Genomic DNA, 53,937 nt, shown 5'->3' on the forward strand with positions numbered 1-53,937 from the left:
CACTGTTCGAGCCGCTCGACGCCACGCCGGAACAGCAGGTGGCGCTGCCGTTACCCAGCCAAGGCGAAGACATCCGCGCCGACTACGCAACGATCGGCACCACCTTGGGCAAGCACCCCATGGCGCTGCTGCGCCGGCAGCTGGCCGCGCGCCGCTACCGCCACTCCGCCGAGCTGCGCGACTTGCCCCACGCCAGCGCGGTCGCCATCGCCGGCCTGGTGACCATGCGCCAACGCCCGCAGACCGCCAGCGGCGTCACCTTCGTCACCCTTGAGGACGAGCACGGCCTGGTCAACGTGGTGGTGTGGCGACGCCTGGCCGACCGCCAGCGCCAGGCGCTGATCGAATCCCGGCTGCTGCTGGTGCGCGGACGCATAGAGACCGAAGGCAAGGTCCGCCACCTGATCGCCGGCCACCTCGAAGACCTGACGCCCATGCTGCTCGGCCTGGACATCCGCAGCCGCGATTTCCATTGAGCCGGCAAACGCAGCCACGCGTGCCCTGCGCGGCGAACAGACCGGTCACGGCGATTGCGACGGCGCCTCCACGGCCTTGCCGCATGCCTGCGCCGCCCGTTGCACCGCCTCGGCTTCGCCCAGGCCTTCGCGGTAGATGGCGGCAGCCAGCTCGCGCCTGGCCTTGCTCGACCCGATCGAACCGTTGCTGGCGATATCCGACAGCGGCCCGCCCAACTGGCGATATCTGGCCACCAGCTTGGCCGTCGCTGCCGTGCTCGTGCAATCCACCGGTGCCGCCTGCACCGGCGCACCCAACATCAGCAAACACGCAGCAGCTGCACGCACCGCAGCGACCCGCACGGCATCGCCGCGCCCACGCCAACAGCACCGGCGAACAGGCCACAACGGCATCAGGCCGCACGTAGCGTCATCCACCCCATGTGGACAACGCCGCTGCAAGATAGCCACGGCGAATGCCTGCGCCAGCCGTGGTGTGACGAAACCCCGCTGCGCCGGAGCAGGAAACCGAATCCGCGGAACCAAAGGCGTCGGCAACATCGTCGCTGGCTGTCGATCGCGCAGGCACGAACAACGGCGTGCGCCGCCCGATCTGGCACCAGGGACGCCAATGACGCACGCCACGCACCCTGACCGAACCCCCACTCGAGCCGTTACAGGGACCGCGTTTACGGCAGCCTACCCAGCCCGGTCAGCAGCGTCTGCACGCCTTTCCAGCCCCAGTACACCCGATGGCACGCGATCAGGCCGCGCGCGTCGAGATCCATGACTTCCACCAGGTCGACCTGATCGCCCTGCGGCGTTTCTCGCGGATATTCCCACACCACTTGGCGGTGGGACGCATGGCAACGGCCGGTGCGATACCAGCGACCGAGGCGGTTTTCGGGCTGTGCGAAAGAGGCAGCGAAGAACGTCCTGATCGCCTCGCGCCCCTGCAGCCTCCCATCTTGCCGCCCTGCGGAGACCACATACGCCAACGGCGTTTCCAGCATCGCGTCTTGCGCATACAGCGCCATCAGCGCGTCCAGATTCCGTGCGACGACGCTGCGGTGCCATTGCTCGAAGATGCGGCGGGCATCGCCTTCCGCGCCGTTCGACCGCGCTTCGATTCCGCTCATGCAAGACACTCCGAATGTAGTGCGCTGCAGTCTAGGAACATGCGCAGGCCGTCGATTCGATGCGTATCGAAGCGTTCCGGCAAGGCGCGCTCTATGATGGCCGTGCCCGCCAGGAGTGCACACGATGCCGGTCGAACAGCCCAAGCTTGCCGCGACCGCCTTCCTCATCGCCGATCCCGCCCGCGCCGCCATGTTGATGGCGCTGATCGATGGGCGCGCCCTGCCTGCCGGCGAACTCGCCTTCGCCGGCGGCGTCACCCCGCAGACGGCGAGCTCGCACCTGGCGAAACTGCTGGACGGCGGCTTGCTGGCGGTCGAAGCCCAGGGCCGCCACCGCTACTACCGGCTGGCCGGTTCCCACGTCGCGTTCGCCCTGGAGAACCTGGCGACCCTCGCCGCACCCGCCGCACCGCGATGCCGAAAAGCAGGGACCAAGCAGCAATCGCTGGCCTTGGCCAGATGCTGTTACGACCATCTGGCAGGGCGACTGGGCATCGCGGTGACCGAAGCGCTGGAGCGGCGCGCGCTGATCGTCAGACAAGACGACAAGAAATACGCGGTGTCCACCGAAGGCAGCGCGTGGTTCGCGCGGATGGGGCTGGACGTTTCGCGCCTCGTCCCGACCAGGCTCGGCATCGCACGACAGTGCCTGGACTGGACCGAACGCAAGCACCACCTCGCCGGTCCGCTCGGCGTCGAATTGCTTGCGCTGCTTTGCGCCAAACGCTGGCTACGCCGCAGCGACGGCTCGCGCGCGATCCACATCACCGATAGCGGCTGGGCCGGCCTGCACACGGAACTGGGAATCCACCGGCTTGCCGGCGACGAACTGACACTTGCTTCCTGAGCGCCAAACCATTCCGACAGTTGCAATGCGCTCTACGCAGGAGTCTCAGCACCGGATCGCGCGGCAGCGAGGAGCGCCGCGGCCATCGCATAGGGATCCGAACTCACCGGTCGCGAACGACGCCTTTTTTAGAAGGCTCATGCTTCGGAAGCGTCCAGCGCATACCGGCGCTGGCAGTGCTCGCAGAAGAACGCGCGCCGCTGCGCCTTGCCGAGCTGCTTGCGATAGGTCAGCAGATGACCGTCGCGCGGGCAGGTGGTCTTGGTATGCACCTGGTAGTGCTTCTTCAGCACGAAGGCCTTTTTCCAGTTGTAGAAATCGAAGCTGTACTCGCGCGCCTGCGTCACCAGCTCGGCGAGCTTGCGCGGCGGCAATGCCCCGATTTCGCTCTCCGGATGTACGCGGATGCGAAATAGCACCTCGTTCTTGATGATGTTGCCGACCCCGGCAAACACGTCCTGGTCCAGCAACACATCGGCGGCCAGCGTACGCGGCCGCAGGCGCAACTTGCGCCGCGCCTGCGCCGCATCCCAGTCGGGGTTCATCACGTCCGCGGTCCAGTCATAGGCCTCGTCCAGCGCGCCCTCGATGAACTTGATCGAACACGCGTAGAAATTCAGCTCCTCGCCCTTGGCGAAGCCCAGGCTCAACCGCGGCGACGCGTCCTTGCGCGCATTGATCCGGTAGCTGCCGAACAGCAGGAAATGGATGCGCACACTGAACCCGTCGAACTCGATCAGGAAGTGCTTGCCCCAGCTGCGCAGCGACAGGATCTTGCGGCCCAGCATCCGCGCCAGCTCCTGCTTGCTGTTGCCGGACACCCGCAGCACCTTGCGGCCCGCGAACGCGGCCGCCTCTTCTTTCAGGATGACGATCGAAGGACCTTCTGGCATGCCTGCAGTATCGGGAATGGCCGTGAGCCGATCGTGAGCCGAAACGATCCTGTATCGACACGGTGCTTACATGCGCTGTTTGCTGCCTCGAGTTGCAGGCAAGTAAGCCCTGATTGACACGCCTCGACGCACATGTACAATTATTTGTACAACTGGAGCCCGATATGGACACCATCACGTACAGCGCCGCACGCGCCGCCCTCGCAGACACCATGGACCGCGTCATCAACAACCACGAGCCGGTGATCATCACCCGCAGCCGCGAGCAATCCGTGGTCATGCTGTCGCTGGAGGACTACAAGGCGATGGAGGAAACCGCCTACCTGCTACGCAGCCCGAAGAGCGCGCAGCGCCTGCTGGAATCCATCGCCCAGCTTGAGGCCGGTCGCGGCAAGCCGCGCGAACTGGCCGAGTGATGCTGCAGTTCTCGGACAACGCCTGGGAGGACTACCTCTACTGGCAGCAGACCGACAAGAAGATGCTCAAGCGCGTCAACGACCTGATCAAAGCCATCCAACGCGATCCCTTCCAAGGCGTCGGCAAGCCAGAACCGCTGCGCCACGCCCTGGCCGGCTATTGGTCGCGGCGCATCGACGACGAACACCGCATCGTCTACAAGGTCGAGGCCGGCGTCCTGCTGATCGCGCAGGTGCGCTACCACTACGTGTAGCTTCGTTGCTACAGCACGATGCGTAGGTGCTCTGCCGTAACGACGGTTTGCAGGGCCAATGCAGGACAACAAAAAAGCCGGCACATGACCGGCTTTTTCCGTTTCGCGAATCCCCATTGGAAACCAGGAATCTTTTTTGGTGGGCGGTGCAGGGTTCGAACCTGCGACCCTTGCCGTGTGAAGGCAATGCTCTACCGCTGAGCTAACCGCCCGTGTCGCGAGCCGCACATTATAGGGCTGCTGCGGCTGGCGTCAACGGTTCCCGCCGACGCCATGCAGGCGTGGCCGCTACATGGTCTGGGTGGGCTTGTCGGCGCTGAGGGTGCCGGCCAGCTGGGTCTCGATCTTGTTGCGGATGGTCTCGCCTTCGCTGTTGTCCGGCAATTGCACGCCGATGCCGGCGGTGCGGTTGCCCTGGGCGCCCATCGGGGTCACCCAGATCACCTTGCCGGCCACCGGCAGGCGCTCGCTGGAATCGGGCAGGGTCAGCAGCAGGAACACTTCGTCGCCCAGGAAATAGCGCTTGGGCGTGGGCACGAAGATGCCGCCGTTCTTCACGAACGGCATGTACGCGTTGTACAGCGCCGCCTTGTCCTTCACTGCCAGCGACAGGATGCCCTGCCGTCCGCTCGTCGCACTCATCGTTGTCCCCCTCTCCGGACCGGACGCTCGCCATCGCGCCAGGCCAACAACAGTTCCGCGATGGCCAGGTCGCCACGGACGGTGGTGCGCAGCAGGTCGCGGGTGCGATTGGCTGCGTCGAACCAGGTGGCCAGCTTGTGCAATCGCGCCGGGTCGGTCAAGCCGCCCTGCGAGGCCTGCGCCAGCGCCAGGTCGGCGGCATGGCCCAGACGTTGCTCGGCGAAGCCGTCGGCGCTCCAGCGCTGCGCCGCCTCGACCGTGCCCAGCTTGCCCGCGGCGACCTGCTCCAGGTCCGCGGCCACCTGCCGGCGCAGCTTCAAACCGTCCTCGCGCAGCCACTGCGCGGCCAACCCGGGATGGCCACGCGCGGCGGCCAGCGCCTCGCGTGCGGTCTTTTCCGGGAAATCCTGGGCCAGCAGCCAGGCGATCGCCTCGTCGGCCGGCGGCAGCTTGAATTCCAGGCGCTGGCAGCGGCTGCGGATGGTCGCCGGCAGCCGCGCCGGCTGCGCGCTGATCAGCCACAGGTAACGGCCGGGTTGCGGCTCTTCCAGGGTCTTGAGCAGGGCATTGCAGGCGGCGCGGTTGATCGCGTCGGCCGGGTCCACCACCACCACCTGGGCGATGCCGTACTGCGGGGTCAGCGCCAGCTTCTGCGAGATCTCGCGCACCTGTTCGATGACGATCTCGGTGCGCAGCTTGTCGCCGGTGCGGTTGGGAATGAACGAGACCAACTGCAGGTCGGGATGGGTGCCGGCGGCGATCAGCTGCGCGCTGCGCTGGTTCGCGGCCGGCTCGCCCTGGCCGAGCACGTGCGCGGCCAGCTTCAGCGCCACCGCGCGCTTGCCCAGGCCGTCCGGGCCGCAGATCAGCAGGCCATGGCCGAGCCGGCCGGCGTCGAGCGCGGCCACGGTCTGCTCGTAGGCGCGCTGCTGCCAGGGCGCGAACGGCAGCGCGTCGGTCGAAGCGGGGCTCATGGCGCGCGCTCCTGCTGCACCCAGGCAGCCAGCGCCGCGGCCACGTCGTGCGCCACCGCCTGCGGCGGCTGGCTGGCGTCGATGATGCGGAAGCGCTGCGGGTCCTGCGTGGCGCGTTGGCGGAAGCCGGCGCGCACGCGCTGGAAGAAATCGTCCTGCTCGCTCTCGATCCGGTCCGGCCACAGGTCGCGGCCGCTGGTGCGGGCGCGGCCGATCTGCACGTCCAGGTCCAGCAGCAGGGTCAGGCCGGGCTGCAGGCCGACCGCGCGCCGTTCCAGGTCGGCGATCCAGGCGCGGTCCAGACCGCGGCCCTCGCCCTGATAGGCGTAGCTGGAATCGGTGAAGCGGTCGCTGACCACGTAGGCGCCGCGCTGCAGCGCCGGGCGGATCACCTCGCGCACGTGCTGGGCGCGCGCGGCGAACACCAGCAGCAGTTCGGTCTCGGCGGCCAGCGGCTCGGCCGGCTGCAGCGCCGGCGCGTTGTTGAGCAGCAGTTCGCGGATGCGTTCGGCCAGCGGCGTGCCGCCTGGTTCGCGGGTCAGCACCACCTCGTGGCCCTGCGCCTGCAGCCAGTCGCGGATCGCGTTGATCGCGGTGGTCTTGCCGGCGCCCTCGCCGCCTTCCAGGCTGACGAAGCGATGGTGGCGCAGCACAGCGTCGCTCATGGCGTCACCGCCGCATCGCTGCGTGCCTGGCGCAAGCGCTGCAGATAGCGCGCCACCGCCGCGGTGTGCTCGGCATAGCTGGCGGAAAACGCGTGCGCGCCGCTGCCGTCGCCGACCGCGACAAAGTACAGGCTGTCGCCGGGTGCCGGATTGGTCGCCGCGCGCAGCGCGTCGCGGCCGGGCATGGCGATCGGGGTCGGCGGCAGGCCGCTGCGGGTGTAGGTGTTGTACGGCGTATCGGTTTCCAGGTCGCGCTTGCGGATGTTGCCGTCGTAGGCGCTGCCGATGCCGTAGATCACGGTCGGATCGGTCTGCAGCTTCATGCCCTGCTGCAGGCGGCGCGCGAACACGCCGGCGATCTGCGGGCGCTCGGCGGCCAGGCCGGTTTCCTTCTCCACGATCGAGGCCAGGGTCAACGCCTGCTCCGGCGATTGCAGCGGCAGGTCTTTGGCGCGCGCGTCCCAGGCCTCGGCCAGCGCCTTGTCCATGGCCGCATGGGCGCGCTGCAGCACGTCCAGGTCGCTGTCCTCGCGCTGGTACAGGTAGGTCTCCGGCAGGAAGCGGCCTTCCGGGTGTTGCCTGGGCTGGCCGAGCTTGGCCATCAGTTCGCTGTCGCTGAGGTCGGCGGTGGCGTGGCGCAGCGGCGTGGCCGCGTTCAGCGCCGAGCGCAGCTGGCGGATGTTCCAGCCTTCGACGATGGTGAAGCGGTAGTGGATCACCTGGCCCTTGCGCATGCGGTTCAACAGCTCGCGCGGGCTCAGCGCCGGCTGCAGCGCGTATTCGCCGACCTTGAGCTTGCCGGCGGCATCGAGCTGGCGCGCCAACAGTTGCCACTGCAGATTGCTGCCCTGGTCGATGCCGGCCGCGCGCAGCTTGCGCAGCACGCCGTTGAACGAATCGCCGCGCGCCACTTCCACGCTGGGCTGCGCCGCATGCAGCGGCTGGTCGGAGAAGGCGCGATAGCCCTGCCACCACCACGCGCCGGCCGCGGCGGCCAGCAGCGCCAGCGCCAGCACTGTCGCCAGCAGGGTCAGACACCCGCGTTTAGCCCAAGCCACGACCACCTCGAAGCGAATTCAACGGGGTGCAGGATACCGCGCGGCCGGCATCGGCCGGTATCGCGACCGCGCCGCTCACGGTTCCAGCGCGCGCAGCAGGCCGCGTGCCTTGGCCCGGGTCTCGTCGAGTTCGCGCTCGGGCTGCGAATCGACCACGATGCCGGCGCCGGTGCGGAAATGCGCCTGCGCGCCCTCCACTTCGGCGGTGCGGATCAGGATGTTCAGGTCCATGTCGCCGTCGCGGTTGAGCCAGCCGAACGCGCCGGTGTAGGCGCCGCGCGGGGTCTGCTCCAGTTCGGCAATGATCTGCATGCAGCGCACCTTGGGGCAGCCGGTGATGGTGCCGCCGGGGAAGGTGGCGCGGATCACGTCGCCAGGGCTGACCCCGGCACGCAGCCGACCGCGTACGTTGCTGACGATGTGGTGCACATGGGCATAGCTTTCCACCGTCATCAGCTCGTCGACCTCGACGCTGCCCGGCGCGCAGACCCGGCCCAGGTCGTTGCGCTCCAGGTCGATCAGCATCACGTGCTCGGCGCGCTCCTTGGGGTGCCCGACCAGCTCGCGGATGCGCGCGGCTTCGTCGTCGCCGGGCGCGCGCGGGCGGGTGCCGGCGATCGGCCGGGTCTCGACCACGTCGCCGCGCACCGACACCAGCCGCTCCGGCGAGGAACTGACCACCGCGCGGCCATGACTGGCGAACAGGCCGGCGAACGGCGCCGGATTGGCGCGGCGCAGCTGCGCGTACAACGCGGCCGGATCCAGCGCGGCGGCGAAGCGCGCCGACCAGCGCCGCGACAGGTTGACCTGGAACACGTCGCCGGCACGCAGGTAGTCGAGGATGCGGCGCACGCCGTCGACGAAGCGCTGCGGCGGGTCTTCGTCGATCGCCAGCGGCGCGGTCCAGGGCGGCAACGCGGCGGCCCCGGGCAGCGCCCGCAGATCGGCGAGCGCCACATCCAGCAGCCCCGCATGCGCGGTTTCCGCCAGCGCCACGCATTCGCCGCTGGCGTGGTCGCGCAGCAACGCGGCGGGACAGCGCAACGCGAGCGCTGTCGGTGTCGTCGCCTGCCCCTGCGGCAACTGCAGCACCGGTTCGACCTGCGCCGCCAGTTCGTAGTCCAGCAGCAGCGCCCAGCCACCGCGGAACGGCCAGCGTGGCGCGTCGCGTTCGCAGCGTTCGGCCTGCCACTGCGCATCCAGCGCAGCCAGGAAATCGCCTTCGACCACGGCGCCGTGCAGGTCGCGGGTGAGGCCATCGCGGTCCAGGCGCAGGCCCTCGCCGCTGGCGATCAGCAGCAGGTCCCAGCGGCCCTGCGCGGTGCCCGACGCCGCCGATTCCAGCAGCAACGGATAGCGCTGCGGCGCCAGGCGATGCAGCGCCAGCAGATCGGTATCGGCCGGCAGGGGAACGGTACGTAGCATCGGTGATCCGGTGGAAGATGGAGGTGATGCGGACGCAGGCGGCGCGGCGTCGCTCAGGCGCGAAGAATCGGCGTATCTGCAACTGCGCAGCGGTGGATGCATCCGCGGCGACGCAGCCGCGGGATCGCATCAACCGACCGATCCGATCGCGGCTGCGATTGCGCGGACGTGGATCGCCGCTGCGCCAGCGCAAACCCCCAGGCATCGGCGCTGCAAGTCCTCTCGCCCAAAGCTGGGCGGACGCGCCGCCCACCACAAGCGCCTTTCACACTAAAGAACGCGCTCGAATGGCCGGCGAAACGGGACGCTCTTGCCAATCCCGAATCCCCACTCCCCAATCCCGGCTCACTCAAATGCGCTTGAACACCAAGGTCCCATTGGTCCCGCCGAAGCCGAACCCATTGGACATCGCCACGTCGATCTTCTTCTCGCGCGCCACGTTCGGCACGTAGTCCAGGTCGCAGCCTTCGCCCGGCTCTTCCAGGTTGATCGTCGGCGGGATCACGCCGGCATGGATCGCCATCACCGAGAAGATCGCCTCGGCGCCGCCGGCCGCGCCGAGCAGGTGCCCGGTCATCGACTTGGTCGAACTGACCATGGTCTTGTAGGCGTGATCGCCCAGCGCGCGCTTCATCGCCAGCGTCTCGGCCAGATCGCCCAGCGGCGTGGAGGTGCCGTGCGCGTTGAGGTAATCGATCTGCTCGGGATTGAGCTTGGCGTCCTTCATCGCCGCGACCATGCTGCGCGCGGCGCCTTCGCCGTCCTCGCTCGGGGCGGTCATGTGGAAGGCGTCGGAACTGGCGCCGAAGCCGACCAGCTCGGCATAGATGCGCGCGCCGCGTGCCTTGGCGTGCTCGTACTCTTCCAGCACCAGCACGCCGGCGCCGTCGCCGAGCACGAAGCCGTCGCGCTGCTTGTCCCACGGCCGCGAGGCGGCGGCGGGATCGTCGTTGCGGGTGGACATCGCCTTCATCGAGCAGAAGCCGCCCACCGAGGTCGGCGAGGAGCCGCGCTCGGCGCCGCCGGCCAGCATCACGTCGGCGTCGCCGTGCTGGATCATGCGCATCGCGGTGCCGATGGAGTGGTTGGAGGTGGCGCAGGCCGAGACCGCCGAGAAGGTCGGACCCTTCAGGCCCTTGATCAGGCTCACCTGCCCCGGCAGCATGTTGATGATGGTGCTGGGAACGTAGAACGGCGAGATCTTGCGCGCGCCGCCCTCGTGGAATTTGATGGTCTGCTCCTCGATGCCGAGCAGGCCGCCGATGCCCGAGCCGAGGATCGCGCCGATGCGTTCGGCGTTGCTGTCGTCGATCACCAGGCCCGAATCGTCCAGCGCCATGAACGAGGCGCCGACGCCGTAATGGATGAACGAATCCATCTTGCGCGCGTCCTTGGACGAGATGAACTTGGTCGGATCGAAATCCTTGATCTCGCCGGCGATCTTGGTGGTGAACTGCGACGCATCGATCTGGGTGATCGGGCCGATGCCGGAACGCCCGTTGATGATGCCATCCCAACTGCTGGCCAGGTCATTGCCCAACGGCGATACCAGGCCCATGCCGGTTACGACGACGCGACGGCTCATTGCGAAATCTCCTCGCCGCGATGCGCGCGGCGTTGACGCTGTAAAAACACAGGGCCGCATGCGCGGCCCCATGGGATTGTCACGCGGACCGGACCCACGCAGGCGCCGATCGCGATCGAGAACGCAGCATCAGCTCTTGACGTGCGACTTGACGTAGTCGATGGCCTGCTGCACCGAGGTGATCTTCTCGGCTTCTTCGTCCGGAATTTCGCACTCGAACTCTTCTTCCAGCGCCATCACCAGCTCGACGGTGTCCAGCGAGTCGGCACCCAGGTCATCGACGAACGATGCGCTGTTGGTGACTTCTTCTTCCTTGACGCCGAGTTGCTCGACGACGATTTTCTTGACGCGTTCTTCGATGGTGCTCATTGGGATATCGCTCCAGATGGAGTAGTGGTGGTTCGAGTTTAGGATCCCCGCGCTTGGATGTGCGGTGCTCCTGTGAGGGACTCACAAAACGCCATCGGGCTGCGATGGCCGCGTTGGATAGTGTAGTGGAAACCGCCCGGCGCTTGCATCGCTGCACAAACGCCCATCGATCAGCCACTTAGGCGCGGTCCTTGCGCCGCAGGCTTACGGCATGTACATCCCGCCGTTCACATGCAGGGTCTCTCCGGTGATGTAGCCGGCCCCGGGGCCGACCAGGAACGCCACCGCGTTGGCGATGTCGGCCGGCTGGCCGAGCTGGCCGAGCGCGATCTGCTCGAGCAACGCGGTGCGTTGCGCCTCGGGCAGCGCCTTGGTCATGTCGGTGTCGATGAAGCCCGGCGCGACCACGTTGACGGTGATGCCGCGCGAGCCGATTTCCTTGGCCATCGACTTGGAGAAGGCGATGATCCCGGCCTTGGCCGCGGCATAGTTGGCCTGGCCCGGATTGCCGGTCACGCCGACCACCGAGGCGATGTTGACGATACGGCCCTTGCGCGCCTTCATCATGCCGCGCAGCACCGCCTTGGAGGTGCGGAACACGCTGGTCAGGTTGGTGTCGATGATCGTCTGCCAGTCCTCTTCCTTCATCCGCATCAGCAGGTTGTCGCGGGTGACGCCGGCGTTGTTGACCAGGATCGAGACCGCGCCGAAATCCTTGCCGATCGCCTCGATCAACGCCTCGACCGCGGCCGGGTCGGTGACGTCCAGCGCGCGGCCGTGGCCGCCGTGGGCGGCCAGTCGCTCACCGATCGCCTGCGCGCCGGAGGCGGAGGTGGCGGTGCCGACGACGGTGGCGCCCTGTGCGGCCAGGGTGTCGGCGATGGCCGCGCCGATGCCGCGGCTGGCGCCGGTGACGAGGGCGATCTCACCCTGCAATGGCTTGCTCATCTGCTGTTCCTTGGGGGAAGGACGGCGCGCGAGGCGCCGCGGGAAAGGAGACCGCCGCGGGCGTAGCCGCCCGTGCGCGGCAGCGGGATCAGGCGGCCCAAGTCTCGAGCGCGGTGGCGAAGTCGGCCGGCGTGGCCAGCGCGCGCGCGTCCAGCGCCTTGTCGATGCGCTTGATCAGCCCGGTCAACACCTTGCCCGGGCCGCATTCGGCCACGCGGGTGGCGCCGCGCGCGGCCAGCGCCTGCACGCAGCCGGTCCAGCGCACCGGCAGGTACAGCTGCTCGACCAGCGCCTGGCGGATCGCATCGACGCCGTCGTGCACCTGCGCATCCACGTTCTGCACCACCGGCAGTTGCGTCGCGTGCCAGGCCATGCCGCGCATCGCCTCGGCCAGGCGGTTGGCCGCCTCGCGCATCAGCGGCGTATGCGAGGGCACGCTGACCGCCAGCTTGACCGTCTTGCGCACGCCGCGCTCGGCGAGCAGCGCCAGCGCGCGGTCGACCGCCGCCGCGTCGCCGCCGATCACTACCTGGCCGGGCGAGTTGTAGTTGGCCGGCACCACCACCTGACTGCCGGCGGCCTGCGCGCAGACGTCCTCGACCAGCGCGTCCTCGGCGCCGATCACCGCGGCCATCGCGCCGACGCCGGCCGGGGCCGCGTCCTGCATCAGCTGGCCGCGCAGGCGCACCAGGTGCGCGCCGTCGCGCAGCGACAGCGCGCCGGCCGCGACCAGCGCGCTGTATTCGCCCAGGCTGTGCCCGGCCAGCAGCGCCGGACGCGCGCCGCCCTGGGCCAGCCACAGCCGCCACAGCGCCACGCTCGCCGCCAGCAGCGCCGGCTGGGTGTACTCGGTGCGGTTGAGCATTTCCTCGGGGCCGCCCTGGGTCAGCGCCCACAGGTCGACGCCGGCGCCGTCGGAGGCTTCGACGAAGCTGTCGCGCAGCTGCGGATGCAGTTCGGACAGTTCGGCCAGCATGCCCAGCGATTGCGAACCCTGGCCGGGGAAAACAAAGGCGAGTGTGGAATCGGTCACGCGGATGCGCCTGCAAAAATCGAGCGGCGATGATACGGGCGAAACCGGCCATGCGTCTGTACCCGGGCGTATGTGCGCCCGCCGCAGCCGTCACCCTGGCCGCCTGCGCGGCAGCCCTGGGTTAAGTGACCAAACAGGGCGAGCCGCAGCAGTGCGGCGCCGCCGCGGCGTGTCCGGCGCGCGGACGCCGCACCGGCGCCTGGTCCGCTTCGAGGCGTCCGGTCCTTCCGCCAGGCATGCTCAGTCGCGGTCGTGTGCACCGAGCGGGAACAACGCCCGATAAGGCCGCGCTTCGTCCACCGCGCGGGCGAACGACGGCCGTGCCAGCAGGCGTTTGCGGTAGGCCCCGACGTTCGCGAACGTCGCAGCGATCGGATGCGTCCAGTCCGCATAGAACAGGAACGGCGCCGCGGCGCAATCGGCCAGGGTGAACGCGTCGCCGGTAGCCCAGGTCCGGCCGGCCAGCGCCGTCTCCAGCCAGGCATAGGCCGTGTCGAGCAGGGCGCGGGCATCGGCGACCCCGCGCGGATCGCGCTCGCCTTCCGCCCGCAGCCGATCGGACACGATTTTCTGCTGCGGCGTGGAGATGTAGTTGTCGAAGAAGCGGTCCATGAAACGGACCTCGAGCGCCGCATCCGGATCGGATGGCAGCAGGCGCACCGGCCCCGGCTGGTGCAGGGCGAGATGTTCGATGATGACGGTCGATTCGGCGATCGTCCGTTCGCCGTCCACCAGCACCGGGAAGCGGCCGAAGGGCCAGCGCGCGGTCAGTTCGGCCATCGGCTGGGGGTGGTCGGGCGACAGCCGCCGGTACTCGAACGGCGTGCCGTTTTCGTACAGCGCGACCAGGACCTTCTGGCAATAGGACGAGAACGGATGGGCGTAGAGCTGCAGTGGCATCGTCGGTCACCTCGGACAGGACAGGAGCGCAGGCGTGTTGGCCTACGCTGTCCTACGACGACCATCGGCGGCAGGAATCGACATCCACAGAAGCGCTTCGCGCATTGCGAATACCCCTCTCCGGCGACGCATTGCCGGCGGCACGCGTTTCGCGGTGCAGCGGGCCATGCGCCCAAGCAGATGCAGCGGATGCCGAGGCAGGCGCGGCGCGCCAGGCTCCATGCGCCACACGGCCCGGCAGCCGTGTTCAGCGCCGACGAAGATGGGCGCTATCGCCACCGCATCGGGGCTCTGGAGCGAAGCGCCGCGCATGTCCGCAGCGCCGCGCCGCACGTGGCGCGCAGGCCAGGTGCAGCAGGAACCTGCAGGCTCAGTAGCGCAGCAGCGCCGAGCCCCAGGTGAAGCCGCCGCCGAAGGCTTCCAGCAGCAGCAGCTGGCCGCGCTGCACGCGGCCGGAACGCACCGCCACGTCCAGCGCCATCGGCACCGAGGCGGACGAGGTGTTGCCATGGATGTCCACCGTCACCACCACCTGCTCCATCGGCAGGTCCAGGCGCTTGGCGGTGGCTTCGATGATGCGCAGGTTGGCCTGGTGCGGGATCAGCCAGTCCAGGTCGTGCTTGTCCAGGCCGTTGGCCTCGAGGGTCTCGTCGACCACCGCGTCCAGCGCCTTGACCGCGTACTTGAACACCTCGCTGCCCTTCATCTGGATGCCGCCGGCAGAGGCGTCGCCGGTGCCGTCGCCGAGCCCGGTGGAGATGCCGACCGGATTCCACAGCAGTTCCTTCTTGCTGCCGTCGGCATGCAGATGGGTGCTGAGGATGCCAGTGTCGGCGTCGGCGCGCAGGACCACCGCGCCGGCGCCGTCGCCGAACAGCACGCAGGTGGTGCGCTCGGTCCAGTCGACGATGCGGCTCAGGGTCTCGGTGCCGATCACCAGCACGGTCTTGGCGTCGCCGCAGCGGATGAACTTGTCGGCCACGCTGAGCGCGTAGACGAAGCCCGAGCAGGCGGCGTTGACGTCCAGCGCGGCGCAACCGACCGCGCCCAGCCGCGCCTGGATCAGGCAGGCGGTGGACGGGAAGATCAGGTCCGGAGTGGTGGTGCCGACCACGATCATGTCCAGCGCGGCGACATCGATGCCGGCGGCGGCGATCGCCTGCAACGCGGCTTCGTAGCCGAGGTCGCCGGCGGTCTGGCCCGGCGCGGCGATGTGCCGCTCGCGAATGCCGGTCCGGGTGCGGATCCATTCGTCGCTGGTGTCGACCATCTGCGACAGATCGTCGTTGGTCAACACTTTTTCAGGCAAATAGCTACCGGTGCCCGCGATCCTGGAATAGATCCGCTTGCTCATGCTGATTCCTGTTGCCTGTTACGCAGGCCGCCCGCGCGGGCGCGGCCTGTGAAGATGGGTGACTCCGTCCGCCGCGGCGCGATGGACGGGCACGGATCAATCTTCTTCGACCTGCGAGGTCTTGGTGGCGATCACCTTCTTGCCGCGGTAGTAGCCGTCGGCGGTGATGTGGTGGCGCAGGTGGGTCTCGCCGCTGGTCGGGTCGGTCGACAGCTGCTTGGCGCTGAGGGCGTCGTGCGAACGGCGCTGGCCGCGGCGGGACGGGGTGACACGGGATTTCTGCACAGCCATGGGATTGCTCCAAACTCGGTTCGTTTACATCTGTCGTCATTACGTCGCGCAGGACGCGCGCGTCCGGCAACAACCTCAGGCAGCGTCCGGCGGGCCGGCCGCTACTGTTTCTTCAGCGCCGCCAACGCCGCGAACGGGTTGGCCTTGCTCACTTCTTCCTCGGTCGCCGGCCAGTCCTGTTCGACCGCCTCGCTTCCGGGCGCCACCGGCACCAACGGCACCGCCAGCACCAACTCGTCCTCGACCAGATCGGCGGGCCGCAGCTGGCCATCGTCGGGCACCAGCAAGGCCTCGTAATCCGGCGGCAGCGCGGCTTCCTCGTCCTCGCTACGGATCAGTCCCAGCCGCTGCACGGTCGAGACCGGCAGCAGGAAGCGCTGCAGGCTGCGCTGACAGATCAGCGGCAGCTCGGTTTCGAGCGTCAGTTCGACGTAGGACACTTGCAGTACAGCGTCGCGGCCGAATTCCATCGTGTAGCGGCATTCGCCTTCGGTATCGGCCAGGCTGCCTTGCAGACGGGTCATCGCCGAGAGCGGCAGGCGGTCTTCGAAGACCCTGCGCGCTGCGACCATCCGCCAGGCATCCAACAGTTCGGGCACGTTCGCGGACATAAGCCGCAGAATGTTAAGGACTAGGACCAGCGCTGTCAAACCGTCCCGTCATGCTGCTTGCCCGGCCGCGCGCAGCGCCGCAGACTGCCGGCCCCGGCGCCCGCGCCGCCTTGCCCGACCTCGCCGATGCCGCGCCTGATCCTGGCCTCCACCTCCGTCTACCGCCGCGAGCTGCTGCAGCGTCTGCGCCTGCCCTTCGACAGCGTCCGCCCACAGGTGGAGGAGACGCCGCTGCCGGGAGAAGCGCCGCTGGCGCTGGCGCAGCGCCTGGCGCGGGCCAAGGCCGCGGCGGTGGCCGCCGGCGCGCCCGATGCCTGGGTGATCGGCTCCGACCAGGTCGCCGAACTCGATGGCCAGCCGCTGGGCAAGCCCGGCCATGCCGAAGCCGCGCAGGCGCAGCTGGCGGCGATGTCCGGGCGCAGCGTGCACTTCCATACCGCGGTGTGCCTGCTGCGCGGCGCGCGCGCGCTGCAGCTGTGCGACCTGACCGAAGTGCGCTTTCGCGTGCTGCAGGCCGCGGAAATCGCCCGCTACGTCGCCGCCGAGCAGCCGCTGGACTGCGCCGGCAGCTTCAAGTGCGAAGGCCTGGGCATCAGCCTGTTCAGCGCGATCCACAGCCAGGACCCGACCGCGCTGGTCGGGCTGCCGTTGATCGGCCTGGCCGGGCTGCTGCGCGAGGCCGGCTACGTGCTGCCCTAGCCGGCGACGGCCGGCGTCAGCGCTGGCCGATCCGGCACCACTGGTAGGGGTAGCGCGCCTGCCCGACCCAGGACTCGTGGACCGCGCAGGTGTCCAACTGCAACGCCAGCCCGTAGCGGGCCAACTGCCGGTCGGCCAGGGCCAGCGCTTCGCGGTCGCCCGCGGCGATGTCGATGGCCCGTTCCGGCGACAGCGTCCACTGGCAGCGGCCATCGCGCTCGGTCACCGCCGCGCGCACCGGTCGATGCGCCAGGCGCCGCATCAACTGGCAGTCCGGCCCCCGGTCCAGGCCCAGCCGCGCAGCCAGCGCATTGAGCCGCTGCAAGCGCGCGACGTTGCGGTCCACCCTCGCCGGCAACAGCGCATAGCCCTGGCCGCGCGCGGCCAGCATCGCCCGCACGCGCTCGGCATAGGCCGGCGATTCGGGGAAATTGGACGCCACCGACGCATACGCCGCCTGCGCCGGCAGGAACGGGATGCGCCACGATTGCGGCACGTCGCCGACCAACAGCACCAGGCTGCGCGCCGGCTGCGGCATGCTCGGCGCCTGCACCCGGAACGCCGCGCGCGCCCAGCGCTCGTGGCCCCAGTCGCCCCAGCCGTGGAGGGCGACCAGCGCGCAGGCGATCAGCGCCCAACGCGCCGCCGGCGCGGCGACGCGTGCCGGCAGCAACCGCCGCAGCCCGACCCACAGCATCAGCGGCGCCAGCAACTCCGGCACCACCAGGTAGCGCTGGATGCTGAAGACCGACTGCCAGGCCAGGTAGGCGACCACGAAGAACACCAGCAGTGCGCGCCATGCCGGCGCGACCACGTCGCTGGCCGCCGCGGACCGGGGCGGCCGGCGCAGCGCGCACCGCAGCAGCGCGGCCAGGCCGACCAGGTACAGCAACGGCCAGACGATCTGCCGCAGGGCGACCTCGCTGACCCGGTTCGGCGCGAACGAGAAGTGCAGCGGCCAGCTCAGCCACTGCAGCCAGCCCTGCGGCAACCAGCGCGTATCGCTGAGCGCGACCGGCTGCGCCAACGGCGCCAGGAAGTGGCTGTTGAACTGAGGGAACAGCGGGTTGCCGAAGGTCTTCCACACGCCCAGCAACCATGGCCCGGCCAGGATCGCGAAACCGAGCACGGTGACCACGGTCAGCACCGCGGCGCCGCCCAGGCGCTGCCGCGGGCGCCCGCCCGCGACCAGCGCGGCGACGCCCAGCGCGAGCGCAAACAGCACATTGGTCAGCTTGCAGGCCAGCGCCAGGCCCAGCAACGCCCCGGCCAGCGCCCACCACGCCACCGCCACGCCCTGCCCGGCCGCCTGTTGCCGGCGCTGCGCGTGCAGCGCGGCCAGCACCGCGCCCAGCACCGGCAGCGCACTGCTGTTGTCGGCCATGCTGCCGGCGAACTCGGACAGGAACGCGGCGCTGCACATGCCGGCCAGGGCCAGCCATGGCGCCAGCCGCGCGCGGTCCAGGCGCGGATCCAGCACCTGCCAGACGATGCCGGCCAGCAGCAGGAACGCCAGTGCGTGCAGCGCGCCCATCGCGAAGCCCGCCAGCGGTGCCGGCAGGCCGGTCATCAGCGCGTAGTGCAGCACGTCCAGCAACGGATTGAAGTAGCTCTGCAGCTGCGCCGGCGCCAGGTCCACACCGAGGCGGCCATGCAGCGCGGCATAGCCGTTGTACAGGTGGTAATTGCGCAGATCCCAGTTGGCGTCCTGGCCCAGCAGCAGCGACAGCAGGCCGCCGAGCAGCGCCACCGCGATGCCGGCAGCGATCACGTTGCTGCGGTTGTGGAAGGCGAAACGGCGATCCAGCGCATGCAACAGGCGCCGGCGGCGGCTCGGACGCGGCACTGCGGCGCTTGCCGCACTCATGCCTTGTCGCCTTCGGCTGCGGGAGAGGTCGACGGCCCGCGCAACGGCAGCGCCGGGATCGCCAGATAGGCCAGGCGCTTGGCCTCGACCCGGCCGCGCGTGACCGTGTCCAGGATCAGCCCGCAGGCCAGCAACAGGAAGCCGAGCAGCATCAGCGCCGAACACAGGATCGCGGTCGGGAAGCGCGGCACCAGGCCGGTGTGCGCATAGGTGAGCACCAGCGGCACCGCCAGCCCCAGCGCCAGCGCCACGCAGGCGCCGAAGCCCAGCGAGAAGAACAGCAACGGCCGCTCGGCCTTGAACAGGCGCAGGATGGTCAGCAGGATCCGCGTGCCGTCGTGCCAGGTGCGCAGCTTGCTCTGCGAGCCTTGCGGCCGCGCGCCGTAGGCCGTGGCCACTTCCGCCACCGGCATGCGCAACTGCAGGGCGTGCACCGCCAGTTCGGTCTCGGTCTCGAAGCCGGCGGCATGGGCGGGAAACGACTTCACGTAGCGCCGCGAGAACACCCGGTAGCCGGACAGCATGTCGTCGAAGCTGCGGCCGAACAGGAAACTCACGCAGCGGGTCAGCAGCACGTTGCCGGCGCGGTGCCCGGCGCGATAGGCGGCGGCGGCGTCGCTGCGCCGCGCGCCGACCACCATGTCCAGGCCATCGCGTAGCAGGCGCTCGATCAGCGCCGGCGCCATCGTCGCGTCGTAGGTCGCATCGCCATCGACCAGCACGTACACGTCGGCCTCGACATCGGCGAACAGGCGCCGCACCACGTTGCCCTTGCCCTGCAATGCGACCTCGCGCACCTGCGCGCCGGCCGCGCGCGCGATCGCGATGGTGGCGTCGCTGGAATTGTTGTCGAACACGTGGATGCTCGCCGTCGGCAACTGCGCGGCGAAGGCGGCGACGACTTGGCCGATCGTGGCCGCTTCGTTGTGGCAGGGAACCAGCACCGCGATCCGTGGCATGGCCGCAGCGCGGGCGGCAGAAAGACTCGGCATGGGCGGCGGGCGGTCCTGGGCGGCGGGCGTGGAAAGGCGCGCCATGCTATCAGCGCCGGCGCAGTTCGATCGGCTGTTCCCACCAGTCCTCGACGCTGCCGTCGCGGCCATGCAGGCGCAGGCCGAGCCAATGCGTGCCCGGCGCCAGGCCGCTGGCATCGAGTTCGGCGCGGAAACCGACGTTGGGATGGCCCGGATCGGTGGAGATCTTCCAGAACGCGGTGATGTCGTAGCGCTCGCCGTAGCGCGCCTGCGCGGCCACCTTGCCATCGAGCAGCACCTCGACCCGGTCGATGCCCACGCCGTCCTTGAACGCCCAGCCGGACACTTCGAAATGGGGCGCGACCTTGTCGCCCACGCCCGGCGTGTTGAACCAGGCCATCGCCGGCGTCGTGCACGGCCCGGGCAGGCGCTGCGCCGGCAGCGCGAACAACAGGAAGCGCTGGCTGCCGTGATCGCTGGACACCACCTTCGGCGGCGGCAGCGGGCCGACCAGCTCGCACACCGCGTGATAGCGCTGCAGCAGCAGCCGGTATTTCATGTCGCTGGGCGACAGCACCAGCAGCCGCGGCCCATCGCGGCGGCCGTCGCTGAGCAGCCCCCACTGGCGCAACTGCGCGCTGCGCCCGTGCTTGTCGTTCAAGGCATGCGGCAGCACGTGGATATCGGCATCGCCCAGTTCGAACCCGAGCTCGGCACCGACCTTGAAGTTGTCGGCCAGCACCTGCGTGCCCGGCGGCATCGCCGCCAGTTCGCGGCGCACCGCCGAGGCCAGCGGTTTCCAGCCGGCGAAGTTGCGCGGGTAGTACTTGTCGCCGGCGGCATGCTCGCGCACCGACGGCACCGACACCGCCAGGTAATAGCCGAACGCGCCGACCAGGCCGATGCCGGTCAGCAGCCAGGTCGCGCGACGCAGCCGTTTCGGCCAGCCGTTGAGGATCACCGGCGCGGCGATCAGCAAGGCCAGATAGCCCGGCAACGGCCAATGGAAACTGATGCGCTCGGCATCGGTGAAGAAGCCGAGCAGAAAGATGCCCAGCGTGGACACGCCACCGAGCAGGCCGAAGTAACGCCATTGCACGCGCGCGCCGCCGCTGCCGCCGCCACGCGTGGCCACCAGCGCCACCTTCCACATCGCCACCGCCAGCAGCGGCGTGACCAACAGGCCCTGGATCAGCACGAAGGCGATGCCGCTGGGCTGGAAGCTCCATGGATGCCGATCGATCAACTGGAACTTGACCCCGGCCTCGCCATTGTCCGCATTCCAGGCCAGCAGCGGCAGCCAGGCGACGATGCCCATCGCCAGCGCCACCCACACCTGCGGATCGCGCAGCATGCGCCGGCCCTGCGGGATCAGCAGCAACGCGATCGCGCCGACCCCGATCACTCCGGCGAAGCGGTAGTGGCTCAGCGCGCCCAAGGCCAGGCCCAGCGCCAGTTCCACCGCGCTCATCGCATCGATCTGGCGCAGCAGCCGCGCGCTGGCGTCCATGCACAGGATCGTCGCCAGCGCCATCGGCACGTCCGGCAGCGCGAGGATGCCGAGCGTGCCCGACAGCGGCATCAGCAAGGTCAGGCTGCCGGCGCGCCAGCCGGCCACCGCGCCGAACCAGCGCGTGGCGATGCGCGCGATCAGCCACGGCATCGATGCCGACAGCAGCAGGAACGGCGCGCGCAGCGCCAACAGGTGTTCGCCGCCGAGCGCCACGCCCAGCCGCGCCAGCCACGCGGTCAGCCCGGGCAGATCCGAGTAGGCGGCGGCCAGGTGCTGGCCCTCCTGCCAGTAGAACGCCTCGTCGACGAACAACGGCAGGCGCGCGGCCGCCAGCAGCTTGGCCGCGGTCACCAGCACCCACAGCACCATGAAGGTGGTGCGTGCACGTTGTTCGCCTTGCATTGCCTTTAGACTCCCCTAAACCCGTTGCGAGAATGCGATGCCTACTCCGCCCCGCTTGCCTGAAATGCTAACCGATACGCTGCGCGAGGCGCTTGCGCAGGCCCAGCAGCAGGTCAATTCGCTGGTCCTGGGCAAGCCGCAACAGGTGCGCATGGCCTTTGTCGCGCTGCTGTCCGGCGGACATCTGCTGATCGAGGACCTGCCCGGACTCGGCAAGACCACGCTGGCGCATGCGCTGGCCGCGAGCCTGGGACTGAGCTTCCAGCGCGTGCAGTTCACCTCCGACCTGCTGCCGGCCGATGTGCTCGGCGTGTCGGTGTACGATGCGCAATCGCGCCAGTTCCAGTTCCATCCCGGTCCGGTGTTCACCCACGTGCTGCTCGCCGACGAGATCAACCGCGCGCCGCCGCGCACGCAGAGCGCGCTGCTGGAAGCGATGGCCGAACAGCAGGTCACGCTGGACGGCACGACGCATCCGCTGCCGGCGCCGTTCTTCGTCATCGCCACGCAGAATCCGGTGGACCTGTCGGGCACCTTCCCGCTGCCCGATTCGCAGCTGGATCGCTTCCTGCTGCGTCTGGCGCTGGGCTATCCAAGCGCCGAATCCGAACGCGCGCTGCTCAGCGGCAGCGACCGCCGCGACCTGATCGCGCAGGCGCGGCCGCTGCTCAGCGACACCGACATGGCCGCGCTGCGGCACGGCGTGGAACAGATCCACGCCAGCGAGGCGCTGGTCGGCTACGTGCAGGCGCTGCTCGCGCGCAGCCGCCAGCATCCGGGTGTGCGCGTGGGCCTGTCGCCACGCGCCGGCATCGCGCTGCTGCGCGCGGCCAAGGCGCACGCGCTGCTGCTGGGCCGTGCGCATGCGCTGCCGGAAGACGTGCAGGCGCTGTTCGTGGCGGTCGCCGAGCATCGCCTGGTGGCCGAACAGGAATCGGCCTCCGGGCAAGCGCTGGCCAAGGCGATCCTGCACAGCGTCGCGGTGGACTGAGCGGCATGCGCGCACGGCTGCGCGAGGGGCGGCAGGCGCTGGCACGGCTGGCGCGGCCGCGCGATCCCGAGCCGCTGCCGGTGCGGCTGGACCGGCGCCGGATCTACATCCTGCCCACGCCGTTCGGCGGCTTCCTGGCGCTGCTGCTCGGCGCGATGCTGCTCGGCGCGCTGAACTACAACAACAACCCTGCCCTGTTGCTGGCGATGCTGCTCGGCGCGGCCGCCATCGCCAGCGCGATCGCCGCCCACCTGCAGTTGTCGGGGCTGCGCCTGGACGCGCTGTCGGCAGACCCGGTCGCGGCCGGCACGCCGCTGCGGCTGCGCCTGGCGTTGGCCGCCGACGACGCCCGGCACCGCCGCGGCCTGCGCGTGGCCCATGCCGACCGGCACACCTACCTCGACCTGCACGGCGACGGCGCCGCCGAAGCCGACCTGGAACTGCCCACCGAACGCCGCGGCTGGCTCGACCTGCAGCGCATCCGCATTTCCACCACCCAGCCGCTGGGCCTGCTGCGCGCCTGGGCCTGGTTCTGGCCCGATGCGCCGCTGTTGGTCTATCCGCAACCCGAACACGACGGGCCGCCGCTGCCGCACGGCGACGGCACCCCGACCCAGACCCGCCTGCACGCGCTCGGCGAAGAGCTGCACCAATTGCGCCCGTACCGGGCCGGCGATGCGCCGCGCGCGATCTCCTGGAAGCACTCGGCGCGCCGCGACACGCTGCTGGTGCGCGAATACGAACGCCCGATCGGGGTGGACGTGGTACTGGACTGGCGCACCCTGGCGGCGCTGCCCTACGAGCGCCGCATCGCGCGGCTGGCGCGCTGGGTCAACGAGGCCGAGCGCGACGGCCGCCGCTACCGCCTGCTGCTGCCGGGGCAGCCGCCGCTGGGCCCGGGCCGCGGTCCGCAGCACCGGCACCTGTGCCTGCGCGCGCTGGCGCTGCTGCCGCATGGCTGAGCCGCGCTCGCCTGCGCTGCGCGACGGCAGCCGCCAGTGGGCGCTGGGGGCCGGCCTGCTGGCGCTGCTGCCGCTGCTGCTGCAGCTGCCCGGCGCACTGGCGCTGCTGTTCGCGGCGACCGCGCTGCTGATCGGCGCCAGCTCGGCCTGGCGACCGCTGCCGGCCGCGCTGCGCCTGCTGCTGGTGGCGGCGATGCTGGCGGCGATCTACTGGCAGGTCGGCATGCGCTTCGGCCGCGACACCGGCTGCGCCATGCTCGCGGCGATGCTGGCGATCAAACCGTCGGAACTGAAGACCCTGCGCGACGCGCGCAGCCTGCTCGGCTTCGCTCTGTTCGCGCCGTTCGCCGCGTTCCTGCTGGACCAGGGGCCGGTCACGATGCTGCTGGGGTTGGCCGCGGTGATCGCCGCGCTGCTGTGCATGCAGCGCCTGGCCGACCAGGAAGGGCACAGCGCCGCGCCGCCGCTGCGCGGCCAGCTGCGCGGCGTCGGCCGGCTGCTGGCGTTGGGCCTGCCGCTGGCGCTGGCCGCGTTCTGGCTGTTCCCGCGCCTGGGCTCGCCGCTGTGGGGCGTGCCCGAGCGCGCGCTGGCGAGGCCTGGCCTGTCGGACACGATGAGCCCGGGCCAGTGGCTGGACCTGATGGCCGACGACACCCCGGCGCTGCGCGTGCAGTTCTTCGGCCGCGTGCCGGCGCCGGCGCAGCGCTACTGGCGCGGGCCGGTGCTGTGGGATTTCGACGGCAGCACCTGGCGCACGCAACGCGGCAACGATTACCTGCCCGCGCCTGCGGTGCAGACCGGTGCGGCGACGTGGGACTACGAGATCGAGGTCGAGCCGACCGATCGCCGCCAACTGGTGGCGCTGGACCTGCCGCTGCAGGCACCGGAAGGCACCCGCATCTCCGCCGACTACGTCCTGCAGACCGAACGCCCGCTCGGCGCGCTGACCCGCTGGCGCCTGCGCTCGGCGCCGCCGCTGCGCTTCGAGGCCACGCTGGCGCCGGCGCAGCGCCAGCGCGCGCTGGCGCTGCCGCCCGGCTACAACCCACGCACCCTGGCGCTAGCCCGGCAATGGCGGCAGCAGGCCGGCGCCGACGACGCCGCGATCGTCGCCCGCGCGCTGCAGTGGATCCGCCGCGACTTCGCCTACACGCTGGAGACGCCGCTGCCCGGCCGCGACGGCGTGGACGAATTCCTGTTCCAGCAGAAGGCCGGATTCTGCCAACACTTCAGCTCCGCCTTCGTGGTGCTGATGCGCGGCGCCGGCATTCCCGCGCGCGTGGTCACCGGCTATGCCGGCGGCACCCGCAATCCGTTCGGCGGCTACTGGGTGGTGCGGCGCATGGACGCCCACGCCTGGGCCGAAGTGTGGTTGCCGCCGCGTGGCTGGGTGCGCGTGGACCCGACCGCCGCGGTCGCCCCGGAACGCATCTACGACACATTGGAAGACCGCCTCGGCGGCGCTGCCGACGCCCAGGGCGGCAGCGCCGACTGGCACCTGCGCGACGTCGGCGACTGGCTGCGCCGCGGCTGGAACGACCTGGTGCTGTCCTTCGACGCCAACCGCCAGCAGCGGCTGCTGAGCGACCTCGGCATCGCCAAGCTGGAGCCGGCGCAACTGGTCGCCCTGTTCGCCGGCTTCGCCGCGCTGCTGCTGGGCTGGATGGCGTGGCTGCTGGCGCGTGGCGAACGCGAGCGCGACCCGCTGCTGCGCGCCTGGCGTCGGTTGGGCCAGCGTTACGCCAGGCTCGGCCTGGGCCGCGAAGCGCACGAACCGGCGCTGGTGTGGGCGTCGCGTGTGCACCAGGTGATGGAGGCAAACGCGTTGCTTTCGCTCAGCCAGCGTTTCGCCGATTCGCGCTACGCTGGCGCTGATTCGGACAGGGCTTCATTGTTGCGCGACCTGCGCAGGCACCGTCCGCACACCGGAGCATCTCGATGAAGATCCGACTGCTGTTCCCCGTCCTGGCCGTTCTCGCCCTCGGCGCCTGTGCGACCGCACCCAAGCCGCTGCAAGGCCAATTCGCCACCGTCACCCCCCGCGACTCGGTCGCCGGCCAGCAGGTCGGCACCTCGGTACGCTGGGGCGGCAAGATCATCCAGACCAAGCCCGGCCAGGGCCAGACCTGCTTCCAGATGCTGTCGCGGCCGTTGAGCGCCAGCGGCCGTCCGGACAGCGACTCGGCCGACGCCAGCGACGGCCGCTTCATCGCCTGCCGCTCCGGCTTCTACGACCCGGCAGTGTTCGAACCCGGCCGCGAGGTGACCTTCATCGGCCACGTCGCCGGCTACGAGAGCACCCGCATCGGCGAATACGACTATCGCCTGCCCAAGATCGATGCCGACGTGGTCTACCTGTGGCCGGTGGTGCGCCAGGTCGACGTGGTCCCCGCCTACCCGTACGGTCCCTGGGGCCCGTGGGATCCGTGGGGCCCGCGCTGGGGCTGGGGCCGCGGCTGGTGGTAAGGCGTCCGATGGCACGCGTTGTGCCATGATGGAGAAGAAAACGCCGCTGAAAAGCGGCGTTTTCCGTTTGACCGGGAGCGCCGCGACGAATCGCGCGGCGGCGGCCGTTCAGGGCGTGCCGAAGCGACCCAGCGGCGCGCCGGCCAGCAGGTGCAGGTGCAGATGAAACACGGTCTGCCCGGCATGCTCGCGGCAATTCATCACCACCCGGTAGCCGTCTTCGGCCAGGCCTTGCTCGCGCGCGTAGGTGGCCGCGGCCAGCACCAGCTTGCCGACCAGCGTGGCCTGCTCCGGCGCCAGATCGTCGAGGGTGGGAATCTCCACCTGCTTGGGAATGAACAGCACGTGCACCGGCGCCTGCGGCGCGATGTCCTTGAAGCCAAGCACGTCGTCGTTCTCGTACACGATGCTCGCGGGAATTTCGCGGCGGATGATCTTGCCGAAGATGGTGTCCATGGACCGGGCTCGCGCAGCGGAAAGGGGCAGTCGTTATAGCCGAATTCGGTGGCACACAGGCGTTGCGATGCGGGCCGCTACTCGCCTGCGCCGCCGCGCGGAACCTCGTTGCGGCTGCCGAACGCATGCGACAGCGTGCCGCGATCCACGTACTCCAGTTCACCGCCCAGCGGCAGGCCCTGCGCCAGCCGGCTCGGGCGCACCCCGTGCCGGCGCGCCAGCTGCGCCAGATAGTGCGCGGTGGCCTCGCCCTCGACGGTGGAATTGGTGGCGATGATCAATTCGGCGATCTCGCCCTGCGCCAGCCGCGTGCCGAGCCGGTCCAGGCCGAGTTCGCGCGGCCCCACGCCGTCCAGCGGCGACAGCCGGCCCTGCAGGATGAAGTACAGCCCGCGGTAGCCGGTGGCGTGCTCGATCGCCAGGCGGTCGGCGGGCGATTCCACCGCGCACAGCTGCTGGCGGTCGCGGCCGGCGCTGGCGCAGATCGCGCACAGTTCGGTCTCGCTGAAATCGCGGCACTGCGTGCAGTGGCCGACCTTCTCCACCGCCTCGGCCAGCACGTTCGCCAGGCGCAGGCCACCGTCGCGCTCGCGCTCGAGCACGTGATAGGCCATGCGCTGCGCCGACTTCTGGCCCACGCCCGGCAGGACCCGGAAGGCCTCGATCAGTTGTTCGAGCAGGGAAGACATGAGTTGGCGATTTGCACGTCGGGTTCCGGGATCGGGAAGAAGTGGCTTCGCTCTTGCCTTTGCGAATCCCCAATCCCGAATCCCGGCCCCTCAGAACGGCAGCTTCATGCCCGGCGGGATCGGCATGCCGGCCGTGGCCGCGCCCATCCGCGACTTGGACTCCGCGTCGATCTTGTTGGAGGCATCGTTGAAGGCGGCGGCGATCAGATCCTCGGCCATCTCCTGGTCGGAGAGGATGCTCGGATCGATCCGCACCTTGCGGCACTCCTTGGCGCCGGTCAGGGTCACGCTGACCATGCCGCCGCCGGCGCTGCCGGTGACTTCCAGCTGGGCCAGTTCTTCCTGGGCGCGCTGCAGGTTCTCCTGCATCTTCTGCGCCTGCTGCATCAATTGGGCGATGTTCCCACGCATGCTTGATTACTCTTGGTAGGGGCGGATGGAATCGGGCACGACCCGCGCGCCTTGCTGCTGGATCAGCGCTTGCACCGCCGGGTCGTGCAGGAACGCGGTCTCGGCCGCGCTCTGGCGCTCGCCGCGTTGCCGGTGCGAGCGCTCGTGCAGGGTTTCGGCATCGACCGCGATGCCGCTTTCGATCACGATCTTCGGCCGGCTGCCCAGCGCATCGGCCAGCGCCGCGGCCAGTTCGCCGAGCGAGCGCTCGGACTGCAGGTATTCGAAGCCCGGCGACAGCGACAGCCGCAGCACGCCGTCGGCGTGGCTGACGAAGGCCGAATTGGCGGCGAGCTGCCGCGACGGCCCGGTCAGGCCGCAATCGGCGACCAGTTCCAGCCAGTCCTCGGCCGCGTGCAGCACGCGCGGCGCGGCGGGTTCGGCCGGCGCGCGCTCGGCGACGGCCAGCGGCGGCACCATCGCCATTTCCGGCTCGGGCGAGGACGCGGGAGTCGGCGCGACTGGAGCGGTGTTCGCAACGGGCGGCGCTGCCTGCGCAGGTGCCGGTGCCGCGGTTTCCCACGGCGGATCCAGCACCGCAGACGCTGCGACCGGTGCAGGCGCGGGGGTCGACCTGGCGGCGACCGCAGCCGCTGTCGGCGCCGGCGCCATCATCGGTGCGGCGGGCGCGGGCATCGCGGCAACCGACGGCGCGGCGACGCTGGCGGAAGCGGCAGCAGGCGCCGCGGCCACGGGCGCCGCAGGCGCACGGCCTTCCGTGGTACCCGACCCGGACGCGGCCGGCAACGGCGCCGCGCCGGCCGGACGGAACGCCAGCATGCGCAGTACCGCCATCTCGAACCCGGCGCGCGGACTCGGCGCCAGGTACAGATCGCGGCGACCGTTCAAGGCCATCTGGTACCACAGCTGCACGATTTCCGGACGCAGGCGCTCGGCGAACGGCGCCGGATCCAGCCCGTCCACGCCCGTCACCGCCGCGCCCGGCACCAGCTGCCGCACCTGGATGCGGTGCAGCGCCTCGGCCAACGCTTCAAGCACCCCGCCCCAGTCCGGCGAGAACTCGGCCAGCCCGGCGACCACCTGCAGCAGCCGCTGCCCGTCGCCATCGGCCAGCGCCTCGAGCATCGCCCCGACCTGGGTGCGGTCGACCGTGCCCAGCATCGCCCGCACCACGTCGTCGCGCAGCGCGCCGCCGGCGTAGGCGATGGCTTGGTCCAGCAGCGACAGGCCGTCGCGCAGGCTGCCGTCGGCGGCCTTGGCCAGCTGCACGATCGCCGAGGCATCGACCTCGATCTGCTCGGCGGCCAGGATCCTGGTCATCTGCCCCTGGATCTGCTCCTCGTCCAGGCGCTTGAGGTTGAACTGCAGGCAGCGCGACAGCACCGTCACCGGCAGCTTCTGCGGGTCGGTGGTGGCGAGCAGGAACTTGACGTGCTCCGGCGGCTCTTCCAGCGTCTTCAGCAGCGCGTTGAACGCCGCCTTGGACAGCATGTGCACTTCGTCGATCAGGTACACCTTGAACTTGCCGCGCGAGGGCATGTACTGCGCGTTCTCGATCACCTCGCGCACGTCGTCCACGCCAGTATTGGACGCGGCGTCGATCTCCAGCAGGTCGATGTAGCGGCCGGCGTCGATGTCCAGGCACGCCGGGCACTGCCCGCACGGGTCGGCGCCGGTGCCCTGCTCGCAGTTCAGCGACTTGGCGAAGATCCGCGCGATGGTGGTCTTGCCGACGCCGCGGGTGCCGGTGAACAGGAACGCGTGGTGCACGCGCCCGCTGTCCAGCGCATTGGTGAGCGCGCGGACCACGTGCTCCTGCCCCACCAGCTCGGCGAAACGCTTGGGGCGCCACTTGCGGGCGAGAACGAGATAGGACATCAGGCAACCGTCTTCATCTGAACCGCCATTGTGCCACGCCGGGCGCGGCGGATCGTTCAGCGGCCACCGCACGCCGGCCGCAGCGCCCGCGCATCCGGCGCCGCGCGCATGGCCGGCGGCGCCCGGCTCCGCGCAGCGATCGCCTTGTGGATGACGAGCACGGCGGGTAGAATTCCCGCCCTTGCCCGGACCGTTGGCCCGGGCAAGATCCCGGAGAGGTGTCCGAGTGGTTGAAGGAGCACGCCTGGAAAGTGTGTAAGCGTCTAAACCGCGCTTCGGGGGTTCGAATCCCCCTCTCTCCGCCAGATTCGAATTGCGCTTCCCTCGCAGAATGGCTTCGCCGCTGGCGAAAGCATTCAAAGGGAAAGACCGCGCCTCGGCGCGGTTTCGTCTCTATGGTGGCCCCGTCGGCCCCTCGCGACGCTAGATCGAAAACCCCGCCAGGGCCGGAAGGCAGCAACGGTATCGATCGACGCGGGCGCCGAGGTCAGCCGGCGGGGTCGCCACCCTTACTTCCGAAGATAAAGCCGCGCGGGCCGATTCGCGGTGCCTGTCGCGCGGCTCGCGCCTGGTCGTCGGCCACCCTGCGGCTGACACGGCGGGCGCTACGCCTCCGGATGCAACCAACCGGCGTCGCCCTCGCGGTAACGCTCGTGCTTCCAGATCGGCACCCGCGCCTTGACCTCGTCGATGACGTAGCGGCAGGCGTCGAAGGCGGCGCCGCGGTGCGCCGCGGCTACGCCCACCCACACCGCCAGGTCGCCGATCGCCAAGTCGCCGATGCGATGCACGCAGCGCAGGTCGAGGATGTCGAAGCGGGCCAAGGCTTCGTCGGCGATGCGCCGGCCTTCGGCCTCGGCCAGCGGCGCGTACGCCTCGTAGCGCAGGCCATCGACCGCGCGGCCATCGTTGTGGTCGCGCACCCAGCCCTCGAAACTGGCGTAGGCGCCGGCCTGCGCATGCGCCAGCGGCGCGCGCAGCGTGGCGATGTCGAGGGCGCTGTCGGCGAGATGGAAGCGGTGCGTGGCGGACATCGGTCAGCCTCCCGAGACCGGCGGAATGAACACCACTTCGCTGCCCTCGCGCGGCGCGTCGTCCCAGCCCACGAAGGCGCCGTCCACCGCCACGCGCAGGCGCTGCGGCGGCCAACGCAGGCCATGCCGCGCATCGAGCTCGGCATACAGCGCGCGCAGGTCGGCAGCCGCGGTCTGCACCTGTTCTCGCTCGAGGCCCGCCGCCTCGCGCAGGCTGGCGAAATACAGCACCGTCACGCGCACGCTCATGCCGCGCTCCCGACGTCGCGCTTGCCGCCGCGCTTTGCAAGCAGGCGTACCGGGCCGATCGTCATCGCATGGGTCAGCGCCTTGCACATGTCGTAGACGGTCAGCGCGGCGACGCTGGCGCCGGTCAGCGCCTCCATCTCCACGCCGGTGCGGTGCGCGGTGCGCACCGTGCATTCGATGCGCAGTACCTGCGGCGAGGCCCAGTCGATCGCGAAACGGCAGCCGTCGATCGGCAGCGGATGGCAGAACGGGATCAGTTCGTGGGTGCGCTTGACCGCCATGGTGCCGGCGATCACCGCCGTGTCGACGATGCCGCCCTTGGCGCTGTGCAGCGCGTCGGCGCGCAGTTGCGCGGCCACCGCGACCGGAAAGCGTATCCGCGACTCGGCCACGGCGACGCGCGCGGTGACGGCCTTGGCCGAGACGTCCACCATCGTCGGCAGCCCCTGCGGGTCCAGATGGGTCAGCGTGTTGCCGACCGCAGCGGCGTACTTGGCCTTTTCTTCGCTCATAGACTGCGTTGCCGCTCCCACGGCACCATGCTCAGGCGGCGCCGGGAATCGGCGTACCCTGGTGGAACAGCATGCGCCATTCGCCATCGCGGCAGCGCCACAGCGAACTGCGCAGCGCATGCCGCACCGGCGCGCCATCGCCATCGCGGCGCTCGCTGCGGTAGCGCAACTGCGCCAGATCTGGCGCCAGCAACCACGCGTTCAAATCGAACGCACGATAGCGGACCGCGCCGGCCTCTGCCGGCAATTCCTGCAGCAGCGCCTGCCTGTCGATGCATCGCCCGGACGCAGCGAATTCGACGAACGCTTCGTCGAGCAGCGCCGACAACCGCGTCGCCGAGGCACGCGTCGCCGGCTCCAGCAATTCCAGCTCCAGCGCGAACAACCGCTGCTTCAGCGACGCGTCCATTTCGCTCATCCGCCGATCAGGAACATCTCGACGTGCTTGCCGCGCGCCGCCCGCGCATCGCCGCGCAGTTCGCTGTAGCGATCGGCGCGCTGGCTCCACAACGCCCGCACGCGCTCGGCCAATGCGTCCTCGCCGCCGGCCAGGGCCGGCTTCAGATCGGTGCCCGCGGCGGCGAACAGGCAGGTATAGAGCTGGCCGTCGGCCGATACGCGCGCGCGATGGCAATCGCCGCAGAACGGCGCGCTGACCGAACTGACGAAGCCGATCTCGCCACCGCCGTCGACGAAGGCATGGCGCGCGGCGACTTCGCCGGCGTAGTGCGGGTCCAGCGCGCGCAACGGCCAACGTTCGGCGATACGCGCATGCAATTCCGCCGAAGGCACCACCCGGTCGCGGCGCCAGGCATTGCAGGTGCCCACGTCCATGTATTCGATGAAACGCAACACGTGGCCGCTGCCGCGGAAGTGCGCCAACAGCGGCAGCACCTGATCGTCGTTGATGCCGCGCTGGACCACGCAGTTGATCTTCACCGGCCCCAGCCCGGCCGCCACCGCCGCGTCGATGCCCGCCAGCACCTGCGCCACCTCGCCGCGATCGCCGGACATGCGCCGGAAGGTCGCCGCGTCGATCGCATCCAGGCTTACCGTGACCCGACGCAACCCGGCATCGCGCAAGGCCTGCGCGTGCCGCGCCAGCAGCGAACCGTTTGTGGTCATGGCCAGATCGTCGAGGCCGGGAATGCGCGCCAGACGCCGCACCAGTTCGGGCAGGTCGCGGCGCAGCAGCGGCTCGCCACCGGTCAGGCGCAGCTTGTTGACGCCGTTGCGCACGAAGCCGCGCACCAGCGTCTCGATCTGGTCGAACGACAGCCGCGAGGCCGCATCGAAGCCGTAATCGTCGGGCACCTTGTCGGCCGGCATGCAATAACCGCAGCGGAAATTGCAGGCCTCGATCACCGACAGACGCAGGTCGCGCAGCGGGCGCCGCAACCGATCCAGCGGCGCGGCCGGAGCAAGCGGCAACGGCGGGCGCAGCACCGCGCTCACGGCGCCGGCACCTGCGGCGCGCGCGGCGTGTCCAGCGCCACGCATTCGCCCGGCCGCGCGACGCGGTGCCCGCGGGCGCGCAAGGCCTCGGCATCCTCGGCGCTGGCGTAGTGGTACAGCATCATGCGTTGCAGCAACTCGGCGGGATATTCCCGCTCCAGGTCATCCACCCCAGTATGCGACGGGTTGCCGTGAAGACCGCAGTCATGCGCGACCAGTTCGCCGTCGCCGGCATAACGGCTCAGCATTTCCGGGATCGGCCGGGTATCGCCGCTCCACACCAGCGCGCCCTGCAGGCGCAGCCCGTAGGCGGTGTCCGGCCAGTGGTGGCGCACCGGAAACACCTCCAGCCGCACCCCGTCGTGCCAGAACGCATCGCCGACCGCGATCAGCTGGAACGCGTCCCAGAAATTGGCCCCGCCCTCGGCCAGCACGTTCGGGTAGTCGCCGATCCGGCGATGCAGCAGCGGCAGCACCGGCGCCGGCACGTACACCCGCACCTTGCCGCGCCGCGCCGAAAAATAGGCGTCGACGAACAGCCGTTCGAACCCCGCCACGTGGTCCAGATGCACATGGGTCACGAACAGCGCCTGCGGTATCGCCGCGTATTGCGCCTGGTAGGCGCTCAGGCCCTCGCCGCCGCAATCGATGCTCAGCCACGGCGCGCCATCGCGCTCGATCGTGGCCATCGGCGAGCCCAGTTCCACCGCCGAGGCATTGCCGACGCCCTGGAAGCGCAGCGCCCAGGCCATCAGTAACCCCGGCTCCAGGCCAGATCGTAGGCGCGGCGCAGGCGCGCGTAGTCCTTGTTGACCTCGTCCACGCTGCGCTCGCCGCGCAACTTCAACAGCGAACGGTGCAGGCGCTTGAGGTTGCGCTCGCGCCAGCGCGTGGCCGGGATGCGCAGCACGCCGCGGTCGAAATCGATCATCCAGCCGCGGCCGTTGCCATCGAACAGGATGTTGTGCGCGTTGAGATCGGCGTGATCCAGCCCGGCGCGGTGGAAGCGCGCGATCAGCCGCCCGGTCTCTTCCCACGGCGCGCCGCGGCCGGCCACATGCGCGCGATCGGCCAGCGAACGCACCCCTTCCAGCCGCTCCATCAGGATCGCGGCGCGGTAGCGCAGCCCCTGGCGCAGATAACAGGCGGCCAGCGGCCGCGGCACCGGCAGCTTGCGCGCGATCAACGCGCGCATCAGCCGGAACTCGGCGAAGCTGCGGGTACGGTCGGCACCAGTCCACAGGTAGCGGTCGCGGCTGAGCTTGGCGACCACCCCGCCGCGCCGGTACTGGCGCAGCACGCTGGCGCCGAACGGGGCGTCGACGAACCAGGCGCCGCCGCGGCCGCCCTCGTCCACCGGGCGCGCGCGCTCGGCCCAGTACGCGGCCGAAAACAGCGCCGGCTCGGCTTGCCGCAGCCGTTGGCGGTCGAACAGAATGGCGCCATAGCCGCGGCCCTCGCGGTACGGCGTCAGCGCTTCGGTGGCGTCGAATGCAACCATTCAGCGAGTCTAACAACACCATGGCAGCAACGCTCCCTTCGCTGTGCCTGTTGCGCCTGTCGGCGCTGGGGGATGTGACCCATGTGGTGCCGCTGGTGCGCACCCTGCAGCGCGCCTGGCCCGCCGCGCCGCCGCTGCACTGGATCATCGACAAGGCCGGACACAAGCTGCTCGACGGCCTGCCCGGCGTGATCTTCCACGACTACGACAAGCGCAGCGGCCTGGCCGGCATGCGCGCGCTGCGCCGCGAACTGCCGGCGCAGGGCTTCGATGCGCTGCTGCAGATGCAGGTGGCGCTGCGCGCCAACGTGCTGTCCGCGTTCGTTCGCGCGCGCCGCCGCATCGGCTACGACCGCAGCCGCTCCAAGGACCTGCACGGCCTGTTCGTCAACGAACGCATCCCCGACCGCCCCGGCATCCACGTGCTCGACGCCATCGGCAGCTTCTGCGAACCGCTGGGCCTGCGCCAGACCGAGGTACGCTGGGACCTGCCGATTCCCGACGACGCGCATGCCTGGGCGCGGGCGCAATGGCCCGACGACGGCCGCCCGGCGCTGCTGATCTCGCCCTGTTCCAGCCACGTCCGCCGCAACTGGTACGCCGACCGCTACGCCGCGGTCGCCGACCACGCCGCCGCGCAGGGCTGGCGGGTGGTGCTGTGCGGTGGGCGCAGCGACCTGGAGCGCAGCACGGCCGACGCCATCGTCGCGGCCGCGCGCGCGCCGCTGCTCGACCTGGTCGGCCGCGACACGCTCAAGCAATTGCCGGCGCTGCTGCAGCGTGCCGCGCTGGTGATGACCCCGGACTCGGGCCCGATGCACATCGCCAATGCCGTGGGCAGCAAGGTGCTGGGCCTGCACGCGGCCAGCAACCCGCGCCGCAGCGGCCCGTATTCGGACATCCGCTACTGCGTGGACAAGTACGACGCGGCGGCGCGCAAGTTCCTCGGCAAACCGGCCGAGCAATTGAAATGGGGCAGCAAGATCGAATTCGACGCGGTGATGGCGTTGATCGGGGTGGACGACGCGATCGCCGCGTTCGAGCGCTACCGCACCGACCAGGGCATGTAGGCCGGCTTGTGCGCAGGCCGAGCGCGGCCTTACCATGCGCCCGCACGTTCGCCACCCTTGGGTCTGCGGACGCCGCCGTAAGCGTTTACGTCAAGCAACGCGCCAACCGCGCCGGACTCGTCCGGGGCCGTTTCCCGTCAGCGCCTCGGCGCCGCGGGTGGCGCCTTTGCTTCGACCGGCTTACGGAGTTCGCACCATGTCCCGTTCCCCTCGGTTTTTCCCGCGCAAGCTGCATTCCCGCCACGCCGGCTGGGTGATGCCGCTGCTGTTGTCGATCCTGATGACCTGCGTGGTCTCGATGATCAGCACGCTGCGCACGGTCGGTCTGGCGCCGGGCGTGTACGCGCTCTGGCTGGGCGCCTGGGCGTTGTCGTGGCTGATCGCCTTCCCCACCCTGCTGCTGGCGTTGCCGCTGGTGCGCCGGCTGACCGCACTGCTGGTCGCCCGCGCCTGATCCACCGTTCCCGGCCAGCACGGCCGCACCGGGAGGCGGCGACGCCTCCCGGATGCTTCGCTCAGGACGCCGCGCCGCGGTAGTCCTGGTAGGACTTCTCTTCGACGTAGCTGGAGCCCAGCGCCAGGTTGATCTCCTTCTTGATCCGCGCGCGCTCGTCGTTCTCGTAGTACACGCTGCGCGCGAGCTTGATGAACTCCTCGTCGAAGGCCTGCGCCTTCTCCTTGATCCGGATTTCGTCCTCGATCACCCACAGGCGCTCGTTGACCGCCTTCAGCTCCAGGCGCAGGCGGGCGACGTCGCCGCTGGCGGCCGGATGCGCCATCCAGGTCTTTTCCAGCGCCGAGAGCTCGGCGCGCACATTGGCCAGCTTGGCCGCATCGCCGATGCGCTCGGACTTGATCTGCAGAATGGCGATCTTGTCGAGCAGTTCGCCGAAGGACACGGGGACGAGGATTTCGGACATGGGCACACCCAGGCGAGAGTTGAGAGGAAGTGTAACGAGCAGGCCTTAAAGCCATGTCGGCGCAGCGTGGCCGTGGCTTTCAAAAACAAAAGGCCCCTGACGGGGCCCTTTGAAATCTGGCGGGAAGGGGGGGATTCGAACCCCCGAGGCGCTATAAACGCCTGCCTGATTTCGAGTCAGGTACATTCAACCGCTCTGCCACCTTCCCGGGTGGTCCCCGGCGGACCGGGGGCGTGCATCATACGGTTCCCGCCGCGCGCGGACAAGCGCCGCGTCGCCGGGCGGCCCGGCCTCGACCCGCACAGCGCCATGAACCCCGCCTGCCCCGCGGCGCGGCCAGCGATTGCCTGATGTCCGCTTGGCCGCGATGATGCCGTTTGATTGACAGGAAGCCGGGCCGGCCGTGGGCGCGCAATGATCGAATTCGGACATCTCACCCACGTCGGCCTGCGCCGCGAACTCAACGAGGACACCTATTACGGCGACAACGAGCTCGGCCTGTGGCTGGTCGCCGACGGCATGGGCGGCCACGCCTGCGGCGAGGTGGCCAGCGCCCTGGCGCGCGAGGCCATCGTCCGCGAGGTGCGCGGCGGCACGCCGCTGGCGCAGGCGATCCGCATTGCCGACGAAGAGATCATCCGCGCCTCGCGCCGGCGCAACGACACCCTGCCGATGGGCACCACCGTGGTCGCCGCGCGCGTGCAGGGCAACCGTTTCGAGGTGGCCTGGGTCGGCGACAGCCGCGCCTACCTGTGGCGCGACGGCAAACTGGCCCAGCTCAGCCAGGACCACAGCTACGTACAGGAACTGATCGCGCAGGGCGCGCTGACCGCCGAGCAGGCGCGCGCGCATCCGCACCGCAACGTGGTCACCCAGGCGCTGGGCGTCACCGACCCGCTGCACCTCAACGTGGCCACGATGACCGGCGAACTGCGCCCGGGCATGCAACTGCTGCTGTGCAGCGACGGGCTGACCGAAGAAGTGGACGACCGCGGCATCGCCGCCACCCTCGGCCACGACGACTGCAGCGCGCAGGAATGCGTGGATACGCTGGTGGCGGCCGCGCTGGACGGCGGCGGCTCGGACAACATCACCGCGATCCTGGTGCGCTGCCACTGAACCCGGCCGCCGCGCGCCCGGCGCCGCGGCGGCTCAGCCGGCCACGGCCTCGGCCAGCGCCGGCTCCTCGATGTCCCACAACGCGCGCCCGGCCTTCTTGCGCAGCTTTTCCAGCCGCGCCTGATGCGCTTCCAGTTCCGACGCCGTCGGCAGTACCCGCGGCCGCGGCAGCAGCGTCGCCATGTCGAATGCCGCGCGCTGGCCGTCGGCGTGGCTGCTGCGCTCGTCGGCCAGGGCGAAGCCGATCTCCTCCTGCCCCGAGGTCAGCGCGATGTAGACGTCGCTGAGGATCTGCGCATCGAGCAGCGCGCCGTGCAGCTGCCGGTGCGAATTGTCCACGCCCAGCCGCTTGCACAGCGCATCCAGCGAATTGCGCTGGCCGGGGAAGCGCTCGCGCGCCAGCAGCAGCGTGTCGATGACCGTGGCACGGTCGAGGATGCGCCCGTAGGACGCGCCCAGCCGCGACAGCTCGTAGTCGAGGAAGCCCAGATCGAACGAGGCGTTGTGGATGATCAGCTCGGCGCCGTCGATGAACGCCAGGAACTCGTCCGCCACCTCGTGGAATTCCGGCTTGTCGGCGAGGAACTCCAGGGTCAGGCCGGTGACTTCCTGCGCGCCGGGTTCGAAGTCGCAGTCCGGGCGCAGATAGCGGTGGAAGTTGCGCCCGCTGGGACGGCGCTCGAGCAGTTCCACCGCGCCGATTTCGACGACGCGGTTGCCCTTCTTCCATTCCAGGCCGGTGGTTTCGGTATCGAGGATGATCTGACGCATGGGGCTCGCTGCAGGATGAGGCGTGGAAAGGATCAGGACGCGACCGCCGCGCCGCCGGCACGCACCCGCAGCGCCTGGTTGCGCGCCAGCACGTCCACCCGCTCGTTGTCCGGATCGCCGCTATGGCCCTTGACCCAGCGCCAGTCGATGCTGTGCCGTTGCGCGGCGGCATGCAGCCGCTCCCACAGATCGCGGTTCTTGACCGGATCGCCGCCGGCGGTCTTCCACTGCCGCCGCACCCAGCCCGGCATCCATTCGGTGATGCCCTGGCGCACGTACTGCGAATCGGTATGCAGCACGATCTGGCACGGCTCGTTGAGCGTTTCCAGCGCCATGATCGCGGCCATCAGCTCCATGCGATTGTTGGTGGTGTGCGCCTCGGCGCCGGCGACTTCGCGCTCCAGGCCCTTGTAGCGCAGCAGCGCGGCCCAGCCGCCGGGGCCGGGATTGCCGAGGCAGGCGCCGTCGGTATGGATCTCAACAGTCTTCATGTACGTCCAGGAATCAGATGGAGGCGGTCGAACCGCGCCAGCGTACCGGCGCGCGCAGCGGAATGGGGCCGATGCCGGCGGCGGTGCGCTTTTCCGCCTGCAGCAGGCACACCGCGCGCAGCGGCGCGCCGGAGATCGCCGAGCCGACGCCGCCGCGGGTCGGCCAGACCGGCCCCAGGTAGCGTGGCGGATCGGTGCACGGCAACCCGGCCTGTTGCATCAACCCGCGCCAGCTGCCCGGCGGCCGCGCCACCAGGCCCTGGCGCCGCCAGCGCAGCCGGTACGGGCTGACCGCGTTGAGCGCGTACAGCCAGATCCGGCCGCCCGGCATCAGCACCCGCTCGCATTCCTCCAGCAGCGCCGCGGCATCGGTGCCGAGCACATGCTGCAGCACGATCGCGTTGACGCTTTCCGAGGGCAACGGCAGCGGCAGCGTGCATACCAGGTCGCCGGCGTAGCCGCGCGCAGTGCGGTGCAGGCGCACGCCGCGCCCCGGCAGCTCGCGCGCCAGCGGCGCGAATGGCACCGGCGCCAGCCACAACCAGGGCTGCGCAGGGCGTCCGAGCAAGGCGTCGAGGATCAACGGCTGCTCGGCCTGCAGCAGCTGCTGCGCCACCACCGTATCAAACCAGGATGAGACGGCGGCTTGACGGGGGAACGGGGTGGCAGGCATGGTGCCAATTCTATGCGACTGATCGCCCTGCCCGCATTCCAGGATAATTACATCTGGGCGATCGCCGCCGCGGACGGCCGCGCCGTGCTGGTCGACCCCGGCCAGGCCGAGCCGGTGCTGGAAGCCGCCGCGCAAGGGCTGCAACCTGCCGCGGTGCTGCTGACCCACCATCACGACGACCACATCGGCGGCGTGGCGGCCCTGCGCGAGCGCTGGCCGGACCTGCCGGTGTATGCCCCGGCGGACGAGCCGCGGATCCCGTTCGCCAGCCAGCGCGTCGCCGACGGCGAGGCGGTCCAGGTGCTGCAATGGGAGTTCCGGACCCTGTTCGTGCCGGGGCATACCCGTTCGCACGTGGCCTATGTCGGCCACGGTCATCTGTTCAGCGGCGATACGCTGTTCAGCCTAGGCTGTGGACGCATGTTCGAAGGTACGCCCTCCCAGATGTTGGGTTCGCTGCAACGGCTGGCCGCCCTCCCCGGCGCCACGCTGCTGTGTTGCGGACACGAATACACCCTGGCCAATGCGGCATTCGCCGTCACGGTCGATCCCACCAACGCTGCCTTGCGGCAGCGCCATCAGGAAGTCCAGGCCATGCGTCATGCTGCCCGCCCCACTGTTCCCGTCAGTCTCGCCAGCGAAATGGCGACCAATCCGTTCCTGCGCACCGCCTCGGCGGCGATCCAGCAGGCGGTCGGCGCCCGGCTCGGCCGCGGCGCGCGCGACGAAGTGGAAGTATTCGCCGAATTGAGGCGCTGGAAAGACGATTTCCGCGCATGAGGTCGCTGTGTTTGACCGCGGCGCTGACCCTGGCGCTCGCGTCGGCGTCCCCTTCCGCGGGCGCGGCCGCACCGGTCGGGGCGGCGCTGGAGCAGACCGTCGCCGGACTGAACGTATTGCCGATGGACGCCGCGGCGCTGCCGCCAGCGACCACGCGTAACGGCCACACCATTCTCGCCAACTTCCGCGACGGGCTGGCCGACGCGCAATGCGATGGCGGCGCCACCGATGCGCGCTGGAAGCAGCAGTTCGCGCGCGCGCCGGCGCGGCTGGCCAACGAGGACGAGGACGTGCTGCCGCTGTTCGGCTACGTGGTGGACGAATTGCGCGCCGCCGACCTGCCTACCGAATTCGCGCTGATCCCGTTCGTGGAGAGCGGCTACCGCCCTGCCGCGCGCAACAGCGGCGGTCCGGCCGGACTGTGGCAGTTCATCGCCGACACCGCCCGCAACCACGACGTGCCGGTCGAAGGCGGCTACGACGGCCGCCTGTCCGCGGTGGACTCCACCCGCGCCGCGGTGCGTTACCTGAAGACCTTGCACGGCATGTTCGGCGGCGACTGGCGCCTGGCGATCATGGCCTACAACGCCGGCGAGTACCGCGTGCTGCAGTCCATGCGCCGCGCCGGCATGAACGCGCAGAACGCGCAGCCAGCCAAGTTGCCGGGACTGTCGCCGATCACCTACGCCTACGTCGAGAAGCTGCATGCGCTGGCGTGCGTGCTGGAACAGGCGCAGACCCGCGACGAATGGATGGCCTCGCTGGACCGCGAGGTGCCGATCCTGCAGGCGCGCACCCTGCCCGCCGGCATGGCGCTGGACGAGTGGGCGCAACAGCAGGCGCTGCAGGGCAACCAGGTCGCGCGGCTGAATCCGGCGCTGGGCGGCCTGCGCAACAAGAAACGCGCGCTGCCGGTCCTGGCGCCGGTCGGCAACGGCGGCAGCGCCGCCACCGCCGCTGCCGATGCCATGGCCGCGGCGCAACCGCAGCAGGCCGAAGCGCCGGCAACGCGGACCGTCGCCAGCATCGCCGAACCCATACCGCCACGCATGCGCCAGCGCACGCCCGCGGCGCGACATACCCACACCGTCCGCGACGGCGACACCGCCTGGACCATCGCCAAGCGCTACGGCATCACCGTGCAGACGTTGCTGGCGAAGAACGGCCTGTCCGCGCGCAGCGTGCTGCGCCCGGGCATGGTGCTGAGCTACGAGGAATAGGCCGGTTCCGCTGCGGCGGGACTGCGATGGCGGCGCTGCAACATGGCAGGCCCCAGGCAGCAGGTGCGGCATCGAGGCGTTCGAGATGCTCTGAACTGGCAACGCGCATCGGCGATGGGTCGGTGGCATGCTGACGCGTTTTTCCCCATGGATGCCTTGGCATCAAGGCCACTTCGCCCTCCTGTCGCGGCTGAAGCCGCTCCTACAACGTGCGCGCCGTACCCTCTGGAGCGGCATCGAGGCGTTCGAGATGCTCAGAAGTGGCAGCGTGCATCGGCGATGGGTCGGTCGCATGCTGACGCGTTTTTCCCCATGGATGCCTTGGCATCACGGCCACTTCGTCCTCCTGTCGCGGCTGAAGCCGCTCCTACAACAAGCGCGCCGTGCTCTTGTAGGAGCGGCTTCAGCCGCGACAGGAAAACGATACGCCGTCGACACACGCAGCGTGCGGCTTCCGGACCGAGCTATTAGAGATGCCCTTTCAGGCGCGACGGGCGTTACCGACAACCTCACGACGGATGGCTTTACGCCACGCGGAACCGCTCCCCACAGCAAGGAAGCGCTGAGAAGACTCCAACGCATTCCTGGCATGTGGCGAGTCTCTATCAGTCGCGCACGCGCTGCGCGCGCTGCCTGCTGATGCGGCTCATCAACACACGTATGAAGGCGCCACACGCAGCGCGGAATTTTCTTCCAGCGGCTCCGTGCCCCATTCCGGCACAACCGCATCACGGCAATGCGCTCGCGCGGCACGTCGATGCGCGCATCGAGCCGACCGGTCTCCCCGGCGAAAGATCCAGAAACGAACAAGCCCGGCAGGGCCGGGCTTGTTCGCATCACGCATCGGCGGACGCAGCGATTACAGATTCGCTTCCTGCACGCTGACCTTGTAGCGCTTGCGCATCGCGTCGACGTAGGCCTTGGCCGCGGCGGCGCCTTCGATCTGGCCAAGCTGCTGCTTCAATGTCGCCTGCTGTTCCGCCGGCACCTTGCTCAGGTCGCCCGGGTTCACCTTGTTGAGCACGAACAGCGCGTAGCGCTTGGCAGCGCCCGGCATGCCGTTCGCCGACAGCTCGACCTTGCCCACCGACGGCTTGCCCGCGGCCGGCAGCGGCGCGCTGAAGATCGCGCGGTTGGCTTCCGGGCTCGGCATCGGCACGGTGCGCGGCAGCCCCGGCATCGGGTTGATCTGCAGCTTCTCCGGGCCGGCCAGCGCCTGCAGCGTTTCGCCTTTGCGCAGCCTCTCCAGCAGCGCGTCGGCCTTCGCCGCGGCCGCCTTGGCCGTGCGATCGGCATGCACCGCCGCCACCACCTGCTCGCGCACCGTGGCCAGCGGCTGGGTCTGCTCGGGCAGGTGCTGGGTGACGCGGATCAGCACACTGTGGTTCGGGCCCAGGGTGATCGGATCACTGACCGTGCCGTCCTGCACCAGCGTATCGGAGAACGCCGCACGCAGCACCGCCGGCTGCGCGGCGACGCCGCTGGCATCGGCGCGCGAGAACGGCCCCAGGGTCTGCACCGGCAAGCCGACTTCCTTGGCCGCCGGCGCAAGCGCGGTCGGGTTCTTCAGCACCAGGTCGACCAGCTTGCCGCTCAGATCGCTGTAGACCTTCTCGTTGTCGGCCTGCAGCTGCTCGCTGGCCAGTTGGTCGCGCACCTGCTCGAAGCTCTTGCCCTGGCCGCCCTTGACCTCGCGCAGCTGGATCACGTGGTAGCCGAACTCGCTCTTCACCGGACCGACGATGTCGCCGGCCTTCATCGCGAACAAGGCGTCCTCGAACGGCTTGACCATCACACCCTTTTCGACCCAGCCCAGATCGCCGCCGGCGTTCTTGGAGCCCGGGTCCTCGGAATTGGCACGGGCCAGCGCGGCGAAATCGGCGCCGGGCTGCCTGGCTTCGGCCGCGAGCTTGGCGGCCTTGGCCTCGGCGGCCTTCTGCGACGCGGGATCCTTGCCGGCGCTGATCAGGATGTGCGAGGCCAGGCGCTGATCGGGCTCGACGAAGCGGGCCTTCTCGTCCTCGTAGCGCTTACGCAGCACCGCCTCGTCGGCCGGCTTGGACGGCGGCAACTTGCTCGCGTCCAGTTCGACGTATTCGATCGACACCCGCTCCGGCTGCTTGAAATCGGCCTGGTGCGCGTCGTACCACTGCTGCACCTGCGCATCGCTGACCGGCGTGGTGTCGGCCGGCTGTTCCGGCAACAGCGCCAGTTCGACGTCGCGGGTCTCGCCCAGCATTTTCAGCAGGCGCTCGGTTTCCTGCTTGGTCGCGAATGCCGATTCCTGCAACGCGGCCGGGATCAACGACTGCTGCAGGCCATCGCGCACCAATTGGTCGAACATCGCCGGCGTGCGTGGCGGAGTGGCCGACGCCAGCGCCAGACGGTAGCGTTGCGGATCGAACTTGCCGTCGTTCTGGAATGCCGGAATGGTAGAGATGTAGTCGCGGACAGCGGCATCGCCGACCACCACGTGCGCCTGCTCGGCGGCCAGCTTCACCACCTGCTCGTCGATCAACTGGTCGAGCACCTTGCGCTTGTTGTCGGCGCTCTCGAACTCGCGCGGATCGAAGTTCTCGCCCTGCTGCTCGCGCGCCTGCTGCCGCGCTTCCTCGAAGCGCGCGCGGAACTGCTCGGTGCTCACCTCGTGGTGCCGCCACAGGAACGACACCGGCCACCACGACGGTGCCGACGACCACCACGACGGCGGCGCCTGCACCTTGGCGACGTTGTTGGCACCGACGCCACCGAGGTAGCTGCTGTCGATGACGAACAGGAACGGAATCATCAACAGGCCGATGATCGCGGTGGCGATCCAGCCCGAGGTCTTTTCGCGGAGTTTCTGCAGCATTGGTTGGGAACCGAGGCCTGTTGGCGAGCCGCGCAGTTTAACCCGCTTCACGCCCTGCGGCGGAATGGCGTGCTCCGGGGCATGCGCCCGCGCAAAATCCGCGGCCCACATGGCGGTCGCCGGCGAGGCACGGCGGAAAAAAAGAAACCCCCGATCGCTCGGGGGTTTCGCGTACAAAACTGGCGGAGTGGACGGGACTCGAACCCGCGACCTCCGGCGTGACAGGCCAGCATTCTAACCGACTGAACTACCACTCCGCTTTTTGAACGGAGGCAGGCACGAGGCCCGCAATCTCTGGGGATCTGCACGACGCAAGGCGCGGCGGATGCTTCGAGAAACGAAACCCCCGATTTCTCAGGGGCTTCGGTACAACTGGCGGAGTGGACGGGACTCGAACCCGCGACCTCCGGCGTGACAGGCCAGCATTCTAACCGACTGAACTACCACTCCGCTTTTGAAACTTGCCGCTCGGTGCTCTGGTGGGTGCTGAGGGTTTCGAACCCCCGACCCTCTCCGTGTAAAGGAGACGCTCTACCGCTGAGCTAAGCACCCTAGCGAGTCGATTAGTTTACGGCATCCTTCAGCGCTTTGCCAGCCTTGAAAGTTGGATTCTTCGACGCGGCGATCTTGATCGAGTCGCCGGTCTTCGGGTTGCGGCCGGTGCGCTCGGCACGGTCGCGCACCTGGAAGGTGCCGAAGCCAACGAGGGTCACGCTGTCGCCCTTCTTGAGCGCCTTGGTGACTTCGGACACGAAGGCGTCGACGGCGCGACCGGCTTCGGCCTTGGAGATATCCGCAGCGGCGGCGATAGCGTCGTTCAGTTCGGCTTTATTCATTGCTTGATGACTCCATGTGCGGCAGAAAACCGCGGAATTGAGGATCGGGTGTCGGCTTGGCCTGCCTCGTCTGCGACGAGGCCCCGATTGATTTTTTCACTACCAAGCACGCGCGTTCGCAGTGCTCGCAAGTCGTGCATTTATACCAGCGGCCTCCCACCCGCGCAAGCCGAAAAGCCAGCAACGGCGCGGGTTTGAGCCGCTTGGGCGGGCGCGGTTCAGCGCCCTTCAGTGCTTGACGCGCGCGTTCGAGGACGCTTTCGGCTTGGGCTTGCGCCGCTCCGGCTCGCCCTCGGCAGCGGCCGCGGCCTTCGGCTTCAGCGGCGTCTCCAGTGCCAGGTCGAGCACTTCGTCGATCCACTTCACCGGCACGATCTTCAGGTCGCGGGTGACGTTCTCCGGAATGTCGGCCAGATCCTTGCGGTTCTCTTCCGGGATGATCACCGTGCGGATGCCGCCGCGCAGCGCCGCCAGCAGTTTCTCCTTGAGTCCGCCGATTGCCGACACGCGGCCGCGCAAGGTGATCTCGCCGGTCATCGCCACATCGGCCTTGACCGGCACCTTGGTCAGCATCGACACCAGCGACGTCACCATCGCGATGCCGGCACTGGGGCCGTCCTTCGGCGTGGCGCCATCGGGCACGTGCAAATGCACGTCGTGCTTCTGCAGGAAGTCGACCTCGATGCCGAGCCGCTCGGCGCGCGAACGCACCACCGACAGCGCCGCCGAGGCCGATTCCTTCATCACGTCGCCAAGCTGGCCAGTGAGGATCACCGCGCCCTTGCCCGGAACCAGGGTCGATTCGATCTGCAGCAGATCGCCGCCGACTTCGGTCCAGGCCAGGCCGGTGACCAGGCCGACTTCGTTCTGCTCCTCGGCGCGGCCGAAATCGAAGCGGCGCACGCCCAGGTACTTGTCCAGGTTCTTGGAGCCGACGCTGACCCGCGCCTTGTCCTTGCGAACCGCAGCGCCTTTCTTCGCCGGCGTCTTCTTGGCCAGCACCGGCTGCGGACCGGCCAGCGCCAGTTCCTTGACCACCTTGCGGCAGATCTTGGCGACTTCGCGCTCGAGGTTGCGCACGCCGGACTCGCGCGTGTAGTAGCGCACGATGTCGCGGATCGCGTCGGCGGCGATCTCCAGCTCGTCGCCCTTCAGGCCGTTGGCCTTCAGCTGCTTGGGCACCAGGTAGCGCATGGCGATGTTGAGCTTCTCGTCCTCGGTGTAGCCGGGGATGCGGATCACCTCCATGCGGTCGAGCAGCGGGCCGGGGATGTTCAGCGAGTTGGAGGTCGCCACGAACATCACTTCGGACAGGTCCAGATCCACTTCCAGGTAGTGGTCGTTGAACGCGTTGTTCTGCTCGGGATCGAGCACTTCCAGCAGCGCCGAGGACGGATCGCCGCGGAAGTCCATCGACATCTTGTCGATCTCGTCGAGCACGAACAGCGGGTTCTTGCTGCCCACCTTGTTGAGGTTCTGCACGATGCGGCCCGGCATCGAGCCGACGTAGGTCCGCCGATGCCCGCGGATCTCCGCCTCGTCGCGCACGCCGCCCAGCGACATGCGCACGAACTTGCGGTTGGTCGCCTTGGCGATGGACTGACCGAGCGAGGTCTTGCCGACGCCGGGCGGGCCGACCAGGCACAGGATCGGCCCCTTCATCTGCTTCACCCGCGACTGCACCGCGAGGTATTCGAGGATGCGGTCCTTGACCTTCTCCAGCCCGTAGTGATCGGCGTCCAGCGTCTCCTGCGCGACCTTCAGGTCCTTGCGCACCTTGCTGCGCTTCTTCCACGGCACGCCCAGCAGCCAGTCGAGGTAGTTGCGCACCACCGCGGCTTCGGCCGACATCGGCGACATCTGCTTGAGCTTGTTGAGCTCGGCCTTGGCCTTGGTCTCCACCGGCTTGGGCATGCCGGCCTCGGCGATCTTGCGCGCCAGCTCTTCCAGCTCGCCGGGCGCGTCGTCCAGGTCGCCCAGCTCCTTCTGGATCGCCTTCATCTGCTCGTTGAGGTAGTACTCGCGCTGGCTCTTCTCCATCTGCGACTTGACCCGGCCGCGGATGCGCTTCTCCAGCTGCTGCACGTCGATCTCGCCGTCGACCAGGCCGACCAGCATCTCCAGCCGCTCACCCACTTCCAGCGTTTCCAGCAGGCGTTGCTTGTCGGCCAGGCGCACGCCAATGTGCGCGGCGATGGTGTCGGCCAGGCGGCCCGGCTCGTCGATGCCCGACAGCGTCTGCAGCAGTTCCGGCGGCAGCTTGCGGTTGGTCTTGACGTACTGCTCGAACAGCGACATCAGCGAACGCGCGATCGCCTCGACCTCGCGCTCCTCGCGCGACTCGGCCGCATCGATCTCGCTGCCTTCGCCCTGCAGCGCGCCATCGCGTTCGACCACCTTGTCGACGCTGACCCGCGACAGCCCCTCGACCAGCACCTTGATGGTGCCGTCGGGCAGCTTCAGCAATTGCAGCACCTGCGCCAGGGTGCCGACGTTGTACAGGTCCGCCGCCGCCGGATCGTCGGTCTCGGCGGACTTCTGCGCGACCAGCAGGATGCGCTTGTCGGCCTCCATCGCGTGCTCGAGCGCGCGCATCGATTTGTCGCGGCCGACGAACAGCGGGATGACCATGTGCGGGAAGACCACGACGTCGCGCAACGGCAGGACCGGCAGGTCGAGGACTTCGGATTTGGACTGGGCCATGAGGGTTCCGATGTGGGGTGCGGGAATGCGGAAAAGGCGGGCATAAAAATGCCGATGGCCCCGTTATGGGGCCATCGGCTGGACGATGCAAGGGCAGCAAAAAAGCCCCTTTTCTTTCAAGCATTTAGCCAATCGCGAAGACCGCGGCAGGACAGCGCCACGGCTTCACCCGGCACTCACTCGGCCGAGGCCACCTTCGGCGCCGGCGGCGGGGTCTGGTAGATCAGGTACGGCTCGGACTTGTGTTCGATCACCGACTCGTCCACCACCACCTTGCTGACGTTTTCCTGCGACGGCAGTTCGTACATCGTATCCAGCAGCACCGACTCGACGATGGTGCGCAGGCCGCGCGCGCCGGTCTTGCGCTTGAGCGCCTTCTTGGCGATGGCCAGCAACGCATCGGCCCGGAACTCCAGTTCCACGCCTTCCATCTCGAACAGCTTCTTGAACTGCTTGGTGATCGCGTTCTTCGGCTCGGTCAGGATCCGGATCAGCGCCGGCTCGTCCAGCTCCTCGAGCGTGGCGACCACCGGCAGGCGGCCGACGAACTCGGGGATCAGGCCGAACTTGATCAGGTCTTCCGGCTCCACTTCCGCCAGGATCTTGCCGACTTCGCGCTTGCGCTCGGCACTCTTCACCTTGGCGCCGAAGCCGATGCCGCCGACGTCGTTGGAACGCTGCTGGATCACTTTGTCCAGACCGGCGAACGCGCCGCCGCAGATGAACAAAATATTCTTGGTGTCCACCTGCAGGAATTCCTGCTGCGGATGCTTGCGCCCGCCCTGCGGCGGCACCGACGCCACGGTGCCTTCGATCAGCTTCAGCAGCGCCTGCTGCACGCCTTCGCCGGACACGTCGCGGGTGATCGACGGGTTCTCGCTCTTGCGCGAGATCTTGTCGATTTCGTCGATGTAGACGATGCCCTGCTGCGCTTTGTCGACGTCGTAGTCGCATTTCTGCAGCAGCTTCTGGATGATGTTTTCCACGTCCTCGCCGACGTAGCCGGCTTCGGTCAGCGTGGTCGCATCGGCGATCGTGAACGGCACGTTGAGCAGGCGCGCCAGCGTTTCGGCCAGCAGCGTCTTGCCCGAACCGGTCGGACCGACCAGCAGAATGTTGGACTTGGCCAGTTCGACTTCGTCGTTCTTCTGCCGGCTCTCGATGCGCTTGTAGTGGTTGTACACGGCCACGGCGAGCGTGCGCTTGGCGCGCTGCTGCCCGATCACGTACTGGTCCAGCACCTCGAGGATTTCCTTGGGCTTGGGCAGGCTGCTGCGTGCGGACTGCGCCTTCTCCTCGAGCTCCTCGCGGATGATGTCGTTGCACAGCTCGACGCATTCGTCGCAGATGAACACGCTCGGCCCGGCGATCAGCTTACGGACCTCGTGTTGACTCTTGCCGCAGAACGAGCAGTACAGAATCTTGTTGCTGTCGCCGGAACGGCCTTGCCGGTCTTCGCTCATTGCTTCGCTTACCCAGTTACCCCACCCGATGAACGGGGGTTCGATTTCGAGAATAGCACAGGGCCGGGAGGACGCTAGCCCGACCCCGGCCCTGCGGAATACGCTGCGTTTTTCAGTACATGCAAGCCTTATGCCGGCTGGATCGACTCTTCCGGACGCCGCTCCAGCACCTGGTCGACCAGCCCGTAGGCCTGCGCATCGACAGCGCTCTTGAAGTTGTCGCGCTCGGTATCGCGGGCGATGGTTTCCAGCGACTGGCCGGTGTGCTTGGCCAGGATTTCGTTCAGCCGCGCGCGCAGGGTCAGGATCTCGCGGGCGTGGATGTCGATATCGGTGGCCTGGCCCTGGAAGCCGCCCAGCGGCTGGTGGATCATCACCCGCGAGTTCGGCAGCGCATAGCGCTTGCCGGCCGCGCCCGACGCCAGCAGCAGCGCGCCCATCGAGGCGGCCTGGCCGACGCAGATGGTGCTCACGTCCGGCTTGATGTACTGCATGGTGTCGTAGATCGCCATGCCGGCGGTGACCACGCCGCCGGGCGAGTTGATGTAGATGCTGATGTCCTTTTCCGGGTTGTCGGCTTCCAGGAACAGCATCTGCGCCACGATCACGTTGGCCATGTGGTCGTCGATCGGACCGACCAGGAAGATCAGCCGCTCCTTCAGCAGGCGCGAATAGATGTCGTAGGCACGCTCGCCGCGGCTGGTCTGCTCGACCACCATCGGAACCAGATTCAACGCCTTGGTCACATTGTCCACGCGGGAACTCCTGCTTTTAAGTTAATCCCCGCACAGGGATGTGCGGGCTCTTGCGACGGGCCTTATTGCCGGATCGCTTCCTGGAACGTCATCGCCTGCTCGGTGTGCCTGGCGCGCTCGGCGATCCAGTCGATCACCTGCTCCTCCATCACACGGCTCTGCAGTCCACCCATCAATTGGGGGTCGTTGCGGTACATCTCAATGACCTGTTCCGGTTCTTCGTAGGTCGAGGCGATCAGGCGCAGGGTTTCCGAGACGCGCTTGGGGTCCAGGCGCAGCTCGTTGCGGCGGGCGACCTCGCCGACCAGCAGGCCGACCAGCACGCGCTTGCGCGCCGCGTCCACGAAGCCCTGGTGGGCGTCGTCCGGCACCTGGCCCGGATCGCGGCCGGAGCGGCGCATCTGCTCCACCTGCTGCGCCAGCATCGAACGCGCTTCGTTCTCGACCAGGCGCGGCGGCATTTCCACCGACGCGTAGGCGGCGATCAGCTGCTCGCCGACCTCGCGACGCAGCCGGTTCATCAGCGCGCCCTTGAGCTCGCGCTCCAGGTTGATGCGGATGTCCTTGCGGAACTGCTCGGCGTCGCCGCTCTTCACGCCGAAGCTCTTGATGAACTCCTTGTCCACCTCCGGCAGCACCGGCGCGGCGACGTCGACCGCCTTCACGTGCACCTCGACCTGCTTGCCGGCGAACTGCGGCACGCGCCAATCGGCCGGGAAATCGACGGTCAGGGTCTTTTCCTCGTCCTTGGACAGGCCGACCAGGCCCTGCTCGATCGCCGGGAACATGACGCCCGAGCCGATCACGCTGCTGCCCTTCTCCACGCCCTCGGCGGGCAGGCGCTCGTCGCCGGCCTGCGACCAGGTTTCCAGGGTCACCAGATCGCCGTCCTGCGCCGGACGCCCGGCGGGCTGCCAGGTGCGGCGCTGCAGGCGCAGGTTCTCGATCATCTGCTCGATGTCGGCGTCGGTGACCTCGGCGGTGTGGCGGACCACTTCCAGCTTGGCCACATCGATGTCGCCGAAGTCGGGCACCACTTCGAAGGTCGCCACGAACTGCAGTTCGTTGTCGCCGGCGCGGTCGATGCGCGGGTTGCCGGCCAGGCGCAGTTCGTGCTCACGCACCGCCGAGTCGAAGGTCTCGCGCAGCAGGCCGTCCAGCGCCTCGGCGCGGATCTGCGGCCCGAAGCGCTGCTCGATCACCTTCGGCGGGATCTTGCCGGGACGGAAGCCCTTGATCCGCGCGGTGCGCGCGACTTCGCGCAGGCGGCCGCCGATATGGGTCTCCAGACGCTCCTCCGGCAGGGTGAAGGTCAGACGCCGTTCCAAGGTACCGGTGGTTTCGATCGAAGCTTGCATGTGGACTCCTGCCACCGGGAGCCCACGGGGCTCTCGGCACGATGTAGTAAAGACGGGTTGACGCGGGCACGGGACGGCCGCCGCAGCCGGATAGTTTCGCCTATTCCCGCGGTGCCTGCCAGCGCACCGGGTCGGGCCGGTGCCGCTGCAGGCCTGGCGCGGCGGGGGATGCAGCCGGCGGGACCTGGGCGCAGCGGGCCACGCAAGCGCCGCCGGGATGGTGCGAAAGAGGGGACTCGAACCCCTACGCCTTGCGGCACTGGTACCTAAAACCAGGGCGTCTACCAATTCCGCCACTTTCGCGCTGCAGCGCTCGAAGGCGCGCCCGTGCATTGTTGCAGGCCTGCCGGCAAAGAAAAAGGCGCGCGGCGCAGTGGATGGCGCTCTGCCCGGCCGGAGGCCGGGGATGCGGAACTCTCGCCCGCCGATCGGGACACGGCGCCGCAGGCCTTTTGCAATCAAGGTATTAGATCGCCTCACTGCGAAGATCGAGCGTCGAAATGCCGGCGCGGAGCGCATATTCCGCGATCCCGCCGATGGCGAGGGCGCCAGACAATCTCCCTCAGCGCCTGGACGCCCGCCGACGCCCGCGCACCGCCGCCGGCGCCAGCACGAAGGCCAGCGACATCGGCCGGTCGCGCGACGGATCGCGCGGGCGGCTCAGCAACGCACAGAGCCGTTCCAACAGCGCATTGGCCTCGGCCAGTTCCGCCTGGTTGAGCCAGCCCTTGTTGCGCGCCGCCCACAGTTGCCGGCCGGAGCCGTCGACCTCGACATCGTGCTGCTTCAAGGCGGCCTGGAAGTCGCGCTCGGCGACCTGCGTCAGGCCCTTGGCATAGGCGGCCAGGGCCGCCACCGCCTCTGCGCTGGCCAGGTCGTAGGACAGGCGCAGCGGGACGCCGGCATTGCCCGCGAGCCGGAACACCCGCTCCCCGGCCGCGCCCTCGCCTTCGCGCATGAGCCCGCTCTCGGCGAGCAACTGCAGATGGTAGTAGAGCCCGTCCGCAGGACGTCCCAGCTGTTCGGACAGCTCCGCGACGCTGGCCTCTCCACCCAGCGACGCCAGCGTATCGACCAGTTCCTGCCGTACCGGCGACGCCAGGAGACGGATATGCGCCGGATCGCGGATCGCGGCGGCGTCTAACGGGTGTTCGGCTTTTTTCGTCATTTTGAAATTATATGGTATTTTTTCAACACATTCCCAGGGACGCCTCCATGCAAAGCCCGCACTTGCTCCGCGCATTCCTGTTTCTCTTCGCCATCTCGCCAATCCTGGGCGCCGCGTCCGGTCAGGCGGCCGAGCGCTACACCCCGCAGCAACTGCGCGCCGACATCGATGCCCTGGAAGCAGGCATCGCCGCGACCCATCCGCAACCGTCGCATTCGGTCGATCCTGCACGGCTCCAGCGCGCCATCGACGCATTGCGCCAGCGGGTTTCGACCAGCCTGGATCGCGATGCGGCCTGGCGGGAATTCTCCACGCTCAATCCGCTGCTTGCGGACGGCCACTTCTTCGTCGGTTACGCCGACTGGCGCGGCGAGACGGAACACTATCTGCGCGACGGCGGCGCGCTGTTTCCGTTCGAGATCACAGTCGATGCACAGGCACGGGTGCGGATCCTCTCCGCATTGGGCGGCGCCCCGACCGCGTTCGCCGGGCGCCGGGTCGAGGCGATCAATGGCGCCCCCGCGGACCAGGTCGCACGCGCATTGCTGGCGCATGTGCACGGCGACAGCGCGCGCTTCCGTGCCGACCTGCTGTCGCGACGTTGGTGGTTCTTCTACTGGAAGGTGTACGGCGCGCCCCCGACCTTCCGGCTGACGCTCGCCGGGCCGCAGCAGGCGCGGCTGCGCATACCCGCAAGCCATGCACGCCCTTCGATCCTGCTCGGCGAGGACGATTTCGACCGGCAATTCGCCTTCGAACTGCGTCCGGACGCCGCCGCGGTCATGACGATCCGGACCTTTTCGTGGCCCGAGCCGGCCGCATTCGTGGCGTTCGCGCGCCGTGCGTTCCAACAGATGCAAGCCAACGGCACGCGAACGCTGATCATCGATGTGCGGCAGAACGGCGGCGGCGACGATGCGATGTGGCTGCAAGGGCTGCTGCCCTACCTCGCCGACCGCCCGTATCGCTGGGCATCGCGCTACACCAAGAAAGCGCTCCGCGACGACCCGGCGAAGCACGAGCGGCAGGGCGAGGTCCTGAGCGGAACCGTGGACACCTGGGCGACTCCGCAGACCGCAGATCCGCTGCACTTCGGCGGCAAGGTCTATGTGCTGATCGGCCGCGGCACCTATTCCTCGGCGGTGCTGTTCGCCGACACGATGCAGGATTTCGGCTTCGGGACGCTGCTCGGCGAGGGCGCCAGCGTCAGGAGCACGCAGACCGGCGGCGTGCAGAAGATCGCGCTGCCGCACACCGGCCTGGTGCTGTGGGCGCCGCGGCTGCTACTGGTGCGGCCGTCGGGAGCGGCGACGCCGATCTGGCTCACGCCGGACATCGTCCTCGACGACGATCCGCTGCGGCCCGACGCGATGGTGGAGGCGGCACTGGCGATCGCGGCGGCGAGGCACTGAGCGTGGACGCACGCGCCATGCCATCACAGCTGCGCCAAAAAAGATTGGCGCATAAAAAAACAGCCACTTGGCTTGCGCTAAGTGGCTGTTTTATTTGGTGGGCCGTCAAGGATTCGAACCTTGGACCTATTGATTAAGAGTCAACTGCTCTACCAACTGAGCTAACGGCCCTGAAACTGAGTCGCGCATTTTATGCGCTTTTTTGCTTCGTTGCAACACCCCGCGAAGCAGCGGGTCACGCGATCAATGGGGTGGCTGAGGGGACTCGAACCCCCGACATCTGGAATCACAATCCCCACCGAGCTTCCCAGTCTACAACGTTTTGGAGCGTTTGTGACGCCCCGGGTGACGCACAGGTGACATCTCGGACGGTAAAGGTGACGCGCCCTAATAACCCTGCCTATAGACAGAACCTTCCCCCGCGGAGGA

At 69.1% G+C, this 53,937-nt stretch carries 56 protein-coding genes, 8 tRNA genes and 1 other RNA gene (1 of these 65 running past the window's edge); 17 read left to right on the forward strand and 48 right to left on the reverse strand.

From position 1 onward, the window contains the following. Positions 1–476 carry the end of an error-prone DNA polymerase gene (locus tag AB3X08_RS16180; RefSeq protein WP_369938555.1) on the forward strand. Its footprint begins 2,659 nt before the window's first position, so only the last 476 of its 3,135 coding nucleotides appear in the window; its start codon lies beyond the left edge, outside the window; its stop codon occupies positions 474–476. 45 nt (positions 477–521) lie between these two features. Here AB3X08_RS16180 and AB3X08_RS16185 read toward each other — a convergent pair whose 3' ends face one another. After that, the gene (locus AB3X08_RS16185; protein ID WP_369933849.1) at positions 522–818 is read right to left on the reverse strand and encodes a hypothetical protein; all 297 of its coding nucleotides are present in this window, start codon (positions 816–818) and stop codon (positions 522–524) included. A 326-nt stretch (positions 819–1,144) separates the two neighbouring features. Beyond that, on the reverse strand, positions 1,145–1,594 hold the full coding sequence (locus tag AB3X08_RS16190) for a nuclear transport factor 2 family protein (protein ID WP_369933850.1): 450 nt from the start codon (positions 1,592–1,594) through the stop codon (positions 1,145–1,147). 124 nt (positions 1,595–1,718) lie between these two features. On the opposite strand from AB3X08_RS16190, the gene AB3X08_RS16195 reads away from it, so the two are divergent. After that, positions 1,719–2,441, forward strand: coding sequence for an ArsR/SmtB family transcription factor (locus tag AB3X08_RS16195; protein ID WP_369933851.1), 723 nt, complete (start codon positions 1,719–1,721; stop codon positions 2,439–2,441). Positions 2,442–2,578: 137 nt separating this feature from the next. Here AB3X08_RS16195 and AB3X08_RS16200 read toward each other — a convergent pair whose 3' ends face one another. After that, complete coding sequence (locus AB3X08_RS16200; protein WP_369933852.1) at positions 2,579–3,334, reverse strand: DNA-formamidopyrimidine glycosylase family protein; 756 nt, start codon at positions 3,332–3,334, stop codon at positions 2,579–2,581. A gap of 164 nt (positions 3,335–3,498) precedes the next feature. Between AB3X08_RS16200 and AB3X08_RS16205 the strand changes: the two genes are divergently transcribed. Next, a complete protein-coding gene (locus AB3X08_RS16205; RefSeq protein WP_369933853.1) occupies positions 3,499–3,750 on the forward strand; it encodes a type II toxin-antitoxin system Phd/YefM family antitoxin in 252 nt (83 codons plus the stop codon). Further along, positions 3,747–4,004, forward strand: coding sequence for a Txe/YoeB family addiction module toxin (locus AB3X08_RS16210; protein ID WP_369933854.1), 258 nt, complete (start codon positions 3,747–3,749; stop codon positions 4,002–4,004). The genes AB3X08_RS16205 and AB3X08_RS16210 overlap by 4 nt, the downstream gene beginning before the upstream one ends. A 137-nt stretch (positions 4,005–4,141) precedes the next feature. Here the strand turns inward: AB3X08_RS16210 and AB3X08_RS16215 are convergent. The 14 genes from AB3X08_RS16215 to AB3X08_RS16280 all read right to left on the reverse strand — a co-directional run bounded on the left by AB3X08_RS16215 (position 4,142) and on the right by AB3X08_RS16280 (position 15,859). Further along, positions 4,142–4,216: transfer RNA gene (locus tag AB3X08_RS16215), tRNA-Val, on the reverse strand. A gap of 76 nt (positions 4,217–4,292) precedes the next feature. Next, positions 4,293–4,646, reverse strand: a complete 354-nt coding sequence (locus AB3X08_RS16220) for a PilZ domain-containing protein (RefSeq protein ID WP_369933855.1) — start codon at positions 4,644–4,646, stop codon at positions 4,293–4,295. Further along, positions 4,643–5,620, reverse strand: coding sequence for a DNA polymerase III subunit delta' (locus AB3X08_RS16225; protein ID WP_369933856.1), 978 nt, complete (start codon positions 5,618–5,620; stop codon positions 4,643–4,645). Before AB3X08_RS16225 ends, AB3X08_RS16220 begins: the two co-directional genes overlap by 4 nt. Further along, positions 5,617–6,285 (reverse strand): dTMP kinase, encoded by a 669-nt coding sequence (gene tmk / locus AB3X08_RS16230; protein ID WP_369933857.1) that lies wholly within the window; start codon positions 6,283–6,285, stop codon positions 5,617–5,619. The genes AB3X08_RS16225 and tmk overlap by 4 nt, the downstream gene beginning before the upstream one ends. Continuing rightward, positions 6,282–7,343 (reverse strand): endolytic transglycosylase MltG, encoded by a 1,062-nt coding sequence (mltG, locus tag AB3X08_RS16235; protein ID WP_369933858.1) that lies wholly within the window; start codon positions 7,341–7,343, stop codon positions 6,282–6,284. The genes tmk and mltG overlap by 4 nt, the downstream gene beginning before the upstream one ends. Before the next feature lie 75 nt (positions 7,344–7,418). Then, complete coding sequence (locus tag AB3X08_RS16240; protein WP_369933859.1) at positions 7,419–8,768, reverse strand: aminodeoxychorismate synthase component I; 1,350 nt, start codon at positions 8,766–8,768, stop codon at positions 7,419–7,421. Positions 8,769–9,117: 349 nt separating this feature from the next. Continuing rightward, positions 9,118–10,353, reverse strand: a complete 1,236-nt coding sequence (gene fabF / locus AB3X08_RS16245; RefSeq protein ID WP_369933860.1) for a beta-ketoacyl-ACP synthase II — start codon at positions 10,351–10,353, stop codon at positions 9,118–9,120. Between the two features lie 129 nt (positions 10,354–10,482). Beyond that, positions 10,483–10,722, reverse strand: a complete 240-nt coding sequence (gene acpP, locus AB3X08_RS16250) for an acyl carrier protein (RefSeq protein ID WP_003468806.1) — start codon at positions 10,720–10,722, stop codon at positions 10,483–10,485. A 204-nt stretch (positions 10,723–10,926) separates the two neighbouring features. Further along, entirely contained in the window at positions 10,927–11,670 is a 744-nt protein-coding gene (fabG, locus tag AB3X08_RS16255) for a 3-oxoacyl-ACP reductase FabG (RefSeq protein WP_369933861.1), read from the reverse strand. Positions 11,671–11,758: 88 nt separating this feature from the next. Further along, a complete protein-coding gene (fabD, locus tag AB3X08_RS16260; RefSeq protein WP_369933862.1) occupies positions 11,759–12,703 on the reverse strand; it encodes an ACP S-malonyltransferase in 945 nt (314 codons plus the stop codon). Positions 12,704–12,943: 240 nt separating this feature from the next. Next, positions 12,944–13,603, reverse strand: coding sequence for a glutathione S-transferase family protein (locus AB3X08_RS16265; RefSeq protein ID WP_369933863.1), 660 nt, complete (start codon positions 13,601–13,603; stop codon positions 12,944–12,946). A gap of 370 nt (positions 13,604–13,973) precedes the next feature. Continuing rightward, positions 13,974–14,957: a beta-ketoacyl-ACP synthase III gene (locus tag AB3X08_RS16270; RefSeq protein ID WP_369933864.1), complete on the reverse strand. Its 984-nt coding sequence runs from the start codon at positions 14,955–14,957 to the stop codon at positions 13,974–13,976. Between the two features lie 96 nt (positions 14,958–15,053). Further along, the gene (gene rpmF, locus AB3X08_RS16275; protein WP_184411606.1) at positions 15,054–15,248 is read right to left on the reverse strand and encodes a 50S ribosomal protein L32; all 195 of its coding nucleotides are present in this window, start codon (positions 15,246–15,248) and stop codon (positions 15,054–15,056) included. Positions 15,249–15,349: 101 nt separating this feature from the next. After that, positions 15,350–15,859, reverse strand: coding sequence for a YceD family protein (locus tag AB3X08_RS16280; protein WP_184411607.1), 510 nt, complete (start codon positions 15,857–15,859; stop codon positions 15,350–15,352). Between the two features lie 126 nt (positions 15,860–15,985). Here AB3X08_RS16280 and AB3X08_RS16285 point away from each other — a divergent pair, with 126 nt between their 5' ends. Beyond that, complete coding sequence (locus AB3X08_RS16285; protein ID WP_369933866.1) at positions 15,986–16,558, forward strand: Maf family nucleotide pyrophosphatase; 573 nt, start codon at positions 15,986–15,988, stop codon at positions 16,556–16,558. A 16-nt stretch (positions 16,559–16,574) separates the two neighbouring features. Here the strand turns inward: AB3X08_RS16285 and AB3X08_RS16290 are convergent, their stop codons facing one another. From AB3X08_RS16290 to AB3X08_RS16300, 3 genes are all read right to left on the reverse strand, one after another. Next, the gene (locus tag AB3X08_RS16290) at positions 16,575–18,425 is read right to left on the reverse strand and encodes a hypothetical protein (RefSeq protein ID WP_369933867.1); all 1,851 of its coding nucleotides are present in this window, start codon (positions 18,423–18,425) and stop codon (positions 16,575–16,577) included. Then, positions 18,422–19,384 carry a glycosyltransferase family 2 protein gene (locus tag AB3X08_RS16295; RefSeq protein WP_369933868.1) on the reverse strand — a complete coding sequence of 321 codons (963 nt, stop codon included), beginning with the start codon at positions 19,382–19,384 and terminating at the stop codon, positions 18,422–18,424. Before AB3X08_RS16295 ends, AB3X08_RS16290 begins: the two co-directional genes overlap by 4 nt. A gap of 82 nt (positions 19,385–19,466) precedes the next feature. After that, positions 19,467–21,314, reverse strand: a complete 1,848-nt coding sequence (locus AB3X08_RS16300; protein ID WP_369933869.1) for an ArnT family glycosyltransferase — start codon at positions 21,312–21,314, stop codon at positions 19,467–19,469. Positions 21,315–21,351: 37 nt separating this feature from the next. Here AB3X08_RS16300 and AB3X08_RS16305 point away from each other — a divergent pair, with 37 nt between their 5' ends. The 4 genes from AB3X08_RS16305 to AB3X08_RS16320 are packed head-to-tail and all read left to right on the forward strand — an operon-like array spanning position 21,352 to position 25,733. After that, complete coding sequence (locus AB3X08_RS16305; RefSeq protein WP_369933870.1) at positions 21,352–22,305, forward strand: AAA family ATPase; 954 nt, start codon at positions 21,352–21,354, stop codon at positions 22,303–22,305. A 5-nt stretch (positions 22,306–22,310) separates the two neighbouring features. After that, positions 22,311–23,267, forward strand: a complete 957-nt coding sequence (locus AB3X08_RS16310; protein WP_369933871.1) for a DUF58 domain-containing protein — start codon at positions 22,311–22,313, stop codon at positions 23,265–23,267. Continuing rightward, positions 23,260–25,209 carry a transglutaminaseTgpA domain-containing protein gene (locus tag AB3X08_RS16315; RefSeq protein WP_369933872.1) on the forward strand — a complete coding sequence of 650 codons (1,950 nt, stop codon included), beginning with the start codon at positions 23,260–23,262 and terminating at the stop codon, positions 25,207–25,209. The genes AB3X08_RS16310 and AB3X08_RS16315 overlap by 8 nt, the downstream gene beginning before the upstream one ends. After that, entirely contained in the window at positions 25,206–25,733 is a 528-nt protein-coding gene (locus AB3X08_RS16320; protein ID WP_179570652.1) for a Slp family lipoprotein, read from the forward strand. The genes AB3X08_RS16315 and AB3X08_RS16320 overlap by 4 nt, the downstream gene beginning before the upstream one ends. A gap of 108 nt (positions 25,734–25,841) precedes the next feature. Here the strand turns inward: AB3X08_RS16320 and AB3X08_RS16325 are convergent, their stop codons facing one another. From AB3X08_RS16325 to dnaX, 4 genes are all read right to left on the reverse strand, one after another. Next, on the reverse strand, positions 25,842–26,189 hold the full coding sequence (locus AB3X08_RS16325) for a histidine triad nucleotide-binding protein (protein WP_369933873.1): 348 nt from the start codon (positions 26,187–26,189) through the stop codon (positions 25,842–25,844). 77 nt (positions 26,190–26,266) lie between these two features. Beyond that, the gene (gene recR, locus AB3X08_RS16330; protein WP_369933874.1) at positions 26,267–26,878 is read right to left on the reverse strand and encodes a recombination mediator RecR; all 612 of its coding nucleotides are present in this window, start codon (positions 26,876–26,878) and stop codon (positions 26,267–26,269) included. Positions 26,879–26,968: 90 nt separating this feature from the next. After that, positions 26,969–27,289: a YbaB/EbfC family nucleoid-associated protein gene (locus AB3X08_RS16335; protein WP_003479775.1), complete on the reverse strand. Its 321-nt coding sequence runs from the start codon at positions 27,287–27,289 to the stop codon at positions 26,969–26,971. A gap of 6 nt (positions 27,290–27,295) precedes the next feature. After that, the gene (gene dnaX, locus AB3X08_RS16340; RefSeq protein ID WP_369933875.1) at positions 27,296–29,167 is read right to left on the reverse strand and encodes a DNA polymerase III subunit gamma/tau; all 1,872 of its coding nucleotides are present in this window, start codon (positions 29,165–29,167) and stop codon (positions 27,296–27,298) included. Between the two features lie 212 nt (positions 29,168–29,379). On the opposite strand from dnaX, the gene AB3X08_RS16345 reads away from it, so the two are divergent. After that, a tRNA-Ser gene (locus AB3X08_RS16345) sits at positions 29,380–29,472 on the forward strand. A gap of 99 nt (positions 29,473–29,571) precedes the next feature. Then, an RNA gene (ffs, locus tag AB3X08_RS16350) (signal recognition particle sRNA small type) lies at positions 29,572–29,668 on the forward strand. A gap of 104 nt (positions 29,669–29,772) precedes the next feature. Here the strand turns inward: ffs and AB3X08_RS16355 are convergent. From AB3X08_RS16355 to AB3X08_RS16385, 7 genes are read right to left on the reverse strand one after another with little or no spacing between them, the layout of a single operon-like run. Then, positions 29,773–30,201, reverse strand: a complete 429-nt coding sequence (locus tag AB3X08_RS16355) for a molybdenum cofactor biosynthesis protein MoaE (protein WP_369933876.1) — start codon at positions 30,199–30,201, stop codon at positions 29,773–29,775. A 3-nt stretch (positions 30,202–30,204) separates the two neighbouring features. Next, a complete protein-coding gene (locus tag AB3X08_RS16360; RefSeq protein ID WP_369933877.1) occupies positions 30,205–30,450 on the reverse strand; it encodes a MoaD/ThiS family protein in 246 nt (81 codons plus the stop codon). After that, complete coding sequence (gene moaC / locus AB3X08_RS16365) at positions 30,447–30,962, reverse strand: cyclic pyranopterin monophosphate synthase MoaC (protein WP_369933878.1); 516 nt, start codon at positions 30,960–30,962, stop codon at positions 30,447–30,449. Before moaC ends, AB3X08_RS16360 begins: the two co-directional genes overlap by 4 nt. A 31-nt stretch (positions 30,963–30,993) precedes the next feature. Next, positions 30,994–31,371 carry a DUF4440 domain-containing protein gene (locus AB3X08_RS16370; protein WP_369933879.1) on the reverse strand — a complete coding sequence of 126 codons (378 nt, stop codon included), beginning with the start codon at positions 31,369–31,371 and terminating at the stop codon, positions 30,994–30,996. Positions 31,372–31,376: 5 nt separating this feature from the next. Then, positions 31,377–32,417, reverse strand: coding sequence for a GTP 3',8-cyclase MoaA (moaA, locus tag AB3X08_RS16375; RefSeq protein ID WP_369933880.1), 1,041 nt, complete (start codon positions 32,415–32,417; stop codon positions 31,377–31,379). After that, positions 32,414–33,169 (reverse strand): MBL fold metallo-hydrolase, encoded by a 756-nt coding sequence (locus AB3X08_RS16380; RefSeq protein ID WP_369933881.1) that lies wholly within the window; start codon positions 33,167–33,169, stop codon positions 32,414–32,416. Before AB3X08_RS16380 ends, moaA begins: the two co-directional genes overlap by 4 nt. After that, a complete protein-coding gene (locus AB3X08_RS16385; RefSeq protein ID WP_369933882.1) occupies positions 33,169–33,918 on the reverse strand; it encodes a 3-deoxy-D-manno-octulosonic acid kinase in 750 nt (249 codons plus the stop codon). The genes AB3X08_RS16380 and AB3X08_RS16385 overlap by 1 nt, the downstream gene beginning before the upstream one ends. A 20-nt stretch (positions 33,919–33,938) precedes the next feature. Between AB3X08_RS16385 and AB3X08_RS16390 the strand changes: the two genes are divergently transcribed. Both AB3X08_RS16390 and AB3X08_RS16395 read left to right on the forward strand, forming a co-directional pair. After that, positions 33,939–34,988 (forward strand): glycosyltransferase family 9 protein, encoded by a 1,050-nt coding sequence (locus AB3X08_RS16390; protein WP_369933883.1) that lies wholly within the window; start codon positions 33,939–33,941, stop codon positions 34,986–34,988. Between the two features lie 196 nt (positions 34,989–35,184). After that, positions 35,185–35,442: a DUF2798 domain-containing protein gene (locus tag AB3X08_RS16395; RefSeq protein WP_369933884.1), complete on the forward strand. Its 258-nt coding sequence runs from the start codon at positions 35,185–35,187 to the stop codon at positions 35,440–35,442. Positions 35,443–35,503: 61 nt separating this feature from the next. Here the strand turns inward: AB3X08_RS16395 and AB3X08_RS16400 are convergent, their stop codons facing one another. Then, positions 35,504–35,908 carry a DUF6165 family protein gene (locus AB3X08_RS16400; protein ID WP_179570641.1) on the reverse strand — a complete coding sequence of 135 codons (405 nt, stop codon included), beginning with the start codon at positions 35,906–35,908 and terminating at the stop codon, positions 35,504–35,506. A gap of 117 nt (positions 35,909–36,025) precedes the next feature. Then, positions 36,026–36,116 (reverse strand) — tRNA-Ser (locus AB3X08_RS16405). Positions 36,117–36,322: 206 nt separating this feature from the next. Here AB3X08_RS16405 and AB3X08_RS16410 point away from each other — a divergent pair. Beyond that, positions 36,323–37,027 (forward strand): PP2C family protein-serine/threonine phosphatase, encoded by a 705-nt coding sequence (locus AB3X08_RS16410; RefSeq protein ID WP_184411648.1) that lies wholly within the window; start codon positions 36,323–36,325, stop codon positions 37,025–37,027. A 33-nt stretch (positions 37,028–37,060) separates the two neighbouring features. Here the strand turns inward: AB3X08_RS16410 and dnaQ are convergent, their stop codons facing one another. From dnaQ to AB3X08_RS16425, 3 genes are read right to left on the reverse strand one after another with little or no spacing between them, the layout of a single operon-like run. Next, on the reverse strand, positions 37,061–37,798 hold the full coding sequence (gene dnaQ / locus AB3X08_RS16415) for a DNA polymerase III subunit epsilon (RefSeq protein ID WP_369933886.1): 738 nt from the start codon (positions 37,796–37,798) through the stop codon (positions 37,061–37,063). A gap of 32 nt (positions 37,799–37,830) precedes the next feature. After that, positions 37,831–38,289 carry a ribonuclease HI gene (gene rnhA, locus AB3X08_RS16420; RefSeq protein ID WP_184411650.1) on the reverse strand — a complete coding sequence of 153 codons (459 nt, stop codon included), beginning with the start codon at positions 38,287–38,289 and terminating at the stop codon, positions 37,831–37,833. A 13-nt stretch (positions 38,290–38,302) separates the two neighbouring features. Beyond that, entirely contained in the window at positions 38,303–38,962 is a 660-nt protein-coding gene (locus AB3X08_RS16425; RefSeq protein WP_369933887.1) for a methyltransferase domain-containing protein, read from the reverse strand. Between the two features lie 12 nt (positions 38,963–38,974). On the opposite strand from AB3X08_RS16425, the gene gloB reads away from it, so the two are divergent. Further along, entirely contained in the window at positions 38,975–39,742 is a 768-nt protein-coding gene (gene gloB, locus AB3X08_RS16430) for a hydroxyacylglutathione hydrolase (RefSeq protein ID WP_369933888.1), read from the forward strand. Next, positions 39,739–40,962, forward strand: coding sequence for a lytic transglycosylase domain-containing protein (locus tag AB3X08_RS16435; RefSeq protein ID WP_369933889.1), 1,224 nt, complete (start codon positions 39,739–39,741; stop codon positions 40,960–40,962). Before gloB ends, AB3X08_RS16435 begins: the two co-directional genes overlap by 4 nt. Positions 40,963–41,821: 859 nt before the next feature. Here the strand turns inward: AB3X08_RS16435 and AB3X08_RS16440 are convergent. The 11 genes from AB3X08_RS16440 to AB3X08_RS16490 all read right to left on the reverse strand — a co-directional run bounded on the left by AB3X08_RS16440 (position 41,822) and on the right by AB3X08_RS16490 (position 52,096). Beyond that, positions 41,822–43,813 (reverse strand): peptidylprolyl isomerase, encoded by a 1,992-nt coding sequence (locus AB3X08_RS16440; RefSeq protein WP_369933890.1) that lies wholly within the window; start codon positions 43,811–43,813, stop codon positions 41,822–41,824. 180 nt (positions 43,814–43,993) lie between these two features. Beyond that, positions 43,994–44,070: transfer RNA gene (locus AB3X08_RS16445), tRNA-Asp, on the reverse strand. 116 nt (positions 44,071–44,186) lie between these two features. Then, positions 44,187–44,263: transfer RNA gene (locus AB3X08_RS16450), tRNA-Asp, on the reverse strand. A 27-nt stretch (positions 44,264–44,290) separates the two neighbouring features. Continuing rightward, a tRNA-Val gene (locus tag AB3X08_RS16455) sits at positions 44,291–44,365 on the reverse strand. Between the two features lie 11 nt (positions 44,366–44,376). Continuing rightward, the gene (locus AB3X08_RS16460) at positions 44,377–44,649 is read right to left on the reverse strand and encodes an HU family DNA-binding protein (RefSeq protein ID WP_009607753.1); all 273 of its coding nucleotides are present in this window, start codon (positions 44,647–44,649) and stop codon (positions 44,377–44,379) included. 228 nt (positions 44,650–44,877) lie between these two features. Then, on the reverse strand, positions 44,878–47,352 hold the full coding sequence (gene lon, locus AB3X08_RS16465) for an endopeptidase La (RefSeq protein WP_369933891.1): 2,475 nt from the start codon (positions 47,350–47,352) through the stop codon (positions 44,878–44,880). A 176-nt stretch (positions 47,353–47,528) separates the two neighbouring features. Beyond that, entirely contained in the window at positions 47,529–48,815 is a 1,287-nt protein-coding gene (gene clpX, locus AB3X08_RS16470) for an ATP-dependent Clp protease ATP-binding subunit ClpX (protein WP_184411656.1), read from the reverse strand. Between the two features lie 128 nt (positions 48,816–48,943). Beyond that, a complete protein-coding gene (gene clpP / locus AB3X08_RS16475) occupies positions 48,944–49,570 on the reverse strand; it encodes an ATP-dependent Clp endopeptidase proteolytic subunit ClpP (RefSeq protein WP_184411657.1) in 627 nt (208 codons plus the stop codon). 62 nt (positions 49,571–49,632) lie between these two features. Further along, on the reverse strand, positions 49,633–50,928 hold the full coding sequence (gene tig / locus AB3X08_RS16480; RefSeq protein WP_369933892.1) for a trigger factor: 1,296 nt from the start codon (positions 50,926–50,928) through the stop codon (positions 49,633–49,635). A gap of 218 nt (positions 50,929–51,146) precedes the next feature. Continuing rightward, positions 51,147–51,231 (reverse strand) — tRNA-Leu (locus AB3X08_RS16485). A gap of 259 nt (positions 51,232–51,490) precedes the next feature. Beyond that, complete coding sequence (locus AB3X08_RS16490) at positions 51,491–52,096, reverse strand: winged helix-turn-helix domain-containing protein (RefSeq protein WP_369933893.1); 606 nt, start codon at positions 52,094–52,096, stop codon at positions 51,491–51,493. Between the two features lie 62 nt (positions 52,097–52,158). On the opposite strand from AB3X08_RS16490, the gene AB3X08_RS16495 reads away from it, so the two are divergent. Continuing rightward, complete coding sequence (locus tag AB3X08_RS16495) at positions 52,159–53,508, forward strand: S41 family peptidase (RefSeq protein WP_369933894.1); 1,350 nt, start codon at positions 52,159–52,161, stop codon at positions 53,506–53,508. 95 nt (positions 53,509–53,603) lie between these two features. Here the strand turns inward: AB3X08_RS16495 and AB3X08_RS16500 are convergent. After that, a tRNA-Lys gene (locus tag AB3X08_RS16500) sits at positions 53,604–53,679 on the reverse strand. Positions 53,680–53,937 lie beyond the last annotated feature (258 nt).

The organism is Xanthomonas sp. DAR 34887 (genome assembly GCF_041245805.1).
In the GTDB taxonomy this organism is placed as follows: Bacteria; Pseudomonadota; Gammaproteobacteria; order Xanthomonadales; family Xanthomonadaceae; genus Xanthomonas_A; species Xanthomonas_A tesorieronis.

Excerpts from the sequence above, each read along its gene's own strand:
- AB3X08_RS16190 (WP_369933850.1), bottom strand. The coding sequence starts at position 1,594 with ATGAGCGGAATCGAAGCGCGGTCGAACGGCGCGGAAGGCGATGCCCGC.
- AB3X08_RS16195 (WP_369933851.1), top strand. The coding sequence starts at position 1,719 with ATGCCGGTCGAACAGCCCAAGCTTGCCGCGACCGCCTTCCTCATCGCC.
- AB3X08_RS16200 (WP_369933852.1), bottom strand. The coding sequence starts at position 3,334 with ATGCCAGAAGGTCCTTCGATCGTCATCCTGAAAGAAGAGGCGGCCGCG.
- AB3X08_RS16205 (WP_369933853.1), top strand. The coding sequence starts at position 3,499 with ATGGACACCATCACGTACAGCGCCGCACGCGCCGCCCTCGCAGACACC.
- AB3X08_RS16220 (WP_369933855.1), bottom strand. The coding sequence starts at position 4,646 with ATGAGTGCGACGAGCGGACGGCAGGGCATCCTGTCGCTGGCAGTGAAG.
- AB3X08_RS16225 (WP_369933856.1), bottom strand. The coding sequence starts at position 5,620 with ATGAGCCCCGCTTCGACCGACGCGCTGCCGTTCGCGCCCTGGCAGCAG.
- tmk (WP_369933857.1), bottom strand. The coding sequence starts at position 6,285 with ATGAGCGACGCTGTGCTGCGCCACCATCGCTTCGTCAGCCTGGAAGGC.
- AB3X08_RS16240 (WP_369933859.1), bottom strand. The coding sequence starts at position 8,768 with ATGCTACGTACCGTTCCCCTGCCGGCCGATACCGATCTGCTGGCGCTG.
- fabF (WP_369933860.1), bottom strand. The coding sequence starts at position 10,353 with ATGAGCCGTCGCGTCGTCGTAACCGGCATGGGCCTGGTATCGCCGTTG.
- acpP (WP_003468806.1), bottom strand. The coding sequence starts at position 10,722 with ATGAGCACCATCGAAGAACGCGTCAAGAAAATCGTCGTCGAGCAACTC.
- fabG (WP_369933861.1), bottom strand. The coding sequence starts at position 11,670 with ATGAGCAAGCCATTGCAGGGTGAGATCGCCCTCGTCACCGGCGCCAGC.
- AB3X08_RS16265 (WP_369933863.1), bottom strand. The coding sequence starts at position 13,603 with ATGCCACTGCAGCTCTACGCCCATCCGTTCTCGTCCTATTGCCAGAAG.
- AB3X08_RS16270 (WP_369933864.1), bottom strand. The coding sequence starts at position 14,957 with ATGAGCAAGCGGATCTATTCCAGGATCGCGGGCACCGGTAGCTATTTG.
- rpmF (WP_184411606.1), bottom strand. The coding sequence starts at position 15,248 with ATGGCTGTGCAGAAATCCCGTGTCACCCCGTCCCGCCGCGGCCAGCGC.
- AB3X08_RS16280 (WP_184411607.1), bottom strand. The coding sequence starts at position 15,859 with ATGTCCGCGAACGTGCCCGAACTGTTGGATGCCTGGCGGATGGTCGCA.
- AB3X08_RS16285 (WP_369933866.1), top strand. The coding sequence starts at position 15,986 with ATGCCGCGCCTGATCCTGGCCTCCACCTCCGTCTACCGCCGCGAGCTG.
- AB3X08_RS16290 (WP_369933867.1), bottom strand. The coding sequence starts at position 18,425 with ATGAGTGCGGCAAGCGCCGCAGTGCCGCGTCCGAGCCGCCGCCGGCGC.
- AB3X08_RS16295 (WP_369933868.1), bottom strand. The coding sequence starts at position 19,384 with ATGCCACGGATCGCGGTGCTGGTTCCCTGCCACAACGAAGCGGCCACG.
- AB3X08_RS16300 (WP_369933869.1), bottom strand. The coding sequence starts at position 21,314 with ATGCAAGGCGAACAACGTGCACGCACCACCTTCATGGTGCTGTGGGTG.
- AB3X08_RS16305 (WP_369933870.1), top strand. The coding sequence starts at position 21,352 with ATGCCTACTCCGCCCCGCTTGCCTGAAATGCTAACCGATACGCTGCGC.
- AB3X08_RS16310 (WP_369933871.1), top strand. The coding sequence starts at position 22,311 with ATGCGCGCACGGCTGCGCGAGGGGCGGCAGGCGCTGGCACGGCTGGCG.
- AB3X08_RS16315 (WP_369933872.1), top strand. The coding sequence starts at position 23,260 with ATGGCTGAGCCGCGCTCGCCTGCGCTGCGCGACGGCAGCCGCCAGTGG.
- AB3X08_RS16320 (WP_179570652.1), top strand. The coding sequence starts at position 25,206 with ATGAAGATCCGACTGCTGTTCCCCGTCCTGGCCGTTCTCGCCCTCGGC.
- AB3X08_RS16325 (WP_369933873.1), bottom strand. The coding sequence starts at position 26,189 with ATGGACACCATCTTCGGCAAGATCATCCGCCGCGAAATTCCCGCGAGC.
- recR (WP_369933874.1), bottom strand. The coding sequence starts at position 26,878 with ATGTCTTCCCTGCTCGAACAACTGATCGAGGCCTTCCGGGTCCTGCCG.
- AB3X08_RS16335 (WP_003479775.1), bottom strand. The coding sequence starts at position 27,289 with ATGCGTGGGAACATCGCCCAATTGATGCAGCAGGCGCAGAAGATGCAG.
- dnaX (WP_369933875.1), bottom strand. The coding sequence starts at position 29,167 with ATGTCCTATCTCGTTCTCGCCCGCAAGTGGCGCCCCAAGCGTTTCGCC.
- AB3X08_RS16355 (WP_369933876.1), bottom strand. The coding sequence starts at position 30,201 with ATGTCCGCCACGCACCGCTTCCATCTCGCCGACAGCGCCCTCGACATC.
- AB3X08_RS16360 (WP_369933877.1), bottom strand. The coding sequence starts at position 30,450 with ATGAGCGTGCGCGTGACGGTGCTGTATTTCGCCAGCCTGCGCGAGGCG.
- moaC (WP_369933878.1), bottom strand. The coding sequence starts at position 30,962 with ATGAGCGAAGAAAAGGCCAAGTACGCCGCTGCGGTCGGCAACACGCTG.
- AB3X08_RS16370 (WP_369933879.1), bottom strand. The coding sequence starts at position 31,371 with ATGGACGCGTCGCTGAAGCAGCGGTTGTTCGCGCTGGAGCTGGAATTG.
- AB3X08_RS16380 (WP_369933881.1), bottom strand. The coding sequence starts at position 33,169 with ATGGCCTGGGCGCTGCGCTTCCAGGGCGTCGGCAATGCCTCGGCGGTG.
- AB3X08_RS16385 (WP_369933882.1), bottom strand. The coding sequence starts at position 33,918 with ATGGTTGCATTCGACGCCACCGAAGCGCTGACGCCGTACCGCGAGGGC.
- AB3X08_RS16390 (WP_369933883.1), top strand. The coding sequence starts at position 33,939 with ATGGCAGCAACGCTCCCTTCGCTGTGCCTGTTGCGCCTGTCGGCGCTG.
- AB3X08_RS16395 (WP_369933884.1), top strand. The coding sequence starts at position 35,185 with ATGTCCCGTTCCCCTCGGTTTTTCCCGCGCAAGCTGCATTCCCGCCAC.
- AB3X08_RS16400 (WP_179570641.1), bottom strand. The coding sequence starts at position 35,908 with ATGTCCGAAATCCTCGTCCCCGTGTCCTTCGGCGAACTGCTCGACAAG.
- AB3X08_RS16410 (WP_184411648.1), top strand. The coding sequence starts at position 36,323 with ATGATCGAATTCGGACATCTCACCCACGTCGGCCTGCGCCGCGAACTC.
- dnaQ (WP_369933886.1), bottom strand. The coding sequence starts at position 37,798 with ATGCGTCAGATCATCCTCGATACCGAAACCACCGGCCTGGAATGGAAG.
- rnhA (WP_184411650.1), bottom strand. The coding sequence starts at position 38,289 with ATGAAGACTGTTGAGATCCATACCGACGGCGCCTGCCTCGGCAATCCC.
- AB3X08_RS16425 (WP_369933887.1), bottom strand. The coding sequence starts at position 38,962 with ATGCCTGCCACCCCGTTCCCCCGTCAAGCCGCCGTCTCATCCTGGTTT.
- gloB (WP_369933888.1), top strand. The coding sequence starts at position 38,975 with ATGCGACTGATCGCCCTGCCCGCATTCCAGGATAATTACATCTGGGCG.
- AB3X08_RS16435 (WP_369933889.1), top strand. The coding sequence starts at position 39,739 with ATGAGGTCGCTGTGTTTGACCGCGGCGCTGACCCTGGCGCTCGCGTCG.
- AB3X08_RS16440 (WP_369933890.1), bottom strand. The coding sequence starts at position 43,813 with ATGCTGCAGAAACTCCGCGAAAAGACCTCGGGCTGGATCGCCACCGCG.
- AB3X08_RS16460 (WP_009607753.1), bottom strand. The coding sequence starts at position 44,649 with ATGAATAAAGCCGAACTGAACGACGCTATCGCCGCCGCTGCGGATATC.
- lon (WP_369933891.1), bottom strand. The coding sequence starts at position 47,352 with ATGGCCCAGTCCAAATCCGAAGTCCTCGACCTGCCGGTCCTGCCGTTG.
- clpX (WP_184411656.1), bottom strand. The coding sequence starts at position 48,815 with ATGAGCGAAGACCGGCAAGGCCGTTCCGGCGACAGCAACAAGATTCTG.
- tig (WP_369933892.1), bottom strand. The coding sequence starts at position 50,928 with ATGCAAGCTTCGATCGAAACCACCGGTACCTTGGAACGGCGTCTGACC.
- AB3X08_RS16490 (WP_369933893.1), bottom strand. The coding sequence starts at position 52,096 with ATGACGAAAAAAGCCGAACACCCGTTAGACGCCGCCGCGATCCGCGAT.